This window comes from Methylobacterium nodulans ORS 2060 (assembly GCF_000022085.1).
Taxonomy (GTDB): Bacteria; Pseudomonadota; Alphaproteobacteria; order Rhizobiales; family Beijerinckiaceae; genus Methylobacterium; species Methylobacterium nodulans.
In genome coordinates this window covers 6064939-6118996 of sequence record NC_011894.1, presented here as the reverse complement: position 1 = coordinate 6118996, position 54058 = coordinate 6064939, and the positions used below count along the sequence as shown (strand labels likewise).

Here is a 54058-nt window from a genome sequence, read left to right as displayed (position 1 = left end):
GCGCGAGGGCTTGGAGTCGCTCGGGGCCGCCGCGATGCCGTCGGGCGTGGCCGGGCCGGCGCCGAAGGCACTCACCGCCACGTGCAGGCCGATGGCCGGCGCGAAGACGAGGGCGAGAAGCAGGAGAAGAGCAAGGGCGATGCTCTGGTCGCGGCGGGCAGAGACCGCGGCCGCGCGGGCACGCACAGGAAACAGGGTCATGGCTCACCTCGTTCGACCAGCCGCCTCGTGGCCGGTCGCGGGCGAGCCCGATCACACGATCAGGCGCGGTTCACGCGGCAGGCGTGGGCGGCGTGGTCCTTCGACTACTGTCGCTGGACATGGAGTTCGTGGTTCCAGTGGAGTCGCGCGAACGGCCGAGGCGAGGACGCGCGACGGCCTCGACATGCGCTCGAAGGCGGCCGGCGTCAAGCGCGCACGGGACGTGGCGCGACGTTTTTCACTGCGGTGCGGCATCCCGGGAACGGGCGCCGCCCCGCCTCGGGACAATACCCGGAAGGGGCGGCGGGTTCCGCCTCAGGGCAGGGTCGGGGCGGCCGCGAGATGTGCGGCCACGCGGGCCTGGAGCCGCTCCAGATGGCGGTCGCGCAGCCCGAGCGCCGCGCAGGCCGCGGCCGTGTTGAGGAGATACTCGGCGTTGGGCCCCAGATGCCCGCAGGCCGCCGCCACATGGGCGGCGACCTCGGTCTCGGTCAGCCGCCCCGCATAGCGCCGGCCGGCCCGGTTCGCCACGAAGGCGAGCGCCGCAACGGGGCCGTCCTGCGTGTGGGCCGGGAGCCAGCGGGCCGCGTAGCCCTGCCCCCGCATCTCGCGGTGCCAGACCGGCCGCAGCGCCGCCCGCGGGTCGGGCCCGGCCAGCCGGTAGGCGAGGCCCCGGCATTGCCCGCCCCGGTCCAGGGCCAGCATCACGCCGGGCTGCTCCCGCGTGCCGCGGAAGCGCCACTGCCAAAGGCAGAAGCGGCGGTGCCAGCCCCGCACCGTGGCCGGGCGCCGCTCGACGAAGGAGAAGTCGGGCCGCCACATCAGCGCGCCGTAGGCGAAGAGCCAGACCTCCTCCGGCGGGCCCGGCTTGGCGCCGAGCGCCCGGTCGAGGAGCGCATCCGTCTCGGCTTCCGGCAGGAGCGGCATCGCGCCTACATCGTCGGGTCCCAGCCGCGGATGGGCGCGGGCGATGAGGTCGGCCGTGAGGGCGAGGTGCGTCGTCATGCCGGAGGAGAAACCGTCCGCGCGCGATCCGGTCAACCGGTCGTTCATCGCGGCATTGAACAACTCGCGCGTGTATGTCGGGCGGCGCTGGCGTACCCTGCTCCTGTCTGGTACCCGGAATCGTCTGGGACCGCCCAAGCCGAGCCCGCGTGCCCCTCGTGACAGCACCCGTGCCGCCATTCAGATCCGACGGGGCCGGCGCGCGGCGCGCGGCTGCCACCGCGGCCGAGCGATCCCTGCAGCTCGTCGTGGTGGCGGCCATCCTGCTGCCCGTCCTGGTCCTCGCGACGGGCGCCTGGATCTCCTACGGCAGCCACCGGCGCGATGCGGAAGGGCGCCTCGCGCGCACCCTGGACGTGGTGCGCGAGCACGCGATCAAGGTGTTCGAGACCGCCGATCTCGCGGCCCGGCAGGTCAACCAGATCCTGGGCGACCTGCCGGACGAGGCGGTCCGCGCCCGTGAGCCGGACCTGCAGCGCCAGCTCGCAGAACTGAGCGGCGCCCTCCCGCAGGTCCGCGACATCTGGGTCCTCGACGCACAGGCGCGGCCCCTCGTCACCGCCGAGCCGCTGCCCGCGGGGCGCGAGGGCGATCTCGCCGCGCGCCCGTTCTTCCGCCTCCACCGCGACGGCGCCCTGCCGCAGGGCAGCGACTTCGTCGGCGAGGTGATGACGGTCGGGCCCGACGGGGCGACGGCGTTCCAGGTGAGCAGCGCCCGGCACGGCAGCAGCTTCCGGGGGGTGATCGCGGTCGCGGTCGACCCGGCCTATTTCCGGGACTTCTACGCCCAAGTGCGCGAGAGCGGCCTCGACACGATCTCGCTCCTGCGGGAGGACGGCACGATCCTGGCGCGGGTGCCGGAGATCCCGGGGCGGATCACCCGCACGCCTCCGACGAGCGGCTTCCTCACGGCGGTCGGCCGCACGCCGGAGCGGGGCTTCTATGAGACCCGCTCCGCCGTCGACGGGCGCGAGCGGCTCTATGCCTACCGGCGGCTGCCGCATTATCCGGTCTACGTCACGGCCGGCATCGACCGGGCGACGATCCTGGCCGAGTGGCGCGACACGGTGGCGAGCCACCTCTATTTCGGTCTTCCGGCGACCCTGGGCCTCGTCGCGCTGACAGTCGTGGCGCTCAGGCGCACCCGGCGCGAGGGCGAGGCGCTGGCGCAGCTGCGCGCCGAGATCCTGCGGCGGGAGGCGAGCGAGGATCAGCTGCGCCAGTCGCAGAAGATGGAGGCGGTCGGGCGCCTCACGGGCGGGCTCGCGCATGATTTCAACAACCTGCTCACCGTCGTGCTCGGCTCCCTCGAAATCCTGCAACGGCGCATGGGGCCGGTGGATGCCCGCCAGCAGCGGCTGATCGACAACGCGATCGGGGGCGCCCGGCGGGCCGCGGCGCTGACGCAGCGGCTTCTGGCCTTCGCCCGCCGCCAGCCCCTCGACCCGAAGCCGGTCGACGCCAATGCGCTCGTCTCCGGCATGGCCGAGCTCTTCCGCCAGACCCTCGGCGAGGCCGTGCGCCTGGAGACCGTGCTGGCGGGCGGCCTGTGGCGGACCTTCGCGGATCCCAACCAGCTCGAGAACGCGCTTCTCAACCTCACGGTGAATGCCCGGGACGCCATGCCGGAGACCGGAGGGCGCCTGACCATCGAAACCGCCAACGCCTATCTGGACGAGGCCTATATCGCTGCCCACGCGGAGGTGGCGGCGGGGCAGTACGTGCTCGTGGCGGTGACCGACAACGGCACCGGCATGGGGCCGGAGGTGCTGGCGCGCGCCGTCGAGCCCTTCTTCACCACCAAGGAGCAGGGCCAGGGGACGGGGCTCGGCCTGAGCCAAGTCTACGGCTTCGTGCGCCAGTCCGGCGGGCATCTGGCGGTCTATTCCGAGCTCGGCCAGGGCACGACGGTGAAGATCTACCTGCCGCGCCATGCGGGGCCCGAGGACAGCCCGCGCCCGGCCTCCCGCGCGTCCCTGGCCATCGCCCAGGGCGACGCGACCGTGCTCGTCGTCGAGGATGAGGCGGCCGTGCGCCAGTTCGCCGTGGAGGCCCTGTCCGATCTCGGCTACCGGGTGCTCGACGCGGACGGGGCGGCGGCGGCCCTCAACCTGCTGGCGCTCCACCCCGAGGTGGCGCTCCTCCTCACCGATGTGGTGATGCCCGACGTCAACGGCCGCAGGCTCGCCGACGAGGCCCTGCGCCGCCGGCCCGACCTGAAGGTCGTGTTCATGACCGGCTACACGCGCAACGCCATCGTGCACAACGGCATGCTCGATCCCGGCACCCAGCTCATCACCAAGCCGTTCACGGTGGCCCAGCTCGCGGCGAAGCTCCGGACGGTGCTCGGCGACGCTGCCGGGCCCCGCTTGCCGGTCTGACGCGGGCCGGTGCGGGCCCGCACCGCGAGCCGGCCGCGGCCCCGGCAGGGTCTCCCCGTCGGGTTGGAGATCGGGTGATGCGGTTCATCAGCACCTTGCGGGCGGCATGGCACCTGCGTCAGGCGAACCGGGCGCTCGAAGAGGCGAACGCCCTGCAGGCGGCTGCCGATGCCTGCCGGGCCAGGGCCGAGCGCCGCATGGCCCAGGCTGGCCGCCTGCTGGCGCGCGCGCCGCGGCCCGCCTCCCCGCCCCTCATGGCGGCGCTCGCTCACCTCTGGGTGCGCCGCGCGGCGTGAGCGGCTCTTCGTCGTATCGTCAGGAATGAGCCGGGGACGGTGATGTGGCGCGGGATCCCCTCTCCCGAGCGGGAGAGGGGATCCCGCGCCTTGATCGCATGCGCCCGGAACCAGGGCTGCCTCACGCTGCCCCGGGATCGCCGCCGAGGAGCCCCACCGCGACCGCTGGCCCGCAGGTCGAGGCCCAATCCGCCGCCTCCGGGGCGAGGTGCGGGGCGATCAGGTCGGCGAGGTCGCGGCAGGGGCGCCCGAGCCGGGCGGCGAGGCGGGCGGCGACGAAGCGGCCGGCCCCGCAGGCGATCACCGGCGCCTCGTCCGGCAGCGCGCCGCGGGAGAGGATCACCGCCGCGGCGTCGTGCAGGAGGCGCAGCTGCGCCTCCGCGAAATGGCCGGCGAGGCGCGCCCAGTCGGCGGCGCTGCCCTCGTGGCGGTCGCGGCCGATCATGCGGGCGAGCCGCGTCTCGGTCTCCGGCACCGACTTGCCCTTGAGATCCATGGTGTCCTGCTGGTCCTCCCCGGGCGGGAGGTCGCCGAGGAGCCGGTAGATGTCGGCGGTCGCCGCGAAGGTCTCGGCCATCAGCGCCGTGCGCCGGCCCCGGAAGGGCGCAGAGGCGCCGAGCGCCAGGAGCGGCGTGCGCACCACGCCCGTATAGACGAGTTCGCCGGTCTCCAGCCGCTCGGCATCGCTGTAGCCCCGGGCGGCGGGACGCCCCTGCACGACCGGGATCAGGTCGGCGGTGGTCGAGCCGATATCGACGAGGAAGGCCGCCGGGACGAGCCGGCCGACCAGGGAGGCGGTCGCGTACCAGTTGGCGCTGGCGATGTCGGGGCTTAAGCCCGCCGCCGCGTCGGGCGTCACGAAGCCGGCCCGGCCGGCATAGATCGCGACCGCTCCGGGGAGCGCCCGCACGGCCCAGCCGGCGAGCTGCGCTACCCCGTCCGCCCGGTCGGCAAAGCAGTCGGTGAGTTCGCCCGTCATGGTCACGGCGTGGCGGGCGGGCCCGCGCGTCCAGTCGGGCAGGCCCGCGAGCGCGGCGTCGAGGGCCGGCAGCCCGCGCCAGAGCGGACAGGGCGCCTGCACCACGGCCCGCACGCGGCCGTCCTCCACCAGCGCGGCCTTGACATGGACCCCGCCGAGGTCCCAGCCGATGGTGCGGGTGGACGAGGACGACGGATGCAGGCTCACGGGGGATCTCGCGACGATGGGAACGGGGAGCCCGCCTGACATGAGCCCGGGGGGAGGCGCAAGCCCGTTCGCGGTCATTCCGGTGCTCGACCTGCGGCACGGCCTCGTGGTGCGGGCCAAGGCGGGGGAGCGCCATGCCTATGCGCCCATCGTCACGCCGCTGAGCCCGAGCCCGGAACCCGCCGCCGTGGCGCGGGGCCTCCTCTCCGCGTGGCCGGCGCGCCGGCTCTACGTGGCCGATCTCGACGCGATCATGGACGGCACCCCGCCCGACGCGGCGTCCCTCTCGGCCATTGCGGCGGCGGTTCCGGGAGTTGAGCTGTGGGTCGATGCGGGTTTCGCGCAGGAGGCCGCGGTCGAGGCCTTCCTCGCCACGGGACTCGGCCGGCCGGTGCTCGGCAGCGAGAGCCAGGCGGATGCGGAACTGGTGCGCCGGCTCGGCGACCGGGCGGTGCTCTCCCTCGACAGCCGGGATGGCGCAGCCCTCGGCCCCGCCGTCCTGCACGAGGACCCCTCCGCATGGCCCTCGGAGATCATCGTGATGACGCTCGGCCGGGTCGGCAGCGGCGCGGGGCCGGACCTCGCGGGGCTCGCGGCGGTGCGGGCCCGGGCGCCCTCCGCCCGCCTCTACGCGGCCGGGGGGCTGCGCGGCCCGGAGGACCTGCCCGCGCTCCGCTCCGCCGGAGCGGTCGGGATCCTGGTCGCGAGCGCGCTGCACGACCAGCGCCTGCGCCCCGAGCATCTGGCGGGGTGATCCGGTTTCCGGACGATCGGTTCGGAAGCCGGATCACCAAGCCCGCGCGGCGCGGAGCTCTGCTCCGCGCCGCCTTGAGCGAAGCCGAAATCCGCCTTGCCGCGCGATGGCGACAGCCATCGCCGAGCAATCGATCGGATTTCGGATGAGCAAACGAAAACGGGAGGGCCGGAGCCCTCCCGCGATGGTGTCAACGTCCGAGAAAGATGGAGGCCAGTCGCTGGAACAGCCCCTTCGGCGGAGGCGGTGGGGGCGGCGGGGTGGCCGCTTGCTGCTCCGGACGGTTTCCTGTCTAGGAAACGTTGGCAGCGAAGGGGTGCTGGGCGGTCTTGTACTGCTGCGTGACCTGAGCAGCGTTCGGCTCGCCCTTCACGGCGCGCTGGATCGACAGCTTCGTGGCCTCGTAGTTGTACTTCTCGATCTTGGCGTCGTCCGCCGCTTCCCAGTGGATGAACACGCCGACCAGGATGTAGAGGTCGTCGGCCTCGGCCGCCGGGATGATGCCCTCGGACACGCAGTCCTGCACGGCCTTGGCGACCGCGTGCTGGGCCGGGCCGAACATCTGCACCGCCTGACGGGCGTCGTTGATCGTGACCTTGTTGAACAGCAGGGTGTTCGGCTTGCACGGCAGGTTGGGCGCCACCACCGCGAGCAGGCTGGTGAAGCCGTGCTTGTTGTTGGTGAGGCTGTTGCAGAACGCCGTCTCGGCGGCGCTGCCGCGCGGGCCGATGATGAGGTCGATGTGGGCGACCTCGTTGCCGTCGCCGACGAGGGCCTCGCCCACCATCACCTTGTTGATCGTCGCCATGCGGGGTTTCTCCCAGGAGTCAAAAAAGTGAGCCGCCCACCAAACAGGCACGGCTTGAAGCGCGCCATCCTTGTTGCGGCGTCCGGCTGATCGGCCGAACCGGTTCCCGGATAGCGCGGCGGACCCTACAGCGGTGCCGAACCGCGAACAAGCCGCCAACTCCGCCGAGCGATGCCATTTTCGCTCGTAAAAAGGCATTGCCGGGTAAGGGATTTGGACTTTTTGGCAGGTTGCCGATCTTTGGGATTAACCTGCGGGAACTTTGCCAACTCCGATGCCCTGCAACGCGTCCAGGAACAGCGTCGCGACCGTCAGATCGGCACTGGTGCCGGGGTTGAGCCCCGCCTCCTTGAGGTGCCGGTCATGGGCGAGCAGGGCAGCGGTCGCGCTCTCGCCGAGGAGGAGGCCGCCGAGCGCTGCCTGCGCCTCGGCCCGCACCGCCTCCGCTCGCGCGAGCCCGAACTTGCGGGCGATGTGGCTGTCCGGAAAGGCGGTCAGGAAGGCGAGATGGATTGCGGTCGCCGTCCAGGGCGCCGCGAGGCCCTGTGCGCGGGCGCGGTGGAGGGCCGGCAGGCCGATGTCGAACAGGTCCGAGAAGCCCGTCACGTAGGCGCGGGCGATGCGGTCGCGCCCGGCCGCCTCGGCCATCGCGGCGAGGAGCGGCGGGGGCGCCTCCGCGCCCGTCACGTCGTGGCGGGCGGCGCGGCCGAGCCCGCCCGGATTGGCGAGCCGGATCGCCGCGAACACGCCCCTGGCATCCGTCGCGTCGAGCCCGGCGAGCACGCCCTCGAGCGCCGCCCGCAGGGGGCCGGGCCGCTCGGCCGCGGCGGCGAGCGGTGCGCAGAGGAGCACGATGCCGAGATTGGTGTTCTGCCCCACCGCCGCCACCGTGGCGGCGACGGCCGCCTCGACCCGCTCGCCGACCCTCCGGCCCGCCGCGGCGAGCGGGCCGGCGGAGACCGCGGCGCTCGTCTCGAAATCGGCGAGAGTCATGCGGTGGCCCTCGGCGAAGACGTGGACGTTGCCGGGCTTCAGCGCGGCGAGCTCCGCCCGGCAGGCGGCGCGGTAGGCCGCCGCGATCGCCTCGGGCGTCGGGCCGGGTCCGGGCCCCGCCACGGCGCCGGTCACCCCTGCGCCACGAGGCGTGGGATCGGGCGCGGGATCGGGATCTGGGAGGTCCGCGCCCGGACGGCGGCGAGGAAGCCGCGCGCCACGGTCTCGGCGATGTCGATCTCGGTCACCTGCTGCAGGCCCGACCAGGCCGGCATGCTGTTGACCTCCAGCACCAGGAAGCCGCCCTCCCCGTCTTCCACGAGGTCGACGCCCGTATAGGCGACCTCGACCGCCCGGGCCGCCGCCTCCGCGAGTTCCGCGGCGCGCGGCGGCACGCTCCAGGGCAGCGGCCGGCCGCCCCGGTGGACATTGGTGATCCAGCCGTCGCCCTGGCGGATCATCCCGGCCACGGCCCGCCCGTCGCAGACGAAGACCCGGTAATCCTGCCATGCCCCGTCCCGGCGGGCGACGTAGCGCTGCAGGTAGTAGACCCGGCCGACCAGCTCCTCGGGCGGCAGCTCGTCCGGCCGCTCGATGAGCTGGAGCCCCTCGCCCTGCGAGCCGAACAGGGGCTTGAGCACGAGCGGGCGCCCCGGTCCGGCCTCCCGTGCCACGAGGTCGGCAGCGGCCTCGCGCCGGGACAGGACGAAGGTCTGAGGCGTCGGCACGCCGTGCCGGGCGAGCAGCAGGCTCGTCGCCGCCTTGTCGACCGAGCGCTCGATCGCCACCGGGCTGTTCCAGACCACCGTGCCGGCGGCCACGAGGGCGTGCAGCACGCCGAGGCGCATGGTCGTGGCCTCGAAGGTGCCGCCCGCGACGGTGCGCAGCAGGACCCCGTCCGGCAGCTCGTCGCCGAAGCCCGGCACGCGCAGAGGCTCGGGAGCCCCCGTCTCGACCGTGACGTCGGCGAGCGAGAACAGCACCGGCTCGGCCCCGAGCCGGGTCAGCGCCGCCCGGAGGCGCCCCTTGTGCCAGGCGCCGTTATCGGCCGCGAGCCCGATCCGCATCGGGGTGGTCTCCCATGGGTAGCGAAGGGCACGGGAACCCCTCTCCCACCCGGGAGAGGGGATCTGCGCCTGGTGTCACGCGAAGGAGCGCTCGACCAGGTCCGGCACCAGCCGGCCGCTGCGGTGGCTGTGGCCGGTGCGGACCGAGGTCACCACGACCTCGGCCGGGCTGAAGAGATGCGAATCGATGGCGTAGAAGTCGCCGTTGAAGCGGGCGAAGATCTCCGCGAAGGGGGCGCCATGGTCCCGCGAGGTCGTGCTCGGCAGCGCCTCGGCGAGGCCCTTGGCGTCGGCATCCTCCGCATCGACGAAGAGCTGGACCCGCCCGCCATAGATGATGGCGTCGTTGGTGCGGCCCATGGCCTGGATGAAGTCCGGGTGGGGCGGGCTCAGGGGCGCCGCGCCGATCCCGTCGACGATCTTGGCGAGGTCGAAGCCGACCGAATGCGCCTTGTGCAGGGCCACCTCCAGCACCCGGGCCACGACCTGGGTCGAGCCGGCGAGGCTCTGGGTCGGCGCGTAGATGAAGGTGACGGCCTCAAGGGGCACGCCCGCGGCCTCGGCCACCTTGGCGACCACGGAGGCCGGCGGGGCGCTCGCGGATTCGAGGACGAGGGCGATCTGCACGGCGTTGTCCTTGTAGTGGAGCTCCTCGAAGAGATGCTCCACCGCCGCTGCGGCCCGGCCCGGCCCGGAGCCCAGCGCGAAGAAGCCGGACGTGCCGCCCTCGTCCGCGAGGCTCCAGCCGGCATACTGGCTGCCGAGGCAGGCCAGCACCGGATCGGTGCTGTGGACCGTGATCGTGTAGGGCCATGCGGCGACCGGGCCGGTCGGCGCGATGGTCACGGTGCCGAGGCCGCCGAGGCAGATCTCCGCGATGCGGCGACCGGCCTCGATCGAGCCGAGAACGGTCGCCCCCGCATTGACGAGGCGCGCCTCGCCGCTGTTGGCCGTCACGGTCAGGCGGAGCTTCGCCGCGTCAGCGACCAGGGCCTCGACCAGGGGGGCGGCCAGGGCGTTCACGCTCGGGCGGACGGTGGTGGAACTCATGGACGGTCTCCCTCGCGGTGAATTAAGGCCCGCACGGCCTCGGCTCGGGCTCGGACCTCGCTTCGGGCGGCCTGCGCGTCGGGCCCCGAGGCCCGCACCGTGCAGATCGGCGCCCCGGCGGGGATCCGGCTGCCGGCAAGCGGCCGGTCCATCACGAAGTCCGGCCAAGCCAGGGGCGGCACTAGCGGAATGCGCTCAACGGCGTAGCAGATCTGCGTGGCGACCGCATCTGGAGGAAGGGCCAGGGTGGCGCCGAGCCGGCCGCCGGCTGCGTCGATGTGGCGGGCGAGGAGCGGTTCGGTGCGGCGGTCGAGCACGTCCAGGGTGGCGCCGGGACGCGGATTGATCTCGAGGAGCCACCAGTCGGTGCCGTCGACCAGGAAATCGGCGCTGGCGAGGCCGCAGAGCCCCGTTTCCTCCACCAGGGCGGCGACGGCCGCCGTCGCGGCCTCCCGCACGCCCGGCGGCATGCCGCCGGGCTCGACGGCGCCGGCGTAGCGGAAGGGCCGCGCCGGGCTCGGGGCGGTCCATTGGGCCGTGTCGGCGATAACGAGGATCCGGCGCCCGTCGGCGAGGATTGTCAGGGACCGTGCGGTGCCGGGCATCCGGCGCTGCAGATAGGCGCCCCGGGCCACGGGGCCCGGCCCCGCCGGCCGGATATGGCCGCCCCCCGAGGCGCCGCGGCGCTTGAGCAGCCAGTTCTCCGGATCGGGCACGGCCTCGAGGCTGAGCGGCGGGTGCGGGATGCCGAGGCGCGCGCACAGGGCGGCGAGGTTCGCCGGGTCCTTGAGGGCCGCGACGGTGGCGGGGGCGGCGCCGATCAGGCGGTGGCGCGCCGCGATGGCCCGCATCAGGGCGGGTGCCCTCTCGAAGCCGCTGCCGAGCACCACCCCGAGAGGCGTGCCCGCCTCGGCGGCGAGCGCATCGAGGGCCGCGATCACGCCCCGCGCGGCCGGTCCGGCGCCGAAGCGGCCCGGCAGCGCCCGGTAGCCGGCGGCGAGCGCCCGCATGTCCTCGTCCCCGAACAGGTCGGCCACGAAGGGGCGCAGGCCCGCCCGCCGCGCCGCCGCCGCGAGGGCCCGCCCGGATTGCGCGGCGATCAGGATCGCATCGCCGTCGCGCGCCATGATCTCATCCGGGAAGGGGTGTCCCGTCCGAGGTCAGCCCGCGATCTCCACGGCGAGCCGGTAGGCGTCGCGGAAGTCGAGGCAGAGGGGCTCGGAGGCCGCGAGCATGCGGCGGAACAGGCCGGCCTGGGTCTTGTACTTCACGTCGCCGACCGCCAGCGCCCCGATACCGACGCCGCGCCCGCCGGGCAGCGGAGTGCAGGCGGCGTTGACGTCGATGCCCGCGATGCCGGCCGGCGGCACGGCGTTCACGTCGGAGGCGACCTTGAGCTTCGGAGCGCAGCCCAGATCCTCGGCGGAGAGGATCGCCACCCCGGCCGGGCCCGCCGAGAGGATCACGTCGGCCTCCGCGATGGCGGCGCGGCGCGCCTCGACGCTGGAGCCGTCCACCGCCTCGACCTCGATGTCGAAGCGCCACTTCATGGTCGCGGCGATCTTGCTCACGCGCTCCTGCCCGTCATGGCCGACGAGCACCGAGCGGGCGCCCTCGATGGCGCCGATCACCGCCGCCACGTAGGCGACGACGCCCGCTCCGCCGAAGATCACGATGCGCTGGCCCGCGAGGCCCTGGCCGAACTGGTCGCGCAGGGCCCGGTGCACCAGGGCCACCATGGCGGCGCCGGTGGTGAAGGAGCCGGCCGGGTCGGCGAAGACGTGGTTGACGAAGGGCGGCACGAAGGCCTTGCGGGCCCGGTCGACCATGTCGAGGGCTTCCTCGGCGTTCTTGCCCGCGACGAAGATCCCGGTGCGCACGCCGTCCTGGGGGGCGCGGGAGAAGATCGAGTCCTGCACCAGCGGCCCGACCTCGGCGAGGCTCACGCCCGTATAGGCCGTCACCACCTCGAACCCCGCATCCACCGCCATGTTCACGTCGAACGGGCTCATGTGCTTGAGGGGCGTCAGCATATGCAGGATCGAGCGGGCCATGGCGCGGGTCTCCTTCATCGTCCGTCCGAGCGGGCGATCGATCATGGTCCTCGGGGGCAGCCGGCACCCGGCCCCGAGGGGGCTTCGGCAATCATGCCTCGGGCGCTTCTGATACGGTTTCCGGTTGATCTTTTCGAGACGAGTGCGCGCAGGAACCCCTCTCCCACTCGGGAGAGGGGTTCCCCGCGCTTGTCTCGTTTCGGAACAGATCTGCCGGAAGCCGTATGATAGACCTTTTCGTCACCGGGCCGGGAGCCCGACCATGGTCCGGCCGTAAGCGAAGGCATCCGGGCGGGCCGGGGCGTCATGAATCCGGGGCGGCCGTCTCCCGCCTCACCGAGGCGCCGTGGTTGCGCCCGCGGGCGATCACGATGGACAGGCCCGGGTGGTTCGCGCGCAGGCGCGCGGCCAGCGCCTCGGCCTCTGCGGCCGAGCCGAGGAGGGCGAAGCCGGTCGGACCCCAGGAGCTCTGGCCGAATCCGGCGATGCCGAGGGCCTCGATCTCGGTGAGCGCCGCCGCCACCGCGCGGCTCGCGTAGCGACCGCCCTGATAGGGCGCGAAATAATCGCCGATGCGCCGCTGGATCTCGGTCACGCCCCGGCCGAACGGATCGATCTCGCCCGCGACGGCGGCGGGCAGCACCTGCATCAGCACGATGCGGCAGATCTCGGCCGCCTCGCCCGCGGGGAAGCGTGGCAGGGCCTGGAAGGCGTGGCGCTCCTGCGCCCCGTGCACGCCGGTCTCGGCCGGATCGAGGAGGAGCACGATCCGCCACGCCTCCGGATAGGGCAGGCGCGAGACGATGGGCGGGGCCGCGTCGCTCCCGTCGCGGCCGCCATCGACGATCAGGCCGCCGGTCACGAAGGCGGCGAGTCCGACCCCCGAGCGGTTGCCGCGGTCGAGGGCGGCAGCGAAGTCGGCGGGCGCGAAGGGCGCCCCGTGGAGGGCAGCAAGCCCCGCCGCGATGCTGAGCGCGAGCTGCGTCCCCGAGCCGAAGCCCGCATGGGCGGGGATCGTCTCATGGAGCCGGAAGGCGCCGGTCGCCGGCACGCCGAGCTGGCGCGCCGCGGCGACCGCGTAGGCGCGCACCCGCTCGTGCTCCGCGGCGGCGCCCGGCCCCTCGCCCGCCACGCTCAAGCGCGCCGCGGGGGCGACCGTGAGGTCGATGCCGGGCGCGTCCACCGCGACGCCGATGCTGCCGAAGCGCCGGCCGAGGCCGCCATGGAGATCGAGGAAGCCGAAATGCAGCCGGGCCGGTGCGCGCACCCGCACGAGCCCCTGCGCTGTGCCTGCCTCGTCCGCCAACCCGTACCCCTGCCTGAACCCGCGGCCCGTCGCGGGGCCCGTTCACACGATCGGACGGGCGCGCGCAAGGGTCGATGCGGGGCGATGCGTCACTGTCCCATAACGTCCGCCGGGAGGGCAACGCGCCCCGCCCAATAAATTTTTCAGGCGATCCGCCCCGACTTTCAGGGGGACTTGCCTGCCGGAAGCCCGGGATGCAAACGTCTCGCGCGGCGCCGGGAGCAGCCTGGCCGCTTCATCCGCGCGACGGAACGGCGGCCAACGCCGAGGCGGATTCATCAGGTCGGCCCGGCGGCACGCCGCGAGGCCGGCTTCAAGGATGCGAGGGCGGATGACGGCCTGGGTGAAAGGGCAAGCGACGGATCCCGACGCGGCGCTCGCGGCCGCGGCCGACCTGCTGCGGCAGGCCCGTGCCCCTGTCGTGGCCGGGCTCTGCGCCGAGGTGGCGGCTCTGCGCGCGGCGTTCCGCCTCGCCCGCGCCATCGGCGCCTCCCTCGATCCCGTGGCCGCCGAGGGCCTCTATGCCGATCTCGGCGCCCTGGCGGCAGGCGGCGCCATGACGGCCACGCCCGCCGAGGCGGTGGGCCGCGCCGATCTCGTGCTGGTGGTGGGGGACCGTGCCGCCGATGCGGCGATCCTCGCCGATCTCGCGGCGTCCAGCCCCACGCGCGGCCGGGCCGCGGGGGCGGGCCGCACCATCCTATCGCTCGCCTCCGGGCAGGGCGCCGATTTCGCGGCGGGCGAGGCGGGGCTGCCGGCCGCGATCGGCCTCCTGCGGGCCCTGGTCGCCGGGCGGATCGCCGGCGGGACGCCGCTCTCCGACCTCGCCGCGCGCCTGGGGAGCGCCCTCTACGGCGTGATCCTGTACGACCCCGCCGAGGTCGGGGCGCTCGGGGCCGAGATGCTGAACGGCCTCGTCAAGGACCTCAACGAGACGACGCGGGTCTTCGCCCTGCCGCTCTCCGATCCGCATCAGGGGCGCTCCGTCACGCAGGTCGCCGCCTGGACCACCGCGCAGGGGCCGCGGGTCGGGTTCGGCCGCGGCTTTCCGGAGCACGATCCCTGGCGTTTCGACGCCGGCCGGCTGGCCGCGTCGGGCGAGGCGGATGCCGCCCTCTGGCTCTCCTCCCTCCCCGCCCCGCGGCCCGACTGGCTGAAGACGCTGCCGGCCATCGCCCTCCTCGGTCAGCCCGCGGGCGACGAGGCCGAGATCGTGCTCGCCGTGGCCGTTCCGGGCGAGACGACAGGCGGCGCCCTCTGGCATCCGCGCCGGGCCGCGATCACCTGGCACCCCGCCGCGAAGCCCGGAGCCGCCCCCGCGGCCGCCGCGCTGATCGGCGCCCTTCACGACCGACTTTCGCCCGCTCAGGAGCGCCCCGCCTCATGCTGACCCGTATCGCCGGCGGCCGGGTCGTCGATCCGACCGCCGGGCGCGACGCCATCGGCGACGTCTGGATCGAGGACGGCCGCATCGTCGAGGCGCAGGACCGCGCCCCCGACCACACGATCGATGCCTCCGGCTGCGTGGTGATGGCGGGCGGCGTCGAGGTCCACTCGCACATCGCGGGCGGCAACGTGGTGCTCTCGCGCCTGCTGCTGCCCGAGCTGGGCATCGCCGAATCCCCCGGCGCGCTCAACCCGCACGGCTCGGGGTCCGAGATCGGCGCCCTCTATGCGCGGATGGGCTACACCACCGCCGTCGAGCCGGCGATGCCGCCGGTGAACGCCCTCGCCACCCAGCTCGAACTCGCCGACATCCCGCTCCTCGACCGGGGCGGGCTGTGCGTGATGGGCAATGACGACCACCTGCTGCAGCTCCTGCGCGACGGGGCCGGGGCTGAGGCTTTGCGCGACCTCGTCGCCCTCAACCTCGCCACTACGCGGGCGCTCGGCGTGAAGGTCATCAATGCGGGCGGCGCCGATGCCTTCAAGGACGGCGCGGTGCGCTTCTCCCTCGACGACGAGGTGCCCGCCTACGGCCTCACCTCCCGGCAGATCCTCGACGGGCTGCTCGACGCCGTCGAGGCGATCGGGGTGCCGCACCCGCTGCATGTCCATTGCAGCAATCTCGGCCTGCCGGGCGCCGACGACAGCTTCGTCGAGACGCTCGAGGCGGCGCAGGGCCGGCGTATCCACTTCGCGCATGCCCAGTTCTACGCCTACGCGGCCGTCGACCCGCAGAATCCGCTCGGCGGCGGCTTCACCTCGGCGGCGGCCCGGATCGCCGACGCGATGGCGCGCCACCCCAATGCCACCCTCGACGTGGGGCAGGTGGTGTTCGGGCAGACCTGCACCATCTCCCTCGACATCCTGCGCCAGTTCGCCGGCCGGAAAGGGGCGAGCCCCAAAAAGTGGATCGTGAATGCGGGCGACGCGGAGGGCGGCGGCATCGTCCCGTTCCGCTACCGCGACCGCGGCCCGACCTCCTCGCTGCAATTCGCCATCGGCCTCGAGCTGATGCTGCTCTCGCCCGACCCTGAGCGCACCATCCTGACCACCGACCACCCGAATGGCGGCCCCTTCACGGCCTATCCGCGCATCCTGCACCTGCTGATGGACAAGGAGACGCGCGACCGGGAACTCGCGAACCACCCGAAGGTCGCGACCGAACGTTCGAGCCTGCACGCGCTCACCCGCGAATACACCTTCACCGAGGTGGCGCAGCTCACCCGCTCCGGGCCCGCGAAGCTCTTGGGGCTTGCCGATCGCGGCCACCTGCGCCCCGGCGCGCGGGCGGATGTCGCGGTCTACCGCGATCAGCCGGACCGGACCGCCATGTTCGCCGCAGCCCACCGGGTGCTCAAGGACGGGGTCGTGATCGTGGAGGACGGAACCGTGGTGGCGCAGCGCTCCGGACGCACGCTCAGCCTCGCGGTCGAGGCGGATGCGGGCATGGCGCGGCGCGCCGACGCCTACCTGCAGGGCCGTTTCGGAGCCGGGCTCGACAGCTTCTCGGTGCCCGACGAGGCCTTCGCCGAGCGCGACGCCTTCGAGCCCGTGGCGGTGCGGGGCTGACGATGGCAGACCTCACTCTCAACGGCATCCGGGTCGAGGACACCTTCGCGGAAGCCTTCGACATGGCGGGCACGGCGCTCGTGCTCACCGCCGAGACGCCCGAATGGGCGATGATCGCCGCCACCACCATGACGGGCTTCGCCACCTCGGTGATCGGCTGCGGCGCCGAGGCCGGGATCGACGCGGTGCTCGGCCCCGAGGCGACGCCGGACGGGCGGCCCGGCGTGCGGGTGCTGGTGTTCGGCTTCGATGCGGGGGGCCTCAAGACGCAGCTCCTCAAGCGCGTCGGGCAATGCGTGCTCACCTCGCCGGGCAGCGCGGCCTATGCGGGCATCGCCTGGGACGATCCCAACCGGGGCAAGGCGATCAAGCTCGGCGGCGCGATCCAGATGTTCGGCGACGGTTTCGCGGTGGCCAAGCGCTTCGGCGGCCGGCGCTTCTGGCGCACGCCGGTGATGGACGGCGAGTTCCTGTGCGAGCATTCCGTCCCGACCATCGAGGGGGCGGTCGGCGGCGGCAACCTGCTGTTTCTCGGCCGCGCCTTCGGGGACACGCTCAAGGTCGCCGAGATCGCAGTCGCGGCGGCGCGCAGCGTGCCGGACGTGATCCTGCCCTTCCCGGGCGGGATCGTGCGCTCCGGCTCCAAGGTCGGGGCGCGCACCAAGGGCATGATGGCCTCCACCAACGACGCCTATTGCCCGACCCTCAAGGGCCGGGCCGGCTCGGCCCTGCCGCCCGAGGTCAATGTGGTGCTGGAGATCGTCATCGACGGGCTCTCGGCGGCGGCGATCGCGCGCTCCATGCGGGCGGCGCTCCACGCGGCGACCGCGGCTGGGGGCGAGCTCGGCCTCGTGGCGGTCACGGCCGGCAATTACGGCGGCAATCTCGGCCGCCACCATTTCCACCTCAGAGACCTGCTCGACGGGACGGCGGCATGAGCGTCCTCACCCTCCGCCACGCACCGCCCGAGCGGCTCGACCTCTCGGGCATCACGCCGGCTGCGCTTGCGGGCCTGTCCGAGGCCGAGGCCGCGCGGCTTCCCGTCGGCACGAGCCGCCAGGGCGTCGCGCTCGGCGACTGCTTCACCATCGCCCTCGACGGCGCGGAGAGCTTGCGGATCGCGGGCGGCTCCGATCGGCTCGACCGGGTCGGGGCGGGCCTCGCGCAGGGCAGCATCCTGGTCGAGGGCGATGTCGGCCAGCGCCTCGGCGCCGGCATGACCGGCGGCACCATCCGGGTCTCCGGCTCGGCCGGCCCCTTCGCCGGCACGGCGGCCCGGGGCGGCACGATCACCATCGCGGGCGATGCCGGCCCGGGGGCCGGCGGGGCCCTGCACGGCGCCATGGGCGGGCTCGACGGCGCCACGCTGGTGATCGGCGGGCGGGCGGGCGACCGCCTCGGCGACCGTATGCGCGCGGGCCTGATCGTGGCGGGGGCGGCCGGCGACCATGCCGGGTCGCGGATGATCGCCGGCACCCTGGTCGCCGGCACGATCGGCGACCATCCGGGCTACGGCATGCGCCGCGGCACGCTGCTCGTGGAGCGCCACGGCGCCCTGCTGCCGACCTTCGTCGAGACGGGAACCCAGGATCTCGTCTTCCTGCGCCTCCTCGCCAAGGCCCTGGAGCCGCTCTCGCCGCGCTTCGCGGCGCTCGCCCGGGCGCGGCTGTCCCGGCGCTCCGGCGACCTCGCCACCCTCGGCAAGGGCGAGCTCCTGACGCCGCTGGGGTGAGGCGGGACTCACGGCGTGCGGGCGCAGTAATCGGTCAAGCCCTCGGCGAGAGCGTCGAAGGCCACCCGGTAGCGCCGCAGGTGGCGCAGGTCCTCGTGCATGACGATCCAAGTCGGCAGGTCCCAGCGGATCTCCGGCAGGACCGGGACGAGGTCCGGGTTGCGGGCGGCGAGCGCCGCCTGGCAGACGCCGATGCCGAAGCCGGCGCGGATCGCCGCGAGCTGGGCGAGCGCGCTGTCGCTGCGCCATGCGAAGAGAGCCCGGTCGAAGTCCACCCCCTCGATCCGCATGCTGCGGAGGAAGGCGGTCTCCGCGTCGAAGCCGATCAGGCTGTGGCGGGGAAGGTCGGCCGCTGCGGCGGGGGTGCCGCGCCGGTCGAGGTAGCGGCGATGGGCGTGGAGGCCGAGCCGCACCGATCCGACCTTCCGGGCCAGCAACGCGGCCTGCAGAGGCGCCGTCATCCGCACGGCGATGTCGGCGTCGCGGCGCAGCAGATCCTGGACGCGGTCCGAGAGCACGAGTTCGAGCGTCAGCGCAGGATGCGCCTCGTGCAGGCGCGCCAGGATCGGCGGCAGCACCTCCCCTCCCACTACTTCCGAGGCGGTGATCCGCACGGTTCCGGCGACGCCCTCCCCGGCCGCCGTCACCGCACGCTCCAGGGCCGAGGCGGTCGCCCGCAGCGCCTCCGCGTAGGGCCGCAGGGCCAAGCCCGCCTCGGTCGGCGTCAGCCCCGCCTGCGACCGGGTGAAGAGCACGACGCCGAGCGTCTCCTCGAGGGCCGCGATCTGCCGGCCGATGGTCGGCTGCGTCAGCCCGAGCGCCCGGGCCGCGGCCGACAGGGAGCCTTCCTCCAGGACGGCGAGCGCGGCGCGGCAATGGTCCCAGCTCGGCGCGGTCATGCATTTTCGTATAGCGTCTCGCCGGAGATCCGCAATTCACGGATGGCCCTCCGGATGGGATCGTCTGAGCGTCGGCGAACGAGGAGCGGACGATGGACGGGATGAGGACGGCGCTGGTGCTCGGCGCGACGGGCGGGATCGGCGGCGCGGTGGCGCGCCGGCTGCAGGCGGAGGGCTGGGCGGTGCGGGCCCTGCACCGCGATCCCGCTGCGGTCCGGCGGGAGGGAGACGGTTTCGCATGGGTACGGGGCGATGCCCGCGATACCGCCGCGGTGACGGCGGCGGCGCGCGGCGCCGCGCTCATCGTCCATGCGGTCAACCCGCCCGGCTACCGCGACTGGGACGCCCTGGTGCTGCCGATGCTGGAGGCGAGCCTCGCGGCGGCGCAGGCCTCGGGCGCCCGGATCCTGCTGCCTGGCAACGTCTACAATTTCGGCCCGGATGCCGGCCCGCACCCGGACGAGGACGCACCCCAGAACCCGCTCACCCGGAAAGGCACGATCCGCGTCGCCATGGAGCGGCGCCTCGAAGCCGCCGCGGAGACGGGGGTGCGCAGCCTGATCGTCCGGGCCGGCGACTTCTTCGGCCCGGGCATGACCGGCAATTCCTGGTTCTCGCTCTTCGCGCGGCGGGGCCGTCCGGTTCGGAGCCTGTGGTATCCCGGCCCGCGCGGGGTGGGCCACCAATGGGCCTACCTGCCCGATCTTGCCGAGACGATGGTGCGCCTGGCCGGCCGGGAGGCTGCCCTGCCGGCCTTCGCCCGCTTCCATTGCGGCGGACATTGGGATGCGGATGGAACCCAGATGGCAGCGGCGATCGCCCGCGCACTCGGCCGGCCGCATCTTCCCGTGCGCCGCGTTCCCTGGGGCCTGGCGCGGATCGCCGCGCCGTTCGTGCCCTTCCTGCGCGAGGTGCAGGAGATGCTCTATCTCTGGCGCGAGCCGCTGCGGCTCGACAACAGGCGGCTGGTCGCTCTCCTGGGCGCCGAGCCGCACACGCCGCTCGACGCGGCGGTGGCGGCGACGCTCGCGGATCTCGGCTGCCTGCCGGACGGAGCGGCCGGTCCCGCGCGGGGGCCGATGCGGCGGGACGATGCTCTGGCGCGGGTAACGCCAGAACCCCTCTCCCGTGCGGGAGAGGGGCAGGGGTGAGGGTCCCGGACGGATCCGCAATAGTGCTGAAGCCGTGGTGCTGGCAGCGCGCTGGTTCAGTCTTTTTGCTGAACCACCTGGGCCCTCCCGCGCGATCTTCGATCGCCTGCTCCTCTCTCGCATGGGAGAGAGGTTCTTCCGTCCGGTGCCGCCCGCGCCTTGTCCCAAAGACCTGTGGCCCGCAGCGGCAAAGCCCCGCCGCGTATGGCAGAATGGCGGGCGCGGGAGGCGCGGGATGGGGTCGTTGCGGGTACGGTTCGGGCTCCTGATCGGGAGCGCGGCGGCGCTGGTGATGCTGGCGGCCGGCGGGCTGTACTGGGCGCTCACCGCCACCGAGCGCACCCTCGACAGCACCCTGGAGGCGCAGGTGCGCCTCGAGCTGATCGCCGAGCTGTCCGGGCGCCTGACCGAGTACGGACTCGCCGCCGTCGAGGCGGTGGGCGAGAATCCGAGCCGGCCCGAGCGCCTGGCGAATGCCCGGGACGAGGTCGACCGGGCGCTCAATGCCGTCGACGAGGGCCTCAACCGCACCATCGCGCAGAGCGACGCGATCGTGGACCGCACGCAATACGCCGCCCGCTCCCGGCCGCTGGCCCGCCTGCGCGCCGCCCGCGTCATGCTCGACCGGCAAGTGGCGCAGATCCAGCGCGAGCCGGATACGGGCAAGCGCACGGATGCGATCCGCGGCGCGCTCAACGCCTTCGGGGCCGTCACCGGCCCGCCCCTCACCTTCCTGGTCGAGGCCGAGCGGCGGGGCGTGGAGACCGCCTCCGCCCAGGCGCGGGCGCTCGCCCTGCGCCTGCGGATCATCGCGCTCGCCGTGGCGGTCCTTGCGGTCGCGATGCTGGTGCTCGTCCACCGCACGCTCACCCGGCCGCTCCTGCGACGCATCGAGGATATCCGCGCGGGCGCTACCGCCATCGGCCGGGGCGAGCTCGACACGCGCCTGCCCGTCGCCACGCATGACGAACTCGGCCTCTTGGTGGCGAGCTTCAACCGCATGGCCGCGCGCCTCAAGCGCCGCGAGGGGCGCGTCGCCGCCGCCCGGGCGGCCCTTGAGGAGACCGTGGCGCAGGCGACGGCGGAGCTGCGCGCCGCCAACAGCCGGCTCGAGGAGATCGACCGCTCGCGGCGGCGCTTCTTCGCCGATGTCAGCCACGAGCTGCGCACGCCGCTCACCGTGATCCTCGGCGAGTGCGATCTCGCCGCCCGCTCCCCCGACACGCCCGAATCCTTCCGGCCGGTCATCGCCACCATCCGCAAGCGGGCCCTGCGCCTGCACCGCCGGGTCGGCGACATGCTGCGCATCGCCCGATCGGAATCCGGGCAGATCGAGCTGGAGCGGCGGCCGGTAAGCCTCGTCAGCGTCCTGTCCGAGGCGGTGGAGAACTGCGCCTCCGAGGCCAAGCGCCGCCGCATCGCCCTCGACTTCCACCCGAGCGAGGCGGATATCGAGATCCAGGCCGACCCGGAATGGCTGCGGCAGGTCGTCGAGGGGCTGATCGACAACGCCCTGCGCCACGCCGCCGGCGCCACCCGGGTCTGGGTGGCCTTGCGCGCGCGCCGCGACGGGGCCGAGGTGACGGTGGCGGATGACGGGCCGGGCTTCCCGCCGGATGCCGAGACCCTGTTCGAGCGCTTCCGCCGCGGCGGCACGTCCTCCCCGGCTCAAGGCTTCGGCATCGGATTGGCTCTGGCGCGCTGGGTCGTCGAACGCCATGATGGAACGATCCGCCTCGGTTCGGGCGGACCAGAGGAACGGGGCGCCCGGGTGACCCTGGTGCTGCCGGCCGAAGCCAGGGAGGACGCGGCGTGAGCGCGCCCGAGAATCCGGATCTCGACGCCCGGGGCGGTGCAACATGACGAGCGTGCTGGTCGTCGAGGACGACAGCGACATCCGCGGCATGCTCGCCCGCGGCCTGAGTGCCGAAGGATTCTCCGTCAACCTCGCGGGAAGCGTCGACGAGGCGCTCGCCGCCGCCCGCGACCGGGTGCCGGAGGCGGTGCTTCTCGACATCATGCTGCCGGACGGCTCCGGCCACGACGTCTGCCGCTCGCTGCGCGAGGGGGGCTATCCGGGAGCCATCCTGTTCCTCAGCGCCAAGGACGAGGTCAGCGACCGGGTCGATGGCCTCGCGGTCGGCGCGGACGACTACATTGTCAAGCCCTTCGCCTTCGACGAGCTGCTGGCGCGGCTGCGCACCCACCTGCAGCGGCGGCGCGCGGCGGGCGAGCCCCGCACCCTGGTGACCGCCGGCCGCCTCTCCCTCGACTTCGAGACCCGGCAGGTGCGCTTCGGCGACACCACCGCCCGCCTCACCCAGCGGGAGGCGGAGCTGCTCTCCGTGCTGATGGAGCACGCCAACCGGCCGGTGACGCGGGGCGACATCTTCGACCGGCTCTGGGCCAACCAGGGCGGCCTCTCGCTCAACGTCGTCGACGTCTATGTGGGCTACCTGCGCACCAAGCTCGGGGACATCGCCAGACAGGGCGGTCCCACCATCGTGACGGTGCGCGGACGCGGCTTCATGCTCGACCTGCGTGAACCGAACTTCCGCCAGTAACCCTTAGGTGCCGTCCACGAGGTTTTTTGGGGCGCGATTCATCGTGGCTAAGCCCGCGCCGGATCGGCACAATAAGACCACCCTGAGAGCCGGCGGCCCGGCCCGAGCGGGGCCACAGGAAAAATACCTCTTGCGCTCCCGATCCGGATTGCCGATATATCCCGCGTGACAGAAAACACTGTCATCTCAACATCTTAGGATCCTCTTATGAGGATTCGGGAAGTCCTAGGAGACGCATCATGAAGTGGGCTCTGCCTGTGGTCGCCGAAGTCTGCGTCGGCATGGAAGTCACCAGCTACGAGTCGGCCGAGATCGATCCCTTCAACTAAGGGATCCCGGTTTCGCGCCTCCGGCGGTCCCGCCGCCGGGGGCCTTGTTCGATGATCCGTGATCGGAGGAGACGCGTCATGAAGTGGGCCCTGCCTGTGGTCGCCGAAGTCTGCGTCGGCATGGAAGTCACCAGCTACGAGTCGGCCGAGATCGATCCCTTCAACTAAAGCGGATCTCTCGCCCTGAGGATGGTGTCGCGCTCAACGAGAAACCCATGCAGGCGATCATCCTCGGCTCCGCAGCGGGAGGCGGCGTGCCGCAGTGGAACTGCCGCTGCCCGATCTGCGCCATGGCCTGGGCGGGTGACCGCCGGGTCCTGCCCCGCACCCAGTCGAGCCTCGCAGTCTCGCCCGACGGCGAACGCTGGCTCCTGGTGAATGCCTCGCCGGACATCCGGCAGCAGCTCCTCGCCACGCCCGCCCTGCATCCGCGCCACGGTCTGCGCCACACGCCCATTGAGGCGGTGCTGCTGACGAACGGCGACGTCGATCACGTGGCGGGCCTGCTGACGCTTCGCGAGAGCCAGCCCTTCCGCCTCCATGCCACGCGCAACATCCTCGAATCGGTGTCCGCCAACCGCGTCTTCGACGTTCTGGCGGCCGATCTCGTGGCGCGCCGGGAGGTGGGGCTGAACGAGACCTTCGAGCCGGTGTCCGGCCTCGCCGTCACGCTCTTCCCGGTCCCCGGCAAGGTGCCGCTGTGGCTGGAGGAGGGCACGCCCGAGATCGGCGCCGAGACCGAGACCACGGTCGGGGCGATGATCGAGGCCGGGGGCCGGCGCCTCGCCTATGTGCCGGGCTGCGCGCGGGTGACCGAGGATCTCCGGCACCGCCTGGCGGGCGTCGATGCCCTCCTGTTCGACGGCACCGTGCTCGCCGACGACGACATGATCCGGGCCGGCGTCGGCACCAAGACCGGCTGGCGCATGGGCCACGTGCCGATGACGGGCCAGGGAGGCTCCATCGCGGCCCTGGCGGAGGTTCCGATCGGCCGGCGCATCTTCGTGCACATCAACAACACCAATCCGGTGCTGGTCGAGAATTCGGAGGCCCGCCGCGCCGTCGAGGCCGCGGGCTGGGATGTGGGCCATGACGGGATGGCGCTCCGTCTCTGAGGCTTGCGGCAACGAGGACGAGGCTGGATCCGCAGCGGCGGTGCCGAATCTTTTTAAGAAAACGATAAGTCCATCCGGCCGACAGGCGAGGCGCTCGGGCGGTTCTTTGATCCGGCGCAAAGACGTCGGGCCGGGCGTGATGCGAGGAGCGCTGATCCGGTGCGGACAAGATCGGAGCCTGGACATAGGCCTTCCTCCGCATGACCCGTCCTCGCGGGGTGCCGCCGAGGGAGAACGGGGCACCAGATCATAAGGCAGGGCCGGACTGCCATGAATGTGAAGGGCTTGACCCTTGACCCGAGCGGCCGCAGCCGCCACCTCGGCTCCGGGAGGAACGGAGCCGCCAGCGCTTCGACAACCCGCATACGAAGGCAGACGATCACGCCATGACCGCAGCCCTGTCCCTGTCGCTCCCGGTCGCCCCTGCGGCCAACGACGGCCGCCTGCTCAGCCCCGACGAGCTCGAAGCGGCCCTGCGCGACATCGGCGCCCGCCGCTACCACAACCTGCACCCGTTCCACCGCCTGCTGCACGACGGCAAGCTGAACAAGGATCAGATCCGGGCCTGGGCGCTCAACCGCTACTACTATCAGGCGATGATCCCGGTGAAGGACGCGGCCGTGCTCGCCCGCATGCCCGATGCCGGCCTGCGCCGGATCTGGCGCCAGCGCATCGTCGACCATGACGGCGACCACGAGGGCGATGGCGGCATCGAGCGCTGGCTGAAGCTCGCCGAGGGCGTCGGCTTCGACCGCTCCTACGTGCTCTCGACCCGGGGCATCCTCTCGGCGACCCGCTTCTCGGTCGAGGCCTATGTGCATTTCGTGGCCGAGCGCTCGCTCCTGGAAGCCATCGCCTCCTCGCTCACCGAGATGTTCTCGCCGACCATCATCTCCGAGCGCGTCGCCGGGATGCTGAAGAACTACGACTTCATCACCAGGGAGACGCTGGCCTATTTCGACAAGCGCCTCACCCAGGCGCCGCGGGATGCCGATTTCGCCCTGGACTACGTGAAGCAGCACGCCACCACGCCGGCCCTGCAGCGGCAGGCCATGGACGCGCTGATCTTCAAGTGCAACGTGCTCTGGACGCAGCTCGACGCTCTCTACTTCGCCTACGTGGCTCCGGGGATGATCCCGCCGGACGCGTGGCGCCCGGGCGAGGGGCTGGTGGAGGGACGCGCGTGACTCTGACCCCCGACGACGTGCCGCGCCTGCCGCGCGGCGTCCGGATGCACTTCGACGGCGTGCGCGGCGCCCACGTGCTGCTCGCGCCCGAGCGCACCTTCGACCTCGACCGGAACGCCGTGGCGGTCCTGTCGCTGGTCGACGGCACGCGCAGCATCCGGGCGATCGCGGATGCGCTGGCGGAGCAGTACGACGCGCCCCGCACCGTCATCGAGCCCGACGTGATCACCATGCTGAACGGCCTCGCGGACAAGCGGGTGCTCGAAACGAAGCCCGCGGCCCCGTCGGGGGCGTGAGGACAATGCCATGAACGCCGTCACCCCCACCCTGCCGGCCCCGATCGGGCTCCTCGCGGAGCTCACCCATCGCTGCCCGCTGCGCTGTCCCTACTGCTCGAACCCGCTCGAACTCGACAAGCGGTCGGCCGAGCTCGACACGGCGACGTGGCAGCGGGTGCTGGCGGAGGCGGCGGCGCTCGGCGTGCTCCACATCCACCTGTCGGGCGGCGAACCCACCGCCCGGCAGGACATCGTCGAGATCACCAGGACTTGCGCGGATCTCGGCCTCTACTCGAACCTGATCACCTCCGGGGTGGGAGCCGCCCTCGGCAAGCTCGAGGCGCTCTACGATGCCGGCCTCGATCACGTGCAGCTCTCGTTCCAGTCGGCCGAGGCCGGCAATGCCGAGCGCATCGGCGGCCTCAAGAATGCGCAAGCTCAGAAATTCGCCTTCGCGGAGCGGGTGGTGGCGCTCGGCCTGCCGCTCACGCTGAATGCCGTGATCCATCGCGGCAACATCGACGAGGTGCCGACCCTCATCGATCTCGCGGTGACGCTCGGCGCCAAGCGGCTGGAGGTGGCCCACACCCAGTATTACGGGTGGGCCTACGTCAACCGCGCCGCCCTCATGCCGGCCAAGGCCGATGTCGACCGCTCGATCCGGGTGGTCGAGGAGGCCCGCGAGCGCCTGAAAGGTCGGCTCGTCATCGACCTCGTGGTGCCGGACTACTATGCCAAGTACCCGAAGGCCTGCGCGGGCGGCTGGGGCCGCCGCCTGATGAACGTCACCCCGGCCGGCAAGGTGCTGCCCTGCCACGCCGCCGAGACGATCCCCGGCCTCGAGTTCTGGAACGTCCAGGACCATGCGCTCGCCGACATCTGGGCGCATTCGCCGGCCTTCCAGGCCTATCGTGGCACCAGCTGGATGAAGGAGCCCTGCCGCTCCTGCGACCGGCGGGAGAAGGATTGGGGCGGCTGCCGCTGCCAGGCGCTGGCGCTCGCGGGCGATGCCGCCGCCACCGACCCGGCCTGCTCGCTCTCGCCCCTCCACGCCAAGATCCAGGCGCTCGCCATCGCCGAATCGGCGCTGGAGATCGCGCCCGACTATCAGTATCGCACGATCGGCGGCGCGCCGGCCGTGCCCCAACCCGAGGGAGCTTCCGCGTGAGATCCGCCGTTCTGCTGGCCGTGTTGGGGGCGCTCGCGGCCGGGCCGGCGCTCGCCCAACAAGCCCTCGCCCAGACCGAGGCCGCCGCGGCGACGCAGGCCGCCCCGCCGAGCGCCGTCGACCTCCTGTTCGAGGGCAAGCACTTCGCCACCACGCCGCCGGGCAGCACCATCACCTACCGCTACACCCGCTTCAGCGGCATCAAGGACGGGCCCTTCGGCCCGCCGGTCGAGGACCGCATCCGCGAGAGGGTGGCTCCCGGCAAGGATCCCGACACCCGCGACCTGACGGTCGAGGCCTTTACGGGCGAGCGGCGCCAGCCGACCGCGCATTACGAGAACATGGCGGGCAACCCGCTGCTGGCGCAGTTCCTCGAATACCACGTGCTCGACGTCGCCAAGGCGCTCCAGGGCAACCCGCGCTACCTGAAGAACGCGATCCGCAGGGCGATGCGCGAGGGCGGCACCGTGACCCCGACCGAGGTCGCGGTGCAGGGCGCCAAGCATCCGGGCTGGCGGGTGGTGCTGCGCCCCTTCGTGAACGACCCGGTCAAGGACAAGCTGCGCGGCTTCGACAGCCTCACCTATACCTTCGTGGTCTCGCCCGCCGTGCCGGGCCAGATCGTCTCGATCGACGTGGACGCGACGAACCCGGAGGGCGGCAAGCTCCTGGAGGAGACCCTGACCTATGAACCGAGCCTGGGTTGAGGGCGCGCTCGCCGCTTGCGCCCTGCTGGCCGGGGTGTTCGCCGCCCGCGCCGACGACAACGACTACCCGACCGAGGCGCGGGCCGACTATATCTTCGGCTGCATGGCCGCGAACGGCCAGACCCGCGATGCGCTGCAGAAATGCTCCTGCTCGATCGATGCGATCGCGGCGGTGCTGCCTTACGAGAAGTACGTCCAGGCCTCGACCATCCTGTCGATGCGCCAGGGCATCGGCCAGCGCGCGAACGAGTTCCGCTCGACCAAGATCTTCGACGACAAGGTCGCCGAGCTGCGTCGCGCCCAGGCCGAGGCCGAGATCCGCTGCTACCGGGCGAGCGTGAACTAGAATCTGTTCAAGGAGCGGTGGACGCCGGTTCTCCGTCTGAGCAGACATTCAGGCCCTGCGCCCTCGTCACGGCGCACGGGCTGCTCCACTCCCCGGGCCGGAGAGGCGTTGCCCGCAGCCCCGCCCCGGGCCACTCTCTCATGCAGCGCAACGGTGGGGGAGCGGGCGATGAGACGGATTTCGGCAGCGGCGGCCCTCGCCCTGGCTCTCGTGCTCCCGGCGCGGGCCGACGACACCGCCCTGTGGACGCTCTACGAATCCACGCTCAAGCGCGCCAAGTACATCGACCTCACCCACGCCTTCGCGCCGGTGCAGCCGGTCTGGCCGGGCTTCGCCAATGCCAAGTTCAAGGCCGCGGAAGCCGGGCGGACCATTCCGGGCTATGTCGGGCAGGGCGACGTCTTCACCTACGAGGCGCACGGCTTCGTCGCGACGGCCTACGACCTGCCGACCGACCAGTACGGCACGCAGCTCGATCCTCCCGCCCATTGGAATCCCCGCGGGGCCACGATCAGCGACCTGCCGGCGACCTATGCGCTGCGTCCCCTCGTCGTCATCGACATCACGCCGCAGGTCGCCCGCGACGAGGGCTACCATCTGCAGGTCGCCGACATTGCGGCCTGGGAGGCGAGGCATGGGCGCATCCCGGAAGGGTCCGTGGTGATGGTGCGCTCCGACTGGTCGAAGCGCTGGGCCGAGACGGAGCGCTTCCGCCAAAAACCCTTCCCCGGGGTGAGCCTCGCGGCGCTGAAATTCCTCCACCTGGAGCGGAAGATCCTGTTCCACGGCCATGAGCCGCTCGACACCGACACCACGCCGAACCTCGAAGGCGAGGCGTGGCTGATGCACAACAACTTCGCGCAGGCGGAGGGCGTGGCGAATCTCGACAAGGTGCCGCAAGCCGGCGCGCTCATCGCCATCGGCTTCGCCAAGCCGCTCGGCGGCACCGGGGGCTTCGCCCGCTACGTGGCGATCGCGCCGCCGGACTGGCCCGAGGGCGTCAGCGTCGCGGATGCGCCGGGCGCGCCCCTGCCGACGCAAGCGGCGCCGCTCAAGCGCGGGCCGGACGGCGTGATGCGCCCGACTCCCCCCTGATCAGGTCCCGCCCGTGGCCGGGAAGCTGTGCGTGAAGACGTGGCCCTCCGTGTCCTTGGCCACCACCGTCACGGGTTCGCCGTTGCCCGCATAGGTGAAGCGGAAGGTCGGATCCTCGCTCACCGAGATGCCGCCCGTCATCGAGAAGAGCGGAGTCTCGCCCTGCTGGACGCTGAGCGACTCCACGAACCAAGCCGGCGTGTAGAGCCGCGTGACCTGATCCATCTGCAGCCCCGAATTGTTCGGGTGGCGCACCTGGATCTGGGCCTCGCCGCGCTCGGCGAAGGTGCGGAAGCGCATCTTGCCGAGATTGGCCTTGGCCTCGGCCGGATCCTTCACGGCCGGTGCCGAGCAGCCGCCCGCCGCCTTGACGTAGGCCTTGCTCATGTAGAGGGCGCCATCCTGCGTCTCGGCAATAGCCCGGACGTACGAATAGGAATTCACCCGGATGCGGGTGGAGAGGTCGAAGCGGTGCTGCGGCTTCGGGAAGCTGAAGGTGCCGACGACCGGCGCGGGATTCTCGTCCACCACCAGGGTCAGGCTCTTGACCGCGCGCGCATCGCCGTCCGGGAGCGCGATGCGGACTGCGATCGGCACGATGGCCGCGTCCTCGGCGCGCTTGGGCGCCTCCAGGGTGAGCACGCCCGCCCCGTCCTGAACGGGCCGGTCGCCGGTGATGCTGGCGCGCAGCTCCGTCCAGGCCGTCTCGGGCTGGGCCTCGTCCTGGGCGAGGGCGGTTCCGGCGAGCAGGGCCGCCATCGCCGCACCGGCCAGCGCCGGTCTCCAGGGGGATCGGGTCATCGCGCGCTCCTCATCGGTGTCCTCCGTCGGGGCTGGGCGTCGTTCGCCTCTCGCCATGGCCTCAGATGTAGGCGCCGGCGGCCCGGCGCGCCATGCCGATCTCCGGTCAAGTGCCTGACGGCAGGGGGCTTTGCGTCCCGCTCGCCGGATCGTGGGCGGCCCCTCGCCCGCGCGAACCTGAAGTGCCGCGCCCGTGCGACGAGGGTTCGCGCGTCCGCAAGTCCTTGAGAACTCGCGCCTTCGCCCCGCTGCTGCATGCTCGGCGCGGCATCCGGCGCGTTCGTCCTGCCGGTTCGCGCGCTCGCGCCCGTTCTGCTCGGCTTGGGAGTGGGTTACACTTGGGCCGTCGCCCTCTCAGGGGGCGCGGATTGAAACTTCGCCGGGATGCAGCAGCCGCAAGTGGCGCCGCCGTCGCCCTCTCACGGGGGCGCGGATTGAAACCACGACCTGCTGTGGAACGACCGCTACGGGTTGGGGTCGCCCTCTCACGGGGGCGCGGATTGAAACCTGCTAACCCCGGCCGGCGATTTCGACACGACGCAGGAAGTCGCCCTCTCACGGGGGCGCGGATTGAAACTTCGGCCTGCAAGCGGTCGGTAAGGCGATCAGCGGTCGCCCTCTCACGGGGGCGCGGATTGAAACGGCCCGCGATTACATCGACTGGGTGTTCGCCGCGTGTCGCCCTCTCACGGGGGCGCGGATTGAAACAAGGCCCTGCGCTCGGGTGACCAAGCGGCAATCCGTCGCCCTCTCACGGGGGCGCGGATTGAAACCGCGACGCGAGCATGAAGGGGGTCGACACCAACCGGTCGCCCTCTCACGGGGGCGCGGATTGAAACTCGGACGCCACGGTGACGGCAACGGGCCCGGCCTCGTCGCCCTCTCACGGGGGCGCGGATTGAAACACGGGGCGGAGCTGCACCCTGGAGTGGGGCCTGACGTCGCCCTCTCACGGGGGCGCGGATTGAAACGGCCCGCGATTACATCGACTGGGTGTTCGCCGCGTGTCGCCCTCTCACGGGGGCGCGGATTGAAACGAGGACTCGGAGCCGCCGCGCATCCTCCGCGGCCTGTCGCCCCCTCACGGAGGCGCGGCTCGGCCCGAGAGGTCGACCCGACACCAAGTCCTCCGGAACGCGGGACACGGCCTGCGAGGCCGCGTGCGGCAGTCCGGCCCCCCACCCGCACGTTGCACCCGGCTCGCGATCCGGCATAAGCGCGGGAGACGTCCCGCGCAGATCCCCGTCGAGGTTCCCGTGACCGCGCAGCCTTCCGCCCTCACCACCCTGCTGCCGGATCTCGGCCGGCGCACCCTGGTCATGGGCATCCTCAACGTCACGCCCGATTCGTTCTCGGATGGCGGGCGCTTCCAGGAGCGCGAGGCCGCCGCCGCCCAGGCCGCCGCCCTCGTGGCGGAGGGCGCCGCCATCCTCGACATCGGCGGAGAATCCACCCGGCCCGGCCACGTGCCCGTCTCCGCCGAGGAGGAGCAGGCCCGGGTGATCCCGATCCTCGCCGCCCTCGCCCCCACCTGCCCGGTCCCGATCTCCATCGACACCTACAAGGCCTCCACCGCCGAGGCCGCCCTCAAGGCCGGCGCCCGCATCGTCAACGACGTCTGGGGCCTCCAGCGCGAGCCCGACATCGCGCGGGTCGCCGCCGCCCACGGCGCGCCCGTGATCGTGATGCACAACCGCGAGAGCGTGGATCCGAGCCTCGACATCCTCGACGAGATGAAGCGGTTCTTCGACCGCTCCCTCGCCATCGCCGCCAAGGCCGGCATCCCCGAGCGCGACATCGTCCTCGACCCGGGCATCGGCTTCGGCAAGAGCTGGGAGCAGCACCTGGAGGCGATCCGCCGCCTGCCCGAGCTGCGGGCGCTCGGCTTTCCCCTCCTCGTCGGCATCTCCCGGAAGTCTCTGCTCGGGCGCATCCACAACACCACCACGGCGCCCGCCGACCGCCTGTTCGGCTCCATCGCCGCCCACGTGATCGCCGCCACCCTCGGGGCCGACATCGTGCGCGCCCACGACGTGCGCCCCCATGTCGAGGCCTGCCAGGTGGTCGATGCCATCATGCGCGGCGGAGCCGCCTGATGGGCGACCGCATCCTCATCCACCGCCTCGCCGTCTTCGCCCATCACGGCGTGCTGGAGGAGGAGAGCCGGCTCGGCCAGCGCTTCTACCTCTCCCTTGAGGCGAGCCTGGATCTCCGCGCGGCCGGCCGCACCGACGACATCGCCGCCACCGTGAGCTACGCGGACCTCGCGGCCCTGGCCACGGACATCGCCACCGGGCGGCGCTTCCGCCTCATCGAGGCCCTCGCCGAGACCATCGCGGCCGAAGCCCTCGCGCGCTTCCCGGCCCTCACGGCCATCACCGTGCGGGTCGACAAGCCGGGAGCGCCCGTTCCGGCGATCCTCGACGGCGTCGCGGTCGAGATCACGAGGTCGCGCCATGGCTGACGCCTATCTGGGCCTGGGCAGCAACCTCGGCGACAAGGCCGCCATGCTGACCCGCGCCATCGCCGCGCTCGACGCCACGCCGGGCCTGCGCGTGACCGCACGCTCGCGCTTCTACCGCACGCCCCCCTGGGGCGACACCGACCAGGACTGGTTCCTCAACGCCGCCGTCGCGGTCGAGACCGCGCTGTCGCCCCACGCCCTGCTCGAAGCCTGCCTCGCCATCGAGGCCCGCCTCGGCCGCGTGCGCGAGCGGCGCTGGGGGCCGCGCGTCATCGACATCGACGTGCTCCACTATGCGGGCGCCGTGGTGGAGGACGAGCGCCTCGTCCTGCCCCACCGCTTCGTGCGCGAGCGCGCCTTCGTGCTCGTGCCGCTTGCCGAAATCGCGCCCGATCTCGTGATCGGGGGCGAGACGGTCGTGCAGGCCCTGGCGAAGCTCGATCGCAGCGGCATCGAGCCCGACGAGGCAGGGGGCGCCGCCCCCTGCACCCCGGCCAGAGGGGCGTGACGCCCCTCTGGACTCCTTCTACGGGGGGACGGGCTGGAGGCGTTCGAGCGGGAGTGCGGCGTCGCTCCAGCCGTCGGAGCCGTCCGGGAACCAGATCACCTGGGTGTAGCCGTAGGAGAGCGCACGCTTGGCCGCGTTCCACGACATCCAGCAATGGCGCAGGCAGAAGAAGACCAGCGGCCTCGCCTTGTCGCCGCCCGTGAGGCGGTCGAGCGCGCCGCGGAAATAGGCCTCCGTCTCGGGGGCGAGCGCGCCGAAGCCGGTATTGGCGAGCCAATGCGCGTGCGGGATGCTCTCGTGCGGCGGATCCCGCCAGATCGTCCCCGGCGGCAGCGCGGCCGGCCGCGGCGGCCGGGGCATCACGTCGATGAAGGGCACGCCCGCCCGCCAGAGCGCCTCGGCTTCCTCTGTGGTGACAACCCGCGCGCCCTGCAGCGTCGCGGGTGTGGGCGAGCGGAAATCGTCCTCCCGGTAGCCCGCGGGCTCGGGCGGCGGCGCGGCCGCGGCACCCGAGGCGAGCAGCAGGGCCGCCAGGGCCAAGGCGGCCCTCACGGCTTGGTGTCGTCCAGGAGCCGGTTCTGCTCCTCGTCGAGAAGCGGCACCGCATAGTCGCGCAGCACCTGCTCGATCTCTGCCCGGCGCTTGCGCAGGACCGTGTTGAGCGTGCGCTTCCACTCGTTCTCGTTGATCCGCACTCCCATGGCGATGCGGTAGGTCAGGGCCGGGCGGTCGGGCTCCTTCAGGAGCGGCACCACCTCCATCGGCACCCCGCTCTGCCGGGCGAGCCAGCCCGCCGCCGGACCCCACAGGATCGCCGCATCGAGCTTCCTCTCGGCGAGGTCGGCCACGATCTGCGCCGACACGGTCTGATGCTGATTCGCCGGGTCGAACTGGTAGGGCGCATAGGCCCGCATGGACCCGACGAGCCCCACATCCCCCATCCGGTTGACCGGGGGTGTGCCGGCCACGACGCCGATCGTCTTCCCCTTGAGCCGGGGATCGTCGAGGGCGGTCACCCCGGAGAGGTCGCCCTGGCGCGACACCAGCACGTAAGCCGAGCGGTAATAGGGGTTGGTGTTCTGGACGAGATCCGTCCCCAGGGCCGAGCCGATGATCACGTCGCATAGGCCGGCGCCCAGCGTGTTGCGCACGAAGCCGGGACCCTGCGTCAGCCAATAGGTGCGCAGCTTCACCTTCAGCTCGTCGGCGACGATCGCCGCGATTCTGTTCTCGAACCCCTCCCCCTTGCGGTCGGAGAAAGGCATGTTGCCCGGGTCGCCGCAGACGCGCAGCGCGTCGGTCGTGACGAGGTCCGGCAGCTGCTGCGCGAGCGCCGCCCCCGGTCCTGCCGCCAGCAGCAGGACCGCGAGGCCGGCGCTGAGCCGGCGGGAAGCAAGCTGGAAGGGCCGGGGCATCAGCCGCCCAGGCACTCCTTCTCGGCCTTCTTGGCCGCCTCGGGCTTGTCTTCCTTGTCGGAGGGGCGCACGCGGCCCATGGCGCCGGCGGCGCGGGCGCGCAGGTAGACGTAGAGGTCGTCCGCGTAGCACATCACGTTCTTGTTGTCGCCGAAGGCCGGCATGACCTGCTGCTGCGCGGCGCTCACATCCTGCTTGCCGCCGACCAGGATGCCGATGAACTCCTCGTAGGACAGGTGCTTCAGCGAATCCTTGAGAGCCGGCGCGTAGGTCGATCCCATGCCGTCGGGGCCGTGGCAGACATGGCACTCGGCGTGATAGCGGCGGTAGCCCGAATAGGAGTACCAGTCGAACTTCTTGCCGTTGTCGGTCACGTGGAAGGTCGGATGGCCATCGGCGTCGAGGTACTTGCCGTCCTCCACCTTCACGGCCTGCGCCTTGTCGAGGATCTTCTGGTCGATCTCGGCGGTCTTGTCGTTCGGATTGAGCGAGTTGGCGAGGGCCGGATCGGCGGGTTTGGCGCCCTCAGCATATACGGCAACCGTCGTGACGGTTGCTAGGGCGAGGCCGGCCAGGACAGGCCGCAGAGCGGTCGTGCTGAGGTGACGCAACGGACGTTTCTCCCTGTCTATACGAGAGCCCCGCGCTGCGGGTCGGGGTCTCCGGGGCCACTTGATCATAAGGAAGCCGGCGCGGAAACCCGCGCCGGCCAGACTTAGGTACAGGTGAACCTGCGACCGATTATACCAACGGTCATTGGAAATGACCGGTGGTTCCGTTCTCGCATTGTCGCCAAGCCTTTGGCTTGGTGTCGACAATGCGAGATGGTCAACGGCCCGATGCGGGAGCACTTGGCTCGCGTGAGCAGCCTGGGCCGTTGGTATTACTGCGGCAGGTTGAAGACGGTGAGCTGACCGCCGAGGTTCGTGTAGTTCGACAGGGCCGCGTAGCCGCCCACCGCGCCGAGGCCGGCATTCGGGTCGGTCAGGCCGGCCGCAAGGCCGATGCCCGCCCAGCCGCCGACGCCCGACAGGACGGCGACGTTCTGCTTGCCCTTGTGCTCGTAGGTCATCACGTTGCCGATGATGCCCGACGGGGTCTTGAAGCGGTACAGCTCCTTGCCCGACTTTGCGTCGACGGCCTTCAGATAGCCCTCGAGCGTACCGTAGAAGACCACGTCGCCGGCGGTGGCGAGCGCGCCCGACCACACCGAGAACTGCTCCGGCACCGACCACTTGATCTTGCCGTTCACGTTGTCCCAGGCGATGAAGTTACCCATGCCGCCATGGCTGTTGGGGGCCGGGTACATCGACAGGGTCGCACCGACATAGGGCTGGCCCGGGGTGTAGCTCACCCGGAACGGCTCGTAATCCATGCAGACGTGGTTGGTCGGCACGTAGAACAGCTGGGTCTTCGGCGAGTAGGCCGCGGGCTGCTGGTCCTTGGTGCCCAGAGCGGCCGGGCAGACGCCCTTCGTGTTCACGTCCTCGCCGTTCTGCTCGGTCGAGTACTTGGCCACGACGAGCGGACGCCCGTAGTTCTTGGACGACTTGTCCATGTCGACCTTGGTGGCCCAGTTCACCACCGGATCGTACTTCTCGGCGACGAGGAGCTCGCCGGTCGCACGGTCGAGGGTGTAGCCGAAGCCGTTGCGGTCGAAATGGGTCAGGAGCGGACGCTCCTTGTCACCGAACTTCTGATCCGTGAGGATCATCTCGTTGATGCCGTCGTAGTCCCACTCGTCATGGGGGGTCATCTGGTAGACCCACTTGGCCTGCCCGGTGTCCACGTCACGGGCCCAGATGGTCATCGACCACTTGTTGTCGCCCGGGCGCTGCTTCGGGTTCCAGGTCGAGGGGTTGCCGGAGCCGTAGTACATCAGGTTCAGCTTGGGGTCGTAGGAGAACCAGCCCCAGGTGCAGCCGCCGCCCTGCTTCCACTGATCGCCTTCCCAGGTCTTCAGCGAGGAGTCCTTGCCGACCGGCTTGCCGAGCGAGGTGGTCTTCTCCGGGTCGATGAGCATCTCATCGTCCGGACCCATCGAGTAGCCGCGCCAGATCTTCTTGCCGTCCTTCAGGCTGTAGGCGGTGACGTGGCAGCGCACGCCGTACTCGCCGCCCGAGATGCCGACGATGACCTTGTCCTTGACCGGCAGCACGGTCGCGGTGTTGGTCTCGCCCTTCTTCGGGTCGCCGTTGACGACCGACCACACGACCTTGCCGGTCTTGGCGTCGAGGGCGACGACCGTGGTGTCGGCTTGGTGCAGGATGATCTTGCCGTCGGCATAGGCCAGGCCACGGTTGACCGTGTCGCAGCACATTACCGGGATCACGTTCGGATCCTGCTTGGGCTCGTACTTCCAGGCGATCTTGCCGTCCTGGTTGAGGTCGAGCGCGTACACGATGTTCGGGAACGGCGTGTGCACGTACATCGTGTCGCCGACGACCAGAGGCGATCCCTCGTGGCCACGCAGAACGCCGGTCGAGAACGTCCAGGCCACCTGCAGCTTGTTGACGTTGCCGGTGTTGATCTGGTCGAGTTTCGAATAGCGGGTGTTGGCGTAGTCGACGGTTTGCAGAACCTGCTGTGCCGGGTTGGCGATCTGCTTGATCAGATCGTCGTTTGCCAGGGCGGGCGTCACGCCCAGGACACCGGCACTCAACGCTAGGAGATGGACCGCTCTCATGGATTCCTCCGACAGGTGCATGTAAGCCACCCGCCCCTGGAGTCAGGAGCATGGCAGCACGGACCTGCTGTTTGCGTTTGGGGACGTCTTTATGCTTCGGCAGCGTGTCACAACAGGCGCTGTTGCTGGCCCGGGCTTGTCCGCCGTTAGGGCATGCCATGTCTGCGAACCGACCACCGCCCTCCCCTGGCGGCGCCGTTTGAAACCGAAGCTGAAGGAACTCTAAGAGAAAAATAGGCGGCGTCAACAACGATTGGGGCCCAAGCGAGCCCGTTTCGGCGCCAAAATTGGTGACTTAAGTACGAATTCCCCTGTGTGTTGCATAGCAACATAGAATTGCTGCGCTGCATCATCAACGACTTGTGTATAAGTCCGGCGGGCGGGCGCGGCTTTTGTCTCAGGATGAGCCGGCTCAGCACGGCAGTGCAACCCCAGGGTCGACCAAGTGCCGGTCAGTCCCATTCCAGTTCCTGATAGGCGGTGGTGGCATTCCGGGCGTTGAATTCACGAAAGAGTGACCACTCCTTCGCCTCGCCGGCCGCCGCCCCGCCGGCCTCTCCGATCGGCCGCCCGTCGCGCACCATCGCCCGCACCTCGGATTCCAGGGTCGCGAGGTAGCGCTCGATGGGGCCGGCTGCCGCCGGCCAGGGCACCGAGGCCGGGCCGTGGCCCGGCACCACGCGGGCGGCCGGCTCGGATTTCAGGCGGCGCAGCACGGCGATCCAGCCCTGAAGCCGTCCGTCGAGGGCGGGCACATGGCCGACGAACAGGAGGTCGCCGAGGAACCAGGTGTCGGTCGCGAGGTCGCGCACCGTGAGGTCGCTGTTCGTGTGGGCGGTGGGCCACGCATCGAGGCGCAGCACTCGCCCGCCGAGGTCGAGCTCCCGCCGATCCTCCACCAGCAGGGTCGGCGGCACGATCCGGGTGCCCGCGAAGGCCGGCCCGACCAGCGGGGCATTCGCCTGCAGGTAGGTCTCAGCCCGCGCCGCCAGGGCCTCGGGCAGATTCCGGTGGCCGACGACGGTCGCGCCCTCCTGCGCGAAGGCGGCGTTGCCGAGGACGTGATCCGGATGGACATGGGTGTTGATCACGTAGCGGATCGGCAGGGCGGTCCTGGCGCGGATCGCCGCGAGCAGGCGCCGGCCCGCCGCGAGGCTCCCGCCCGTATCGATCACCGCGACCGCATCCTGGCCGATGACGAAGCCCACATTGGCGATCGCCCCGGCATTGTCCCGCGCCGCGAGGGCATAGGGCGCGGCGTAGACGAAGACGCCGGTCGCCACCTCCTGCACCGGGAGCGGTGCGATCCCCGCCGCCGGGGCGGGGGGGCCTTCCTCCGCGCGGACGGCCGGCGCGAGGGCGAGCGCCACGGCGAGGAGCCAGTGCGGGATCGATCGCATCGCGTGTCTCCAGTTCAGGAGCATTTTCCGACGAAGCGGATCCCGGTTCGTCGCAGAAAATGCGGCACAATCAAAAACCTGGAGCAGGGTCCGTTCCATCGTGAACGGATCCGGCTCAGGCCGCCACGGTGTCGGGGTAGCGCGCCGCGAGATCCCGGCGCGTGGCCTCCGACCAGGCGCGGCTGCGATCCGCCTTCGGCGTCGCGAGCGGCACCGCAGCGACGAGGCGCGCGGGCCGGGGCGTCAACAGAAGAAGCCGGTCGGCCACCTCCAGCGCCTCGGGCACGTTGTGGGTCACCATCAGCACCGCCGCGTGCCGCCGCCGCGCCGCCGCGAACACCACGCCGCGCAGGGCGGAAGCGGCGGCGTCGTCGAGGGACACGAAGGGCTCATCGAGGACGAGGAGGCGCGGTTCGAGCGCCAGCGCCCGGGCGAGCGCGACGCGGCGGGCCATCCCGAGGGAGAGCTCGCCCGGGTAGCGGTCGCGCCAGGGCGAAAGGCCGAGCTCCTCGAACAGGGCGTCGAGGGGGCGCCCCCGCTCCGGGCGCGGCAGGGACAGGCGCACATTCTGCTCGACGCTGCGCCAGGGCAGGAGCCGCGGCTCCTGGAACACGATCCCGATCCGCAAGGAGGCCGGATCGGGCGTCACGCTGCCCTCGAAATCCCGGTCGAGGCCGAGCAGGATGCGCAGCGTCGTGGTCTTGCCCGCGCCCGAGGGGCCGATCAGGCAGACGGTCTCGCCCGGATGCACCGTGAAGGCGAGGTCGCGCACCGCCTCGACGTGGCCGCCGCGGCCCGAATAGGTCTTGCGGCGGATCGCGACCGCGATGGCCGGGTCAGCGCCAGCGTCGGACATGGGTATCGAGGGGCTGGAGCAGCAGGGCGTCGATGGCGAGCATCACGGCGCTGAAGACGAGGCTGTAGCCGAACAGGGCCGTCACGTCGAAGAGTTGGAAGTAGTAGGAGATGGCGTAGCCGACGCCATTCGGGCGCCCGAGCAGCTCGACCACGAGCACGATCTTCCAGGCGAGCGACAGCCCCGAGCGGGCCGCGGCCACCGCGAAGGGTTCGAGCTGCGGCAGCAGCACGTGGCGGATCCAGGTGCGGCGGTCGTACCGGAAGGCCTGCGCCATCTCCTGCAGGCCGGGATCGAGCCCCCGCGCCCCCTCCCGCATGATCACGGCGACGTTCGGCATCTTGTTGAGGGCGACCGCCAGGATCGCCGCCGTCTCGGTGAGGCCGAGCCAGATATAGGCCAGCACCGTGATGACGAGGGCCGGCGTGTTGAGGAGGACGAGGAGCGGCGTGTCGAGGAGCCGGTCGGCCATGCGCGCCCGCCCGAGCAGGATGCCGAGCGCCGCTCCCGTCGCCATGGCGAGGAGGAAGGACAGGGCCACCCGCCAGAGGGTGATGCCGACGTTGCGCGGCAGGTCGCCACTCTGCGTCTCGCGCAGCAGGAAGGCCGCCACGGCCTCGGGCGAGGGCAGCGTGCGCAGGTCGGTGAAGCGGCTCGCCAGCCACCAGGCTGCGAGGAGGAGCAGCGCCGAGAGGAGGCGCGTCGCGTGGGCCATGCCGTCTCACGATCTCCCGGGAGTCCAGAGGGCCCTCGGCCCTCTGGCGCGGGTGCGGGGGCGCGCAGCCCCCGCCTCGGGGCTTCGCCCCGAACCCCACGGGGCTCCGCCCTCGACCCGCCGGGGCCGTTCCTCGCCGCAGGCGAGGCAGCCCCGGACCCCCCGAGCGGGTTCAGCCATTGGGGACATCCCAATACAGGCCCTCCGGCAGGGTCGTGGCGCTGCCGACCAGCCGCTCGCCGCCGAGGCGCGCCAGCACCGCGTAGAGGCGCTCCGCATCGGCCCGCTCGGCGGCGATCCCCCGGCGCGGGATGCCGGCGAGGAACTCGCGCTTGAGGGCCGCGAAGGTCGGCTCGTCCTCCGCCGCCATCAGGGGGCGCACGCTGCTCCAGGCCCCCTCGTCCGACACCAGCGCCTGCTTGGCCTGCCGCGAGGCGCGGGCGAAGGCCGCCATCGCGGCGGGTTTGCGCTGCAGCAGCGCCTCGTCGAACACGTAGCCGAGGAGCGCGATCGGCCCCTCCACCCCGAAGGACCGGGCGATCTCGTCCGCGCCGATCAGGCGCCGGAAGCCTCTGGCCTCGAGCCGCGCGCAGAAGGTCCAGTAGAGGAGCGCCGCGTCGAGTTCGCCCGCCTCCAGCTTCTGCATCAGGAGCGGCGGCGCGCCGAAGGCCGGGCGGGCGGCCCGTTCGAGGTCGAGCCCGTCCTGCTTCTGGGCGCGGGCCTTGAGGAGGAGCCAGTTCTTGTCGAGCGCCCCGCCCGCCACGCCGAGCCGCTTGCCCGCGAGGTCGGCGACGGTGCGGATCGGGCTGTCGCCCGCCACCATCAGGGCGCCCTCGGTGGAGGAATAGGGCAGGAACTTCACCGGCTTGCCCTCGGCCCGCAGGCGCGCCGCCCAGAGCAGGTCCGACACGATGGTGTCGACCTGGTCGCCCTGGAAGGCGATGCGGGCGGCGTCGTTGCCGGCCAGCCGCAGGCTCTCCAGCGAGAAGCCCTGCGCCGCGTCGAGCCGGCGCTCCTTGATCACCGCCGCCTCCCACGAGACGGTGCCGAAGGGCAGGACGCCGACCCTGAGGACGCTCGCCTCCCTTGCGCCGAGCGGCAGCGGCCAGAGGGCGGCCGCCGCCAGTAACCCGCGCCGTGAGAGCATCGCGCCCCTCCCTGATCCGGTCCGGCCCGCCCGGCCGTTTTCCTGGCGCACAGGTAAGGACGGCCGCTCGTCCCGTCCACCGCGCATGCTTGCGCAAGGCCGGACGGCGGTTCACCTTTTCGCCATCGCGCCGCCCGACCTTGGGACGCCGCCGTGCCCTGGGTCACCCGTACTTTCGTCAACCGGATGAGGAGAGGTCCATGGCCGTCACCCGCGAAGCCGTGCTGGAGCCCGGCCAGATCGCCGAACGCCTCGCCCGCGACCTGCCCGCGTGGCATTTCGAGGACGGCTGGATCAAGCGCACCTACAAGACGAACGGCTGGAAGGGCACCCTGATGGTGATCAACACCGTCGGGCACCTCGCCGAGGCCGCGTGGCACCACCCCGACATCACCGCCTCCTACGCCTGGGTCGAGGTGCGGCTGACCACCCACGTCTCGAAGGGCGTCACCGAGAAGGATCTCGCGCTCGCCCGCAAGATCGAGGAGGTGGTGGGCTGGCAGCCGGGCCGGGAGGGCGGCGTCCTCGAAGGCACGCCGACCGATCCGCGCTTCGCCTACATCAAGTACGACAAATAGGGGGCCCGCCAAGGCGATGTTGAATGCCGGAGGCGGTTCGCTTCACACCGTCACGATCTTGCCTGCGTCGAAGCTTCGCCCGTCCACCGGGTTCGCCACGCAGCGCGTGCCGTGCAGCAGGAGGTCGTGCCCGGCGTGGAAGTGGCCGGAGACCCACAGGGCCGGCCGGTGCGCCGCCGGGAGGTCGTCGAGCATTGTGGTGGCGTAGAAGGCCGGCACCCACCAGGGCACACCCGGCGCGTCGCGGTAGCGGTCGGCGGCCTCGGCGATCGGCGGATGATGCGTGACGGCGACCGTCGGCCCCGCATGCGGCAGGGCGAGCGACGCGGCGAGGCGTGCGCGGTCCTCGGCATGGGCCGCCATTGCGGCCTCGGGCGTCCAGGCGCTGCCGTCGCCGAGCCGGATCGCCCGGAACTCGCGCGAGCCGGTGAGCGGATCGGTCATGCGGGCGGCCGCGTAGGCGACCGGATCGGCCGGGCGGCCGGGCGCATCGGCCCTGAGCCAGCGCCCGGCGAGGGACCAGTCGCTCCACAGGGTCGCCCCGACGAAGCGCACGCCCCGGATCATGGTCGCGGCGCCCGCCCGCAGCAGCGCGATCCGGGTCCGGCCCGCCTCGCGGTTGATCCGCTCGACCTCGCCTGCCAGCGCGGCGAGGAGCGCGGGGGCCGTGCGCGGATCTCCCGCCGGCGCATAATGTTCGTGGTTGCCGGGCACCAGCACCACCGGACGCTCCCCCGCCAGCGCCAGCAGCACGGCGAGCCCCCGCTCCGGCTGCCCCTCCCAGACGTCGCCCGCGCAGACGAGCACGTCGAAATCCGGCGCCAGCGCCGGGAGGTCGGCGGGCTTGCGCCGCTCCAGATGCAGGTCCGAGAGCGGGAACAGACGCAAGGCCGGAGAGGTGTCGCGTGTCGGCATTCCATGCGCTCCGTCGAGGGTCGGGCCCGCGTCTATGCCTCGCGCTCGCGCCCGAGGCTATGGCTCGCACGAGGCTATATGCCTCACACGCCAAGCCGAGCCTGGGCCCTCCCCGACCTTCGTGCACTGGATTCGCTCATCATCCTGTGCGAGGCCGCAACCGGCGCAACTCTGCGCGAGGGAGAGAGACGCGATGCTGCCCGAACTGCGCGTTCTGTACTTCGAGGATCTCGCCGTCGGGATGTCGGAGACGTTGTCGAAGACGATCTCCTCCTCCGACGTGGTCGGCTTTGCGGAGATCACCGGCGACCGCAACCCGATCCACCTCTCCGAGCATTTCGCCGCCCGCACGCCCTTCGGCACCCGCATCGCCCACGGCCTCTACACGGCGGGGCTGATCTCGGCCGTGCTCGGCACCCGCCTGCCGGGGCCGGGCGCCGTCTACATCAGCCAGAGCCTGAATTTCCGCGCGCCCGTGCGCATCGGCGACACGGTGGATGTCACCGTGGAGGTCGCCGAGCTCGTCCCCGAGCGCCGCCGCGCCCGCCTCAAATGCATCTGCAGCGTCGGCGGCGAGACCGTGCTCGACGGCGAAGCGCTGGTGAAGGTGCCGACCAAGGCCGAGGCCGACCCGCTCGCGGCCCGCGCTCCCAAGGGCTGACCCGGCCGGGCCTTGGTCGTCCCGATTCGCATCGACGATCCCGCCGATCCCCGCCTCGCCGCCTATGCGGCGATCCGCGAGCGCGACCTCGTCGGGCGCCAGGGTCGCTTCGTCGCGGAGGGCGAGGTGGTGCTTCGGGTGCTGCTGTCGCCCCGCGCGCGCTTCCGGCCCGAATCGATCCTGCTCGCGCCCGAGCGCCTGCCGGGCCTGATGCCTCTCCTCGCCGCCTCCGGCACGGCGGCGCCCGTCTACGTCGCCCCGCGCCCCGTGATGAGCGCGCTCGCCGGCTTCCCGATCCACCGGGGCGTGCTGGCGATCGGGCGCGGCGGCCCGGACCCCGATCCGGATGCCCTGGTGCCGGAGGGGCCGGCGCTGCTGCTGGGCCTCGTGGGCCTCGCCAACCACGACAATGTCGGCGGCCTGTTCCGCAACGCCGCCGCCTTCGGGGCGGATGCGGTGATCCTCGACGCTGCAACCTGCGACCCGCTCTACCGCAAGGCGATCCGGGTCTCGGCCGGCACCGCCCTGACGATGCCCTTCGGCCGGGTGCCGGACGGGGAGGCCCTGCTCGCGCTCTGCCACCGGCATGGCCTGGTGCCGGTGGCGCTGACGCCCGCCGGGGAGGAGGACATCGCGGCGCTGCCGCCGCTCCCCCGGGCGCTCCTGCTGCTCGGAACCGAGGGGACCGGGCTGCCGGAGGCGCTGATGGCCCGCTCCCGCCGGGTGCGCATCGCCATGGCACCGGGCGTCGATTCCCTCAACGTGGCGGCGGCCGGCGCGGTGGCGCTCCACCGCCTCGCCGGCGCGCGGCTCGCCGCCCGGCCCGCATAGAATCTGCCCGGACAGCATCTGCCTGCACGATCTCGGGCAGACAGGGGATACCCCTACGCCATCCCGAGCGCCTGCATGTAGAGTTCCAGGATCGCCTCCTCCTCCTGGCGCTCCTCGTGGTCGCGCTTGCGGATCGAGATGATCTTGCGCAGGACCTTGGTGTCGAAGCCGTTCGCCTTCGCCTCGGCGTAGACGTCCTTGATGTCGCCCGCGAGGCCGGCCTTCTCCTCCTCCAGGCGCTCGATGCGCTCGATGATGCTCTTGAGCTGGTCGGCGGCGACCGACGAGTTGTCGACCGCGAGCACGGGAGATGCAGCCATGGCTCGAATTCCTCTGTCGGATCGGCGCTCCGCACTGTGCGCCCTCGCCAGGGTTGATAGGCTCTCAACCTTACCGAGTCCTTGCCGGGGCGAAGCACCCGCATGCCACGGCGTTGTCACGGGATGACGACGGCGGCCCGGCCGATGCCTCAGTGCGTCTCGGTCTGAGCCGCGAAGGCCGCCTGCTGCTCGGGCGTGGCCTCCTTCTGGTGCTTCGCCTTCCAGGTCTCGTAGGGCATGCCGTAGACGTGCTCGCGGCTCTCCTCCTTGGTGAGCGGCAGGCCGCGTGCGTCGGCAGCCTCCTTGAGCCAGTTCGACAGGCAGTTCCGGCAGAAGCCGGCGAGGTTCATGAGGTCGATGTTCTGCACGTCGGTGCGCGCCTGGAGATGCGCCACGAGGCGGCGGAACACCGCCGCTTCGAGTTCGGTGCGGGTGGTCTCGTCGATCTCGTGCATCGATCGCCTCCTTAAACGCGACACAGCCTCAGGTCGGCGGTCCGGGTGCGGGCGTCAAGCCGCCATGAGCGGCGCGAGCAGCCCCGCAAACCGGGCCGCCCAGGCCTCCTGCCCGGCCGTCTCGGCGATCAGGTCCTGGCGGATCTCGATCAGCGCGTTCGGCAGGCCCTCCGCGCTCGCGTGACGGTCGAGGGTGTCGCCCGGCAGCCCGCCCGCATAGGGCTCGTTGTCGCCGACCGTGAGCCCCGCCGGATCCGCCTGCAGGCCCGCGAGCAGCGGCAGGGCGATGCGGCCGTCCTGCCCGTCCCACAGGATGCCGACATCCCAGGGCCGCGGCTTGCCGCGCCATGCAGGCGTGAAGCTGTGCACCGCCACCACGGCCGGAGGCCGGCCGGCCGCCCGCGCCGCGGCGAGCGCCGCCGCGATCGCGTGGTCGTAGGGGTCGTAGAATCGGGCGATTCGCGCCGCCACGCCCTCGGGGCCGATGCGGGCATTGGCCGGCACCACCGTGCCGTCCGAGAGGCGCATGACGAGCGTCGGGTCGTCCCGGCCCCGGTTCGGGTCGATGACGAGGCGCGAGAAGGTGGTGAGCAGTGCCGGCACCCCGAGCCGCCGGCTGAGCGAGCGCGTCACCGCGGCCGCGCCGATATCGTAGGCGATGTGCCGCTCGAAATGCGGGGCCTCGAGCCCGAGGGAACCCAGATCCTCCGGCACCGCGTTCGAGGCGTGGTCGCACAGGAGCAGCAGCCCGCAGGCCGGATCCCCCGCAAGGCTCTCGACGGGCTGGCTCGGGGCGGGATCGGGCATGGCGGACCGGGGAAGAGGCGGCGGGAGCGCGCTCCTTACCCCAGCCGGCTCCCGATCCCAACCAAAGGGCTGCCCAAAGGGCTCCCGATTCCGGCGGGCTTCCAAGCCCGGCGGGCGACTTACCCCAAATGGCCGAGCAGCATCGGGCGCACGCGGCACCGCCCCCAGGGTGACGCGGGCCGCGACATGCCATAGTCCTTCGCCGACAGATCCGCTCTCGCCCGAGTTGCCCGGCCCATGTCCCGTCCGCCCCTGCCCGATCTGGCCGCGACCGGCCCGCGGACGGCTCCCCTCGGAGCCGGCGCCGGCCCCGCGTCCGCGTCCGCGGGCGAGGGAGCCGGCTTCGCCCTCGCGGCGCTGTTCCTGGGCGCGGTGGCGATGGGCGTCTCGCCCGTGCTCGTGCGGCTGGTGAGCCCGGAGGTTGGCCCCTTCGCCAGCGCCTTCTGGCGCGTCGCCCTGGCCCTGCCGGCCCTCTACGGCTGGATGCGCGTCGAGGAGGCGCATCGCCCCCACTTGCGCCGGCAGGCCTTCGACCCTGCGGCGCTCGTGGCCGGCCTCGCCTTCGCGGGCGACCTCGTCTTCTGGCACCGGGCGATCCTCGGCACCACGGTGGCGAACGCCACCTTCTTCGCCACGACGGCGCCGGTCTTCGTGATGCTCTTCGCCTGGATCGGCCTGCGGCGCCGGCCGGCGCTGGCGACGCTCGCCGGGCTCGCGCTCTGCCTCGCCGGGGGCGCGGCGCTGATCGGCCAGTCGGTCCAGGTCGATCCGGCCCGCCTCGCGGGCGACCGGGACGGGGTCGTCACGGCCGTGTTCTTCGCCCTCTACTTCCTGGCGGTGGAGCGCGCCCGCGCGCGCGGGCTCGGCGCCGCCCGGGTCACCTTCGTGGCCTCCTGCGTCACGGCCCTCGTGCTCCTCGGTGTCGTCCTCGTCGCCGAGACGCGGCCCGTCCTGCCGCATTCGGCGGGCGCGATCGCCGGCCTCGTCGCGCTGGCGCTGCTCAGCCATGCGGGCGGCCAGGGCCTGCTCTCGGTGGCGCTCGGCCGGCTGCCGGCCGGCTTCTCGTCGCTCGTCATCTTCCTCGAAGCGGTGGCGGCGGCGGCCCTCGGCTGGCTCGTCCTCGGCGAGGCCCTGAGCGGGCCCCAGGCCCTCGGCGGCGCCCTGATTCTCATCGGCATCGCGGTCGCCCGCCCCCCGGCGCCGCTGACCCTTCGACCAGAATGACGACGAACGAGCGAGGATCCGCCCCGTGACCGCCTCCCCCTCCCCTGCCGATGCCCGCCGCGCGCTGCTGCTGCGCCTCCTCGACGACGCCGTGACGGCGGCCCATCCCCGCGGCTGCCTGGTGCCGGAGCTGCCCCCGCCGCCGGCCGGGCGCCTCGTGATCCTGGGCGCCGGCAAGGCGGGCGCCAGCATGGCGGCGGTGGCCGAGCGGCATTATCGCGAGGTGCACGGCCTCGGGCCCGACCGGCTCGTCGGGCAGGCGGTCGCCCGACACGGCTACGGCGAGCCCGCCGGGCTCATCGCCGTGGTGGAGGCCGGCCATCCGGTGCCGGACCAGGCCGGCATCGACGCCACCCGCCGCAGCCTGGAGCTGGCCGCCGCGGCCGGGCCGGACGACCTCGTCCTGGTGCTCCTCTCCGGCGGCGGCTCGGCGAACTGGATCGCGCCCGCGGGCGACCTGACGCTCGCCGAGAAGCAGGCGATCACCAAGGCCCTGCTGCGCTCGGGCGCCGCCATCGACGAGATCAACTGCGTGCGCAAGCACCTCTCGCGCATCAAGGGCGGGCGCTTGGCATTCGCCGCCCGCAATGCGGGCAAGCTCCTCACCCTCGCGATCTCGGACGTGCCGCGCGACGACCCGGCGGTGATCGCCTCCGGGCCGACCGTGCCAGACCCGACCACGCTGGCGGATGCCCGCGCCATCTGCGCCCGCCGCGGCATCCCGCTCCCGCCCGCCGCGGAGGCGCTCCTCAACGATCCGGCCAACGAGAGCCCGAAGCCCGGCGATCCGCTCTTCACGCGCACCGAGTACCGGATCATCGCCCGGCCGATCGACGCCCTGAAGGCCGCGGCTGCCTCGGCGCAGGCCGCGGGCTACGAGCCGATCCTGCTCGGGGCCGATCTCGAAGGCGAGGCCCGCGAGGTGGCGGCCGAGCATGCGGCGCTCGCCCGGCAGAAGGCCGCGGAGGGGCGCAAGGTCGCCCTCATCTCCGGCGGCGAGCTCACCGTGACGATCCGGGGCGAAGGTCAGGGCGGTCCGAACCAGGAATACGCGCTCGCCCTCGCGGTCGCCCTCGACGGGGCGCCGGGCGTCGCGGGCCTCTCGGCGGATACCGACGGCACCGATGGCGGGCGGGGCGAGGCCACGGACCCCGCCGGGGCGATCGTCGACGAGACGACCCTCGCCCGTGCGGCAGCGGCGGGGCTGGACCCGCGGGTGAGTCTGTCGGAGAACGACTCCACCCCCTTCTTCGACCGGATCGGCGACCTCGTCCGGCCCGGGCCGACCCGCACCAACGTCAATGATTGCCGCATCATCCTGGTGGGATAGGACGACTCGCATCGCGGCGGCGGGCCTCGCCGCCGTGCTCCTTCTGGCCGCCGCGCCGGCCCGGGCGGACCTGCGCATGTGCAACATGACCGGGAGCCGCATCGGCGTGGCGCTGGGCTACCGGGATGCCGGCGGCTGGGTCACGGAGGGATGGTGGAATCTCTCCGCCCGGGCCTGCGAGACCCTGCTCAAGGGGGCGCTCGCGGCCCGCTACTACTACGTCTTCGCGGTCGATTACGATCGCGGCGGCGAGTGGAGCGGGCGCTCGCTGATGTGCACCCGCGACCGGGAATTCACCATCCGGGGTGTCGAGGACTGCCTTGCCCGGGGCTACGACCGCAACGGCTTCTTCGAGGTCGATACCGGCGAGCAGAAGAGCTGGACCATCCAGCTCACCGATCCCGGCCGGCCTGCCACCAGTCCCTGAGCCCCCGGCGCGGCGTCGGCCTCCCCAGAAGGGAGAGGAGAACCGCCCCCTTCGGAACTGGTATGCAGAATGATACGGCTTCCGGTCGAGGGATGCCCTCGCGCCCGGACGACCGCACCCCGAGGGGCGCTTAGGCCCCGTCCTCAAGTCCGCCCCCGGATCGTCCGGGGAACCACATCCGGTACCCCCATGAAGCGCGCCCGCCGTACCAAGATCGTCGCCACCCTCGGCCCGGCCTCCGAGGATCCGGAGGTGATCGAGAAGCTGTTCGAGGCCGGGGCCGACGTTTTTCGGCTCAACATGAGCCACCTGCCCCGCGAGAACCTCGCCGAGCGCGTCGCCACCATCCGCTCCATCGAGCAGCGGCTGAGGCGGCCCATCGCCGTCCTCCTCGACCTGCAGGGGCCGAAGCTCCGGGTCGGGCGCTTCGCCGAGGATTCCGCGATCCTGGAGGCCGGCCGGACCTTCATCCTCGACGGTGACGAGGTGCCGGGCGACGCCACGCGGGTCCACCTGCCCCACCCGGAGATCCTCTCCTCCCTGGAGCCGGGCCACACGGTCCTCATCGACGACGGCAAGCTGCGGCTCTCGGTGGTCGAGGTGGCGCCCCGCCGGGCCGTCACCCGCGTCCTCGTCGGCGGGCGCATCTCGAACCGCAAGGGCGTCTCGCTGCCCGACACCACGATCCCGGTCGCCGCCATGACCGAGAAGGACCGTCTCGACCTCGAAGCCGGGCTCGCGGCCAATATCGACTGGATCGCCGTTTCCTTCGTGCAGCGGCCGGAGGACGTGGCCGAGGTGAAGGCCATCGCGGGCAGCCGCGCCCTGGTCATGGCCAAGATCGAGAAGCCGCAGGCGCTCACCCGCCTCGACGAGATCATGGAGGTCTCCGACGGCCTGATGGTCGCCCGCGGCGATCTCGGCGTGGAGATGCCGCTCGAGCAGGTGCCGGGCGTGCAGAAGCGCATCACCCGCGGCGCCCGCCGTCTCGGCAAGCCCGTGGTGGTCGCCACCCAGATGCTCGAATCGATGATCAATGCGCCGGTCCCGACCCGCGCCGAGGTCTCGGACGTCGCCACCGCCGTGTACGAGGGGGCCGACGCCGTCATGCTCTCGGCCGAGAGCGCGTCTGGCGCCTATCCGGTCGAGGCGGTCGCCACCATGAGCCGCATCGCCGAGCAGGTGGAGCGGGATACGATCTACTGGTCGATCATCGCCGCCCAGCGCTCGGTGCCGGAGGCCACCGCCTCCGACGCCATCGCGCTCGCCGCCCACCAGATCGTCGACACGCTCGGCCTCGAAGCCATCATGGCCTGGACCGCGTCCGGCTCCACGGCCCTGCGGCTCGCCCGCGCCCGGCCGGACGCCTCCGTGATCGCGCTCACGCCGAAGCGCGAGACCGCCCGGCGCCTCGCCATGGCCTGGGGCACCCACCCGATCGTCACCAACGACGCCAGCGACATCGACGACATGTCGTTCCGCGCCTGCAAGTTCGCGGTGCGCGAGCGCTTCGCCAAGGTCGGGGATCGGGTGCTCGTCGTGGCCGGCCTGCCCTTCGGCACGCCGGGGACGACCAACCTGATCCGCATCGCCCAGGTGACGCGCGAGCACGCCGCCAAGGCCTGACGGGCCCGCATGGAGCGGCCCCGCCCCGGGGCTCTGCCCCGGGACCCCGGCAGAGGGACCTCGTCCCTTTGCACACCCCTAATCCGAGCCGACCCGCTGGAGCGCCGCCACCATCTCGATCTCCGACACCACCGTGTCGGTCGCCGTGTAGTGCAGCATGTGGCCGATGCCGGGCAGCACCACGAGCCGCGCGCCCGGCACCGCCTGCGCCATCGGCACCGCGTGGACCGCGGTGCGCACGATCGGGTCGATGTCGCCCGCCACGATCGTCGTCGGCACCGCGATCTCGGGGTAGCGCCGGCTCTGGCCGACCAGGAAGCCGTAGAGCCCGTCGAGGTCCTGCAGGTTCGCCGCGAAGGCCGCGGGGCGCAGCGCCAGCGGCACCCGCGCTGCGTCGACATAGTCCGCGGGCAGCGGCTCGGGGCGGAAGACCGCCTCGGCGAACCGGTCGAGATAGGCGAGGCCGAGCGGTGCCGCGATGGTGCGCGTGGCGATCCACAGAAGCGCCCGGCCGAGGCCGGAGCGGTACCAGCCCGCATAACCGGGCACCACCCCGCTCGGCCACGGATACAGGGCCGGGGCGAGCAGCACGAGGCCGGAGACCCGCTCCGGATGGTCGAGGGCGAGGGCCGCCGCCAGCGCGCCGGACCACGAATGACCGACGATCGTCGCGGGCCCGACGCCCATCGCCCCGAGCGCCTCGGCGATGAGGCGCGCCTGCACGGCCGGCGAGGCGGCCTCCGGCCCCGCCACGCGGTCGCTCCAGCCGAAGCCGGGCCGGTCGAAGGCCAGCACCCGGAACCCGTCCCCGGCGAGCCGCCGGCCGAAGCCCTGCATCGGGTCCATGCCGTTCGCCGAGGCGCCGTGCAGCAGCACCACCGTGCCGCGGCTCGGCCGGCCCTCCCCGGGACCGGCCTCCAGCACCGCGAGATGCCCGCCCGCCACCGGCACAAGCCGGCCGGCCGGCGGATAGCGCGCCTCCACCTGCCGGGTGATGAACCATGTGGCGAGAAGGCCGGTGGCGGCGAGCGCCAGCAGCAACGCCGCGACCCCGCCGACGATCCAGGTCAGCACGCGCTGGATCCGCCGGGGAGGCGGCTCACCGCCGGACGCCATGCCGGGCGGCTCACAGGTCGCGGCCGTCGACGTCGGGGGTGAGATGCTCGATCGCCTCGCGCAGCTTGCCCATGCGCGGGTAGATCTCCTGGGCCCGGCGGAAGGCGGCAAGCGCCCGGACCTTGTCGTCGCTCGCCATGTAGATGTGGGCGAGCGCGGCCCAGGCCTCGAAATGCCGCGGCTCGAGCCGCAGGGCCCGGTGCAGGTCGGCAAGCGCGCTCGCCTGATCGTCGAGGAGATAGAAGGCGGTGGCCCGCCGGCTCCAGCCCTCGGCCCAGCCCGGCTCGAGCGTCACCACGCGGTCGAGCAGCTCCACCGCGAGGGCGGCGTCCTTGTCCTTGAGGGCCTGGCCTGCGCGGTTCGCCAGGAGATCGGCCGTGTCGCTGCCGGAGCGGTCGAGGCGGCGCTCGATGAGCTGCGCCACGCCGCGGGCCTCGGAATCGTCCTTGGCCGCCTTCAGCCTAGCGAACAGGTCGTCCAGGGTGGCGGGCGGCCGGGGCGCTGTCTTGGGCGCCCCGCCGGGCTCCGGCATGGCCGCGCTCTGAGCCCCGGCCGGCGATCCGGCAAGGCTGACCAGGAGAAATCCGGCAAGGCAGGGCGCGGCAGGGATGCGAAGCATGCCGCCATCGTCCGGCGCCCGTGCCGGATGGTCAACGCGATGGCTTGCCGCGGCGAAGCCGTGCGGCGAAGCCGGGTGCGGCGGAAGCCGCCAGCCGATCAGCCCTGGCGGGCCTTGTAGCGCTTCTGGGTCTTGTTGATGACGTAGACGCGGCCCTTGCGGCGCACGATCTGGTTGTCGCGATGCCGGCCGCGCAGCGACTTCAGCGAATTGCGGATCTTCATCGGTCTGGTCTCACGTCGGCGCGCCGGCCCGTGCCGGCTGCGGTGTCGAGGGTTGAACGGGATCGCGGCGTGGCCTGAGACCAAACGCCAAGGCCGGGCGACGCGAGGCGCCGTCCGTGCGAGGGCCGCCTGTGTACCGCGAAGGGCCGGAAAGTCAATCGCCGGTCGGGCCGGCGCGCCCGCCTCAGGCGGTGCGCGCCGTCTCCAGGAAGCCGTCGATGTCGGCGCGCAGACGGGCGAGCTCGCGATCGAGGGTCTCGCGCGCTTCGGCGACGTCCTGCGCGGCCGTCGCCGCGGAGGCGGTGCGGTCGCGCAGGGCCGCGATGGTGCCCACCGCCGTCTGGGTGTTGGTCGCCGTCTGCTGGACGTTCTGGGCGATCTCGGAGGTGACGGCCGTCTGCTCCTCAACGGCGGCGGCGATCGTGGTCGCGATCGTGCTCACCTCCCCGATCACGCGGACGATCTCCTGGATGCTCGTCGCGCTCCGGCGCGTCGCCTCCTGGATGGCGCTGACCCGGGAGCCGATGTCGGTGGTCGCCCTGGCGGTCTGCTGGGCGAGGCTCTTCACCTCGGCGGCGACCACCGCGAAGCCGCGGCCCGCCTCGCCGGCCCGCGCCGCCTCGATGGTGGCGTTCAGCGCCAGGAGATTCGTCTGCCCGGCGATCTCGTTGATCAGGTCGACGACCTGGCCGATGGCCCGGGCCTGCTCGGCGAGGCCCGACACCGTCTCCTCGGTGCCCTGGGCGCTCCCGACGGCCTGCTGCGCCACCTCCGCGGAGCGCCCGGCCTGGGCGCCGATCTCGCGGATCGAGGCGGCAAGCTCCTCCGCCGCGGCCGCACCTGCCTGCATGTTGGACGCCGTCTGCCCGGCGGCGCCCGCGACCGCGTCGGCGAGGCTGCTGGCATCGGCGGCCGCGACGTTCAGGGTCTCGGCGCTCAGCGCCAGCGCGCCGCTCGCCGCGCCGGAGACCGAGAGGCTGGACTGCACCGCCTCCGAGAACTGCGCGATCGCCTGCGCGAGCGCCTGCCCCTTGCGCTGCCGCTCCTCCACCAGGACGTCGAGATAGACCGAGATGGCGAGCTCCATGTCGAGCATCACCGCCTTGTTGAGGGCGGCGATCTGGGCGGCCAGCGCCCGGCGTCCGACGAGGCCCGCCCGCTCCGTCAGCGCCCGCACCAGCCCGTTGAGCACGAAGGCGTAGCCGCCGATATACCAGCGCGGCTCCAGCCCGATCCGGTGGTGCACGAGCCCGATCCGGCGGATGCTCGCCACGTAATCCGCATCGAAGCGCCCGCTGAACAGCTCCTCCCAATGCGCGGTCTGCGCGGCCACGAGCCGCGGCTGGTGGTCGCCGATCATCGCCGCGAGGTGCGGCGTCTTGCGAATCGTCTGGTAGAACCGCGCCAGGATATCGGGCAGGGCCGGCGCGATGACCGGCCACAGGCGTCGCAATGCCGCTACCGTGGTGGCGTCGATCTCCATGAACGCAACACGGTCGCTGATCGGTTTGCTGCTGTGCACGGTCGGGCCTCGTGGATCACTCATATGGCACAGGACTGTGTCGGATTCGGATTAACGATCTATGGTGATTGGCGGATACCGGTCGATGCGTGATGCTGACCCTGCGGGACGGCCGGATCGAACAGGTTAGCCCGGGCCCGCCGCTGGCTCGGACCGGCGGGTGGCGGCGCGCTCCGGCCGCTCTTTCGGAGGGGGACCGGAAGAGTTCCGGCAGGCGGGACCGGGACGTGCGATGATGCGCAGCATCCGACGCGCGTGCTGCGCACCGCCCTCGCCAGCGCCGCAATCCTGTGCTGAAAGGGCGCCTCCGCACCCGAAAAGACAGGCCCCCGAATCGATGCTCCGCCGCCTCTACGAGTGGATCCTCGCGCTCGCCGCGCGCCCCTCCGCGCCCTACGCGCTCGGGACGGTCTCCTTCGCGGAGAGTTCGTTCTTCCCGATCCCGCCGGACGTCATGCTGGTGCCGATGGTGGTGAGCCGGCCGGACCGGGCGTGGTCCTACGCCTTCGTGGCGACGCTCACCTCCGTGGCGGGCGGGCTCGTCGGCTACGCGATCGGCGCCCTCCTGTACGATTCCGTCGGCCAATGGCTGTTCAATCTCTACGGCCTGACCCAGGGGGCGGAGGCCTTCCGGGAGGCCTATGCCAAGCACGGCCACTGGGTGATCCTGCTCAAGGGTCTCACGCCGATCCCCTACAAGCTCGTCACCATCACGTCGGGCTTC

General features: G+C 72.2%; 56 protein-coding genes, 1 pseudogene and 1 CRISPR repeat array (2 of these 58 running past the window's edge). Of the genes and pseudogenes, 29 read left to right on the top strand and 28 right to left on the bottom strand.

The window, feature by feature from the left end:
- Positions 1 to 201 carry the 5' portion of a hypothetical protein gene (locus MNOD_RS28450; RefSeq protein ID WP_015932434.1) on the bottom strand. 6 nt of this gene lie to the left of the window's left edge, so 201 of the gene's 207 nt are visible here — the first part of the coding sequence; the start codon lies at positions 199 to 201; the stop codon falls past the left edge of the window.
- A 315-nt stretch (positions 202 to 516) separates the two neighbouring features.
- Positions 517 to 1206: a gamma-glutamylcyclotransferase gene (locus tag MNOD_RS28445; protein WP_043752331.1), complete on the bottom strand. Its 690-nt coding sequence runs from the start codon at positions 1204 to 1206 to the stop codon at positions 517 to 519.
- Positions 1207 to 1376: 170 nt separating this feature from the next.
- Here MNOD_RS28445 and MNOD_RS28440 point away from each other — a divergent pair, with 170 nt between their 5' ends.
- Positions 1377 to 3587, top strand: a complete 2211-nt coding sequence (locus MNOD_RS28440) for a hybrid sensor histidine kinase/response regulator (RefSeq protein WP_244424581.1) — start codon at positions 1377 to 1379, stop codon at positions 3585 to 3587.
- A 77-nt stretch (positions 3588 to 3664) separates the two neighbouring features.
- Complete coding sequence (locus MNOD_RS28435) at positions 3665 to 3883, top strand: hypothetical protein (protein WP_015932431.1); 219 nt, start codon at positions 3665 to 3667, stop codon at positions 3881 to 3883.
- A 121-nt stretch (positions 3884 to 4004) separates the two neighbouring features.
- On the opposite strand, the gene MNOD_RS28430 is transcribed toward MNOD_RS28435, so the two are convergent.
- Positions 4005 to 5069 carry a hydantoinase/oxoprolinase family protein gene (locus tag MNOD_RS28430; protein WP_015932430.1) on the bottom strand — a complete coding sequence of 355 codons (1065 nt, stop codon included), beginning with the start codon at positions 5067 to 5069 and terminating at the stop codon, positions 4005 to 4007.
- Positions 5070 to 5109: 40 nt separating this feature from the next.
- On the opposite strand from MNOD_RS28430, the gene MNOD_RS28425 reads away from it, so the two are divergent.
- Positions 5110 to 5823 (top strand): HisA/HisF-related TIM barrel protein, encoded by a 714-nt coding sequence (locus MNOD_RS28425; protein WP_015932429.1) that lies wholly within the window; start codon positions 5110 to 5112, stop codon positions 5821 to 5823.
- Positions 5824 to 6115: 292 nt separating this feature from the next.
- Here the strand turns inward: MNOD_RS28425 and fae are convergent, their stop codons facing one another.
- The 7 genes from fae to MNOD_RS28390 form a co-directional block, all read right to left on the bottom strand.
- Positions 6116 to 6631, bottom strand: a complete 516-nt coding sequence (fae, locus tag MNOD_RS28420; protein WP_015932428.1) for a formaldehyde-activating enzyme — start codon at positions 6629 to 6631, stop codon at positions 6116 to 6118.
- A gap of 246 nt (positions 6632 to 6877) precedes the next feature.
- Complete coding sequence (locus MNOD_RS28415; RefSeq protein ID WP_043752323.1) at positions 6878 to 7747, bottom strand: triphosphoribosyl-dephospho-CoA synthase; 870 nt, start codon at positions 7745 to 7747, stop codon at positions 6878 to 6880.
- Positions 7748 to 7755: 8 nt separating this feature from the next.
- Complete coding sequence (locus MNOD_RS28410; RefSeq protein WP_015932426.1) at positions 7756 to 8691, bottom strand: ATP-grasp domain-containing protein; 936 nt, start codon at positions 8689 to 8691, stop codon at positions 7756 to 7758.
- A 75-nt stretch (positions 8692 to 8766) separates the two neighbouring features.
- Positions 8767 to 9741 carry a methenyltetrahydromethanopterin cyclohydrolase gene (gene mch, locus MNOD_RS28405; protein ID WP_015932425.1) on the bottom strand — a complete coding sequence of 325 codons (975 nt, stop codon included), beginning with the start codon at positions 9739 to 9741 and terminating at the stop codon, positions 8767 to 8769.
- Complete coding sequence (locus MNOD_RS28400) at positions 9738 to 10868, bottom strand: ATP-grasp domain-containing protein (protein WP_015932424.1); 1131 nt, start codon at positions 10866 to 10868, stop codon at positions 9738 to 9740. Before MNOD_RS28400 ends, mch begins: the two co-directional genes overlap by 4 nt.
- A 33-nt stretch (positions 10869 to 10901) precedes the next feature.
- Positions 10902 to 11795: an NAD(P)-dependent methylenetetrahydromethanopterin dehydrogenase gene (locus MNOD_RS28395; RefSeq protein ID WP_015932423.1), complete on the bottom strand. Its 894-nt coding sequence runs from the start codon at positions 11793 to 11795 to the stop codon at positions 10902 to 10904.
- Between the two features lie 304 nt (positions 11796 to 12099).
- Positions 12100 to 13101: a beta-ribofuranosylaminobenzene 5'-phosphate synthase family protein gene (locus MNOD_RS28390; protein WP_015932422.1), complete on the bottom strand. Its 1002-nt coding sequence runs from the start codon at positions 13099 to 13101 to the stop codon at positions 12100 to 12102.
- Between the two features lie 331 nt (positions 13102 to 13432).
- Between MNOD_RS28390 and MNOD_RS28385 the strand changes: the two genes are divergently transcribed.
- Genes MNOD_RS28385 through MNOD_RS28370 form a run of 4 tightly spaced genes read left to right on the top strand, consistent with a single transcriptional unit; the run spans position 13433 to position 17848 of the window.
- Entirely contained in the window at positions 13433 to 14491 is a 1059-nt protein-coding gene (locus MNOD_RS28385; RefSeq protein ID WP_043749572.1) for a molybdopterin-binding domain-containing protein, read from the top strand.
- A complete protein-coding gene (locus MNOD_RS28380) occupies positions 14485 to 16116 on the top strand; it encodes a formylmethanofuran dehydrogenase subunit A (RefSeq protein ID WP_015932420.1) in 1632 nt (543 codons plus the stop codon). The genes MNOD_RS28385 and MNOD_RS28380 overlap by 7 nt, the downstream gene beginning before the upstream one ends.
- Positions 16117 to 16118: 2 nt before the next feature.
- Positions 16119 to 17054 (top strand): formylmethanofuran--tetrahydromethanopterin N-formyltransferase, encoded by a 936-nt coding sequence (gene fhcD, locus MNOD_RS28375; protein WP_015932419.1) that lies wholly within the window; start codon positions 16119 to 16121, stop codon positions 17052 to 17054.
- Positions 17051 to 17848 carry a formylmethanofuran dehydrogenase subunit C gene (locus MNOD_RS28370; protein WP_015932418.1) on the top strand — a complete coding sequence of 266 codons (798 nt, stop codon included), beginning with the start codon at positions 17051 to 17053 and terminating at the stop codon, positions 17846 to 17848. The genes fhcD and MNOD_RS28370 overlap by 4 nt, the downstream gene beginning before the upstream one ends.
- A gap of 8 nt (positions 17849 to 17856) precedes the next feature.
- Here MNOD_RS28370 and MNOD_RS28365 read toward each other — a convergent pair whose 3' ends face one another.
- Positions 17857 to 18747, bottom strand: a complete 891-nt coding sequence (locus MNOD_RS28365; RefSeq protein ID WP_015932417.1) for a LysR family transcriptional regulator — start codon at positions 18745 to 18747, stop codon at positions 17857 to 17859.
- Between the two features lie 92 nt (positions 18748 to 18839).
- Here MNOD_RS28365 and MNOD_RS28360 point away from each other — a divergent pair, with 92 nt between their 5' ends.
- The 11 genes and pseudogenes from MNOD_RS28360 (at position 18840) to MNOD_RS28305 (ending at position 28687) form a co-directional block, all read left to right on the top strand.
- Positions 18840 to 19898, top strand: a complete 1059-nt coding sequence (locus tag MNOD_RS28360) for an NAD-dependent epimerase/dehydratase family protein (RefSeq protein ID WP_015932416.1) — start codon at positions 18840 to 18842, stop codon at positions 19896 to 19898.
- 235 nt (positions 19899 to 20133) lie between these two features.
- A complete protein-coding gene (locus tag MNOD_RS28355; RefSeq protein WP_015932415.1) occupies positions 20134 to 21714 on the top strand; it encodes a sensor histidine kinase in 1581 nt (526 codons plus the stop codon).
- A 43-nt stretch (positions 21715 to 21757) separates the two neighbouring features.
- Positions 21758 to 22462, top strand: a complete 705-nt coding sequence (locus tag MNOD_RS28350; protein ID WP_015932414.1) for a response regulator transcription factor — start codon at positions 21758 to 21760, stop codon at positions 22460 to 22462.
- Between the two features lie 239 nt (positions 22463 to 22701).
- A complete protein-coding gene (gene pqqA, locus MNOD_RS28345) occupies positions 22702 to 22791 on the top strand; it encodes a pyrroloquinoline quinone precursor peptide PqqA (protein WP_012335429.1) in 90 nt (29 codons plus the stop codon).
- Between the two features lie 78 nt (positions 22792 to 22869).
- Entirely contained in the window at positions 22870 to 22959 is a 90-nt protein-coding gene (gene pqqA, locus MNOD_RS28340; RefSeq protein ID WP_012335429.1) for a pyrroloquinoline quinone precursor peptide PqqA, read from the top strand.
- Between the two features lie 47 nt (positions 22960 to 23006).
- Complete coding sequence (gene pqqB / locus MNOD_RS28335) at positions 23007 to 23906, top strand: pyrroloquinoline quinone biosynthesis protein PqqB (protein WP_015932412.1); 900 nt, start codon at positions 23007 to 23009, stop codon at positions 23904 to 23906.
- Positions 23907 to 24292: 386 nt separating this feature from the next.
- A pseudogene (pqqC, locus tag MNOD_RS28330) lies at positions 24293 to 25389 on the top strand (pyrroloquinoline-quinone synthase PqqC).
- A 10-nt stretch (positions 25390 to 25399) separates the two neighbouring features.
- The gene (gene pqqE / locus MNOD_RS28320) at positions 25400 to 26539 is read left to right on the top strand and encodes a pyrroloquinoline quinone biosynthesis protein PqqE (protein WP_015932409.1); all 1140 of its coding nucleotides are present in this window, start codon (positions 25400 to 25402) and stop codon (positions 26537 to 26539) included.
- Positions 26536 to 27246 (top strand): hypothetical protein, encoded by a 711-nt coding sequence (locus tag MNOD_RS28315; protein ID WP_015932408.1) that lies wholly within the window; start codon positions 26536 to 26538, stop codon positions 27244 to 27246. Before pqqE ends, MNOD_RS28315 begins: the two co-directional genes overlap by 4 nt.
- A complete protein-coding gene (locus MNOD_RS28310; RefSeq protein ID WP_015932407.1) occupies positions 27227 to 27592 on the top strand; it encodes a hypothetical protein in 366 nt (121 codons plus the stop codon). Before MNOD_RS28315 ends, MNOD_RS28310 begins: the two co-directional genes overlap by 20 nt.
- A gap of 168 nt (positions 27593 to 27760) precedes the next feature.
- Complete coding sequence (locus tag MNOD_RS28305) at positions 27761 to 28687, top strand: cyclase family protein (protein WP_015932406.1); 927 nt, start codon at positions 27761 to 27763, stop codon at positions 28685 to 28687.
- On the opposite strand, the gene MNOD_RS28300 is transcribed toward MNOD_RS28305, so the two are convergent.
- Entirely contained in the window at positions 28688 to 29488 is an 801-nt protein-coding gene (locus MNOD_RS28300; RefSeq protein ID WP_015932405.1) for a quinoprotein dehydrogenase-associated SoxYZ-like carrier, read from the bottom strand.
- A 410-nt stretch (positions 29489 to 29898) separates the two neighbouring features.
- Positions 29899 to 30525: direct repeats of the CRISPR family, unit length 31 nt; unit sequence GTCGCCCTCTCACGGGGGCGCGGATTGAAAC.
- Between the two features lie 219 nt (positions 30526 to 30744).
- On the opposite strand from MNOD_RS28300, the gene folP reads away from it, so the two are divergent.
- From folP to folK, 3 genes are read left to right on the top strand one after another with little or no spacing between them, the layout of a single operon-like run.
- Complete coding sequence (folP, locus tag MNOD_RS28295) at positions 30745 to 31584, top strand: dihydropteroate synthase (protein WP_015932404.1); 840 nt, start codon at positions 30745 to 30747, stop codon at positions 31582 to 31584.
- Positions 31584 to 31952 carry a dihydroneopterin aldolase gene (folB, locus tag MNOD_RS28290; RefSeq protein WP_015932403.1) on the top strand — a complete coding sequence of 123 codons (369 nt, stop codon included), beginning with the start codon at positions 31584 to 31586 and terminating at the stop codon, positions 31950 to 31952. The genes folP and folB overlap by 1 nt, the downstream gene beginning before the upstream one ends.
- Positions 31945 to 32460 (top strand): 2-amino-4-hydroxy-6-hydroxymethyldihydropteridine diphosphokinase, encoded by a 516-nt coding sequence (folK, locus tag MNOD_RS28285; RefSeq protein WP_015932402.1) that lies wholly within the window; start codon positions 31945 to 31947, stop codon positions 32458 to 32460. Before folB ends, folK begins: the two co-directional genes overlap by 8 nt.
- An 18-nt stretch (positions 32461 to 32478) precedes the next feature.
- Here folK and MNOD_RS28280 read toward each other — a convergent pair whose 3' ends face one another.
- The 8 genes from MNOD_RS28280 to MNOD_RS28245 form a co-directional block, all read right to left on the bottom strand.
- Positions 32479 to 33012 carry a PQQ-dependent catabolism-associated CXXCW motif protein gene (locus tag MNOD_RS28280; protein WP_043749569.1) on the bottom strand — a complete coding sequence of 178 codons (534 nt, stop codon included), beginning with the start codon at positions 33010 to 33012 and terminating at the stop codon, positions 32479 to 32481.
- Positions 33009 to 33875, bottom strand: coding sequence for a rare earth element methanol dehydrogenase accessory protein XoxJ (gene xoxJ, locus MNOD_RS28275; RefSeq protein ID WP_015932400.1), 867 nt, complete (start codon positions 33873 to 33875; stop codon positions 33009 to 33011). Before xoxJ ends, MNOD_RS28280 begins: the two co-directional genes overlap by 4 nt.
- A complete protein-coding gene (locus tag MNOD_RS28270) occupies positions 33875 to 34486 on the bottom strand; it encodes a c-type cytochrome, methanol metabolism-related (RefSeq protein ID WP_015932399.1) in 612 nt (203 codons plus the stop codon). The genes xoxJ and MNOD_RS28270 overlap by 1 nt, the downstream gene beginning before the upstream one ends.
- Before the next feature lie 272 nt (positions 34487 to 34758).
- Positions 34759 to 36561: a lanthanide-dependent methanol dehydrogenase XoxF5 gene (xoxF5, locus tag MNOD_RS28265; RefSeq protein WP_015932398.1), complete on the bottom strand. Its 1803-nt coding sequence runs from the start codon at positions 36559 to 36561 to the stop codon at positions 34759 to 34761.
- 452 nt (positions 36562 to 37013) lie between these two features.
- Positions 37014 to 37961, bottom strand: coding sequence for a quinoprotein relay system zinc metallohydrolase 2 (locus MNOD_RS28260; RefSeq protein WP_015932397.1), 948 nt, complete (start codon positions 37959 to 37961; stop codon positions 37014 to 37016).
- A 115-nt stretch (positions 37962 to 38076) separates the two neighbouring features.
- Complete coding sequence (locus MNOD_RS28255; protein WP_015932396.1) at positions 38077 to 38817, bottom strand: ABC transporter ATP-binding protein; 741 nt, start codon at positions 38815 to 38817, stop codon at positions 38077 to 38079.
- Complete coding sequence (locus MNOD_RS28250) at positions 38798 to 39532, bottom strand: ABC transporter permease (protein WP_015932395.1); 735 nt, start codon at positions 39530 to 39532, stop codon at positions 38798 to 38800. The genes MNOD_RS28255 and MNOD_RS28250 overlap by 20 nt, the downstream gene beginning before the upstream one ends.
- A 172-nt stretch (positions 39533 to 39704) precedes the next feature.
- Positions 39705 to 40679: an ABC transporter substrate-binding protein gene (locus MNOD_RS28245; protein ID WP_015932394.1), complete on the bottom strand. Its 975-nt coding sequence runs from the start codon at positions 40677 to 40679 to the stop codon at positions 39705 to 39707.
- A 200-nt stretch (positions 40680 to 40879) separates the two neighbouring features.
- Between MNOD_RS28245 and MNOD_RS28240 the strand changes: the two genes are divergently transcribed.
- Entirely contained in the window at positions 40880 to 41257 is a 378-nt protein-coding gene (locus MNOD_RS28240) for a 4a-hydroxytetrahydrobiopterin dehydratase (protein WP_015932393.1), read from the top strand.
- 42 nt (positions 41258 to 41299) lie between these two features.
- On the opposite strand, the gene MNOD_RS28235 is transcribed toward MNOD_RS28240, so the two are convergent.
- Complete coding sequence (locus MNOD_RS28235) at positions 41300 to 42172, bottom strand: metallophosphoesterase (RefSeq protein WP_015932392.1); 873 nt, start codon at positions 42170 to 42172, stop codon at positions 41300 to 41302.
- Between the two features lie 193 nt (positions 42173 to 42365).
- Here MNOD_RS28235 and croR point away from each other — a divergent pair, with 193 nt between their 5' ends.
- Together croR and MNOD_RS28225 are read left to right on the top strand one after the other, a co-directional pair.
- Positions 42366 to 42833, top strand: a complete 468-nt coding sequence (croR, locus tag MNOD_RS28230; RefSeq protein WP_015932391.1) for a 3-hydroxybutyryl-CoA dehydratase — start codon at positions 42366 to 42368, stop codon at positions 42831 to 42833.
- Positions 42834 to 42845: 12 nt separating this feature from the next.
- Positions 42846 to 43664 (top strand): TrmH family RNA methyltransferase, encoded by an 819-nt coding sequence (locus MNOD_RS28225; protein ID WP_015932390.1) that lies wholly within the window; start codon positions 42846 to 42848, stop codon positions 43662 to 43664.
- Between the two features lie 53 nt (positions 43665 to 43717).
- On the opposite strand, the gene MNOD_RS28220 is transcribed toward MNOD_RS28225, so the two are convergent.
- From MNOD_RS28220 to MNOD_RS28210, 3 genes are all read right to left on the bottom strand, one after another.
- A complete protein-coding gene (locus MNOD_RS28220; protein WP_015932389.1) occupies positions 43718 to 43984 on the bottom strand; it encodes a DUF2312 domain-containing protein in 267 nt (88 codons plus the stop codon).
- Positions 43985 to 44133: 149 nt separating this feature from the next.
- Positions 44134 to 44439 (bottom strand): DUF1244 domain-containing protein, encoded by a 306-nt coding sequence (locus tag MNOD_RS28215; protein WP_015932388.1) that lies wholly within the window; start codon positions 44437 to 44439, stop codon positions 44134 to 44136.
- Between the two features lie 54 nt (positions 44440 to 44493).
- Positions 44494 to 45246, bottom strand: a complete 753-nt coding sequence (locus MNOD_RS28210; RefSeq protein ID WP_015932387.1) for an N-formylglutamate amidohydrolase — start codon at positions 45244 to 45246, stop codon at positions 44494 to 44496.
- 237 nt (positions 45247 to 45483) lie between these two features.
- On the opposite strand from MNOD_RS28210, the gene MNOD_RS28205 reads away from it, so the two are divergent.
- From MNOD_RS28205 to pyk, 4 genes are all read left to right on the top strand, one after another.
- On the top strand, positions 45484 to 46470 hold the full coding sequence (locus tag MNOD_RS28205) for a DMT family transporter (RefSeq protein ID WP_015932386.1): 987 nt from the start codon (positions 45484 to 45486) through the stop codon (positions 46468 to 46470).
- A 25-nt stretch (positions 46471 to 46495) separates the two neighbouring features.
- Positions 46496 to 47800 (top strand): glycerate kinase type-2 family protein, encoded by a 1305-nt coding sequence (locus MNOD_RS28200; protein WP_015932385.1) that lies wholly within the window; start codon positions 46496 to 46498, stop codon positions 47798 to 47800.
- Positions 47772 to 48227 (top strand): DUF1036 domain-containing protein, encoded by a 456-nt coding sequence (locus tag MNOD_RS28195; protein ID WP_015932384.1) that lies wholly within the window; start codon positions 47772 to 47774, stop codon positions 48225 to 48227. The genes MNOD_RS28200 and MNOD_RS28195 overlap by 29 nt, the downstream gene beginning before the upstream one ends.
- Positions 48228 to 48416: 189 nt before the next feature.
- Positions 48417 to 49853, top strand: a complete 1437-nt coding sequence (pyk, locus tag MNOD_RS28190; protein WP_015932383.1) for a pyruvate kinase — start codon at positions 48417 to 48419, stop codon at positions 49851 to 49853.
- A gap of 78 nt (positions 49854 to 49931) precedes the next feature.
- Here pyk and MNOD_RS28185 read toward each other — a convergent pair whose 3' ends face one another.
- From MNOD_RS28185 to MNOD_RS28170, 4 genes are all read right to left on the bottom strand, one after another.
- Entirely contained in the window at positions 49932 to 50969 is a 1038-nt protein-coding gene (locus tag MNOD_RS28185) for an alpha/beta fold hydrolase (RefSeq protein WP_015932382.1), read from the bottom strand.
- 10 nt (positions 50970 to 50979) lie between these two features.
- Positions 50980 to 51588, bottom strand: a complete 609-nt coding sequence (locus tag MNOD_RS28180) for a tetratricopeptide repeat protein (protein ID WP_015932381.1) — start codon at positions 51586 to 51588, stop codon at positions 50980 to 50982.
- A 98-nt stretch (positions 51589 to 51686) separates the two neighbouring features.
- A complete protein-coding gene (gene ykgO / locus MNOD_RS28175) occupies positions 51687 to 51812 on the bottom strand; it encodes a type B 50S ribosomal protein L36 (RefSeq protein ID WP_015932380.1) in 126 nt (41 codons plus the stop codon).
- Positions 51813 to 51996: 184 nt separating this feature from the next.
- Positions 51997 to 53334, bottom strand: coding sequence for a globin-coupled sensor protein (locus MNOD_RS28170; RefSeq protein ID WP_015932379.1), 1338 nt, complete (start codon positions 53332 to 53334; stop codon positions 51997 to 51999).
- 337 nt (positions 53335 to 53671) lie between these two features.
- Between MNOD_RS28170 and MNOD_RS28165 the strand changes: the two genes are divergently transcribed.
- Positions 53672 to 54058, top strand: the 5' portion of a protein-coding gene (locus MNOD_RS28165) for a YqaA family protein (RefSeq protein ID WP_015932378.1). The gene runs 195 nt beyond the window's last position; 387 of the gene's 582 nt are visible here — the first part of the coding sequence; it begins with the start codon at positions 53672 to 53674; the stop codon falls past the right edge of the window.

Excerpts from the sequence above, each read along its gene's own strand:
- MNOD_RS28395 (WP_015932423.1), bottom strand. The coding sequence starts at position 11,795 with ATGGCCCGCTCGATCCTGCATATGCTGACGCCCCTCAAGCACATGAGC.
- MNOD_RS28445 (WP_043752331.1), bottom strand. The coding sequence starts at position 1,206 with ATGACGACGCACCTCGCCCTCACGGCCGACCTCATCGCCCGCGCCCAT.
- MNOD_RS28250 (WP_015932395.1), bottom strand. The coding sequence starts at position 39,532 with ATGGCCCACGCGACGCGCCTCCTCTCGGCGCTGCTCCTCCTCGCAGCC.
- MNOD_RS28210 (WP_015932387.1), bottom strand. The coding sequence starts at position 45,246 with ATGCCCGATCCCGCCCCGAGCCAGCCCGTCGAGAGCCTTGCGGGGGAT.
- fae (WP_015932428.1), bottom strand. The coding sequence starts at position 6,631 with ATGGCGACGATCAACAAGGTGATGGTGGGCGAGGCCCTCGTCGGCGAC.
- MNOD_RS28365 (WP_015932417.1), bottom strand. The coding sequence starts at position 18,747 with ATGACCGCGCCGAGCTGGGACCATTGCCGCGCCGCGCTCGCCGTCCTG.
- pyk (WP_015932383.1), top strand. The coding sequence starts at position 48,417 with ATGAAGCGCGCCCGCCGTACCAAGATCGTCGCCACCCTCGGCCCGGCC.
- MNOD_RS28240 (WP_015932393.1), top strand. The coding sequence starts at position 40,880 with ATGGCCGTCACCCGCGAAGCCGTGCTGGAGCCCGGCCAGATCGCCGAA.
- MNOD_RS28425 (WP_015932429.1), top strand. The coding sequence starts at position 5,110 with ATGAGCCCGGGGGGAGGCGCAAGCCCGTTCGCGGTCATTCCGGTGCTC.
- xoxJ (WP_015932400.1), bottom strand. The coding sequence starts at position 33,875 with ATGCCCCGGCCCTTCCAGCTTGCTTCCCGCCGGCTCAGCGCCGGCCTC.
- pqqA (WP_012335429.1), top strand. The coding sequence starts at position 22,870 with ATGAAGTGGGCCCTGCCTGTGGTCGCCGAAGTCTGCGTCGGCATGGAA.
- MNOD_RS28400 (WP_015932424.1), bottom strand. The coding sequence starts at position 10,868 with ATGGCGCGCGACGGCGATGCGATCCTGATCGCCGCGCAATCCGGGCGG.
- MNOD_RS28350 (WP_015932414.1), top strand. The coding sequence starts at position 21,758 with ATGACGAGCGTGCTGGTCGTCGAGGACGACAGCGACATCCGCGGCATG.
- folB (WP_015932403.1), top strand. The coding sequence starts at position 31,584 with ATGGGCGACCGCATCCTCATCCACCGCCTCGCCGTCTTCGCCCATCAC.
- MNOD_RS28205 (WP_015932386.1), top strand. The coding sequence starts at position 45,484 with ATGTCCCGTCCGCCCCTGCCCGATCTGGCCGCGACCGGCCCGCGGACG.
- MNOD_RS28385 (WP_043749572.1), top strand. The coding sequence starts at position 13,433 with ATGACGGCCTGGGTGAAAGGGCAAGCGACGGATCCCGACGCGGCGCTC.
- ykgO (WP_015932380.1), bottom strand. The coding sequence starts at position 51,812 with ATGAAGATCCGCAATTCGCTGAAGTCGCTGCGCGGCCGGCATCGCGAC.
- MNOD_RS28360 (WP_015932416.1), top strand. The coding sequence starts at position 18,840 with ATGGACGGGATGAGGACGGCGCTGGTGCTCGGCGCGACGGGCGGGATC.
- fhcD (WP_015932419.1), top strand. The coding sequence starts at position 16,119 with ATGGCAGACCTCACTCTCAACGGCATCCGGGTCGAGGACACCTTCGCG.
- MNOD_RS28220 (WP_015932389.1), bottom strand. The coding sequence starts at position 43,984 with ATGGCTGCATCTCCCGTGCTCGCGGTCGACAACTCGTCGGTCGCCGCC.
- MNOD_RS28260 (WP_015932397.1), bottom strand. The coding sequence starts at position 37,961 with ATGCGATCGATCCCGCACTGGCTCCTCGCCGTGGCGCTCGCCCTCGCG.
- MNOD_RS28215 (WP_015932388.1), bottom strand. The coding sequence starts at position 44,439 with ATGCACGAGATCGACGAGACCACCCGCACCGAACTCGAAGCGGCGGTG.
- MNOD_RS28310 (WP_015932407.1), top strand. The coding sequence starts at position 27,227 with ATGAACCGAGCCTGGGTTGAGGGCGCGCTCGCCGCTTGCGCCCTGCTG.
- MNOD_RS28305 (WP_015932406.1), top strand. The coding sequence starts at position 27,761 with ATGAGACGGATTTCGGCAGCGGCGGCCCTCGCCCTGGCTCTCGTGCTC.
- pqqB (WP_015932412.1), top strand. The coding sequence starts at position 23,007 with ATGCAGGCGATCATCCTCGGCTCCGCAGCGGGAGGCGGCGTGCCGCAG.
- MNOD_RS28195 (WP_015932384.1), top strand. The coding sequence starts at position 47,772 with ATGATTGCCGCATCATCCTGGTGGGATAGGACGACTCGCATCGCGGCG.
- MNOD_RS28245 (WP_015932394.1), bottom strand. The coding sequence starts at position 40,679 with ATGCTCTCACGGCGCGGGTTACTGGCGGCGGCCGCCCTCTGGCCGCTG.
- MNOD_RS28235 (WP_015932392.1), bottom strand. The coding sequence starts at position 42,172 with ATGCCGACACGCGACACCTCTCCGGCCTTGCGTCTGTTCCCGCTCTCG.
- MNOD_RS28300 (WP_015932405.1), bottom strand. The coding sequence starts at position 29,488 with ATGACCCGATCCCCCTGGAGACCGGCGCTGGCCGGTGCGGCGATGGCG.
- folK (WP_015932402.1), top strand. The coding sequence starts at position 31,945 with ATGGCTGACGCCTATCTGGGCCTGGGCAGCAACCTCGGCGACAAGGCC.
- MNOD_RS28370 (WP_015932418.1), top strand. The coding sequence starts at position 17,051 with ATGAGCGTCCTCACCCTCCGCCACGCACCGCCCGAGCGGCTCGACCTC.
- pqqE (WP_015932409.1), top strand. The coding sequence starts at position 25,400 with ATGAACGCCGTCACCCCCACCCTGCCGGCCCCGATCGGGCTCCTCGCG.
- xoxF5 (WP_015932398.1), bottom strand. The coding sequence starts at position 36,561 with ATGAGAGCGGTCCATCTCCTAGCGTTGAGTGCCGGTGTCCTGGGCGTG.
- MNOD_RS28255 (WP_015932396.1), bottom strand. The coding sequence starts at position 38,817 with ATGTCCGACGCTGGCGCTGACCCGGCCATCGCGGTCGCGATCCGCCGC.
- MNOD_RS28180 (WP_015932381.1), bottom strand. The coding sequence starts at position 51,588 with ATGCTTCGCATCCCTGCCGCGCCCTGCCTTGCCGGATTTCTCCTGGTC.
- pqqA (WP_012335429.1), top strand. The coding sequence starts at position 22,702 with ATGAAGTGGGCTCTGCCTGTGGTCGCCGAAGTCTGCGTCGGCATGGAA.
- mch (WP_015932425.1), bottom strand. The coding sequence starts at position 9,741 with ATGAGTTCCACCACCGTCCGCCCGAGCGTGAACGCCCTGGCCGCCCCC.
- MNOD_RS28380 (WP_015932420.1), top strand. The coding sequence starts at position 14,485 with ATGCTGACCCGTATCGCCGGCGGCCGGGTCGTCGATCCGACCGCCGGG.
- croR (WP_015932391.1), top strand. The coding sequence starts at position 42,366 with ATGCTGCCCGAACTGCGCGTTCTGTACTTCGAGGATCTCGCCGTCGGG.
- MNOD_RS28355 (WP_015932415.1), top strand. The coding sequence starts at position 20,134 with ATGGGGTCGTTGCGGGTACGGTTCGGGCTCCTGATCGGGAGCGCGGCG.
- MNOD_RS28435 (WP_015932431.1), top strand. The coding sequence starts at position 3,665 with ATGCGGTTCATCAGCACCTTGCGGGCGGCATGGCACCTGCGTCAGGCG.
- MNOD_RS28185 (WP_015932382.1), bottom strand. The coding sequence starts at position 50,969 with ATGGCGTCCGGCGGTGAGCCGCCTCCCCGGCGGATCCAGCGCGTGCTG.
- MNOD_RS28410 (WP_015932426.1), bottom strand. The coding sequence starts at position 8,691 with ATGCGGATCGGGCTCGCGGCCGATAACGGCGCCTGGCACAAGGGGCGC.